The sequence below is a fragment of the Diaphorobacter sp. JS3050 genome (genome assembly GCF_013154915.1).
Classification (GTDB): domain Bacteria; phylum Pseudomonadota; class Gammaproteobacteria; order Burkholderiales; family Burkholderiaceae_C; genus Diaphorobacter; species Diaphorobacter nitroreducens.
In genome coordinates this window covers 1,061,231-1,118,058 of sequence record NZ_CP053553.1, presented here as the reverse complement: position 1 = coordinate 1,118,058, position 56,828 = coordinate 1,061,231, and the positions used below count along the sequence as shown (strand labels likewise).

Here is a 56,828-nt window from a genome sequence, read left to right as displayed (position 1 = left end):
TCCGCGCCCGCTTTTGCACACCATGCGGTTGGAGCGCGAGCTACTGGCCCCGCTGCGCGAGCAGGCACACGTCATCGACACCAGCACCCTGCGGTCCGCGCAATTGCTGAGCTATGTGAAGGACCTGCTGTCGGTGCCGCCGAGTCGGCTGACCCTGGTGTTCCAGTCGTTTGCGTTCAAGCGCGGCATCTCCATGGATGCCGACTATGTGTTCGACGTGCGCATGCTGCCCAATCCCCACTACGAGCCGCTCTTGCGCGCCCTCACGGGCAAGGACGCGCCGGTCATCGACTACCTGCGTCAGCAGCCCGAAGTAGCGCTGATGCTGGCGCACATTGGCGACTTCCTGGACCACTGGCTGGACGCGCTGGCCCACAACCACCGCAGCTACGTGACCGTGGCCATCGGTTGCACGGGAGGACAGCACCGCTCCGTCTACCTGGTGGAGCAGCTGGCGGCGCGCTTCGAGGGCCGCTGGAATACGCTGCGCCGCCACCGCGAGCTCGACGGCATCTAGCATGCACCGCTAGGTGACAGCTATTGTTTTAGTAGCTGCTAGCGCTTGCTATTGAATGACTTGCAATAGTTTTCTACCGGAAGTCGCCTATCTACGGGCGCTGCCAGCTCTCATTTTTGACAGCCGTCCCCAAGGGAGGCGAGCAGCTTGCGCACGGGCGCGGGCAGCCCCAGCGCCGGCCATTGCGCCGGAGCGAACCACCCCGACTGCTGCTCAGCGCAATGCGCGTTCGGCTGCGGCGTTGCATCGCGCGCCAGCACCGGATGCAGGTGCAGGTCGCGGTGCGTCAGCACGTGGGTGAAGGCCGGCAGATCCCGCGCATCGCAGCTGGCGTGCAGCTGCAGCGCCTCGTCCAGCGCCGCGCGGCTGTCATAGACCGGCGGACAGTACAGCCCCGCCCAGATGCCGGTGGGCGGACGCCGCTCCAGCCACAGCCGGCCCGCACCATCCTGGCGCAGCAGCAGCCACCAGGCCTGCGCGCTGCGCTTGAGCTTGCGCGTGCGCACCGGGTAGTCCTGCGGGTTGCCGTCGCGGCGCGCCACGCAGGCCTCTTGCAAGGGGCACAGCAGGCAATTGGGGTTGCGGGGCAGGCAGATGCCGGCACCCAGGTCCATCAGGCCCTGCGTGTAGCGCGGCATGGCATGGGACAGGTCCTGCCGTGGCAGCAGCGCCTCGGCCTGCTGCCATAACGCGCGCTCGTTCTTCGCCTCGGCCAGGTCGGCGCCGAACCCCAGCACCCGCGTGAGCACGCGTCGCACGTTGGCATCCAGGATCGGCGCCCGTACGCCGAAGCAGAAAGCGGCTATCGCCCCTGCCGTGGAGCGGCCGATGCCCGGCAGGGCCGCCAGCTCATCCACCGTGCGGGGGAATTCCCCCCCGTGCTGGTGCACGACGATCTGCGCGCAGCGGTGCAGGTTGCGCGCGCGGCTGTAGTAACCCAGGCCGCTCCACAGCGCCAGTACCTCGTCCTGTGGCGCAGCAGCCAGTTCGCGCACGTCGGGAAAGCGCGCCAGAAAGCGCGTGTAGTACTCCAGCACCGTGGCCACCTGGGTCTGCTGCAGCATGATCTCCGACAGCCACACGCGGTATGCATCGCGCGTGTTCTGCCAAGGCAGGTGGTTGCGCCCATGCGCTTCCTGCCAGCGCACCACCTGGGCCGCCAGCTCTGCGGACGGACCGCTCATGACGCCGCGAGCGGCTGGGGTTCGGTAAGGGGTATGTCGATGTCCACGCCCTCAGGCGCTTGCGGCTGCCGCACGAGGTCGGAGGTCAGCTCCGTCAGCCGCTGCTCCAGTTCGGCGAGGTGCTGCTCGGCCTCTTCGATCTCGGCGATGCGGTCCACCAGCCCGTTGGCGGCCTGCTGGATGCGGTTCACCGCCTCGATACGCCGCGAGAAGCTGCGCTTGCGCTCACGCAGTTGCGCGTCCAACTGCGCCGTGGCCGTCTTGCTCCACAGCTCCAGCTCGTTGGCCGCGGACTCGAACACGGTGCGCAGGCGCAGGCCCATGGCCCGCAACAGGCGCTGCGCGAACTCTGGCTGCGCCAGGCGCAGCGTGTTGCCCATGCCCACGTATTGCAGGTGCCGCTGCTCGATGGCCACGATCTCCTGCACATAGTTACCCAATTGGGGCGCCGCAGGTACTTGCAACGAGAAGCCGAACTCCGTGTTGAGCTGGCGGAAGGTGCCGCCCAGCATGGCCTGGATCTCGATGCCCGTGGACTGCGCGGCCTCCATGATGGTGCGCACCTTGGCGAAGGTGTCGCCGTATACCTTGCGCACGCCCAGCTTGAGCCCTTTGGGCTGCAGCGCCTCGGTCAGCTCCACCAGTTGCGCCTTGAGCGAACGCGGCCCAAGCTGGTGGAACACCTCGCGCAGCATCTTCAGATGCACTGCTCGCACGGCCTGGATCTTGGCCGTGCTGGCTTCAAACTCCTGCTGCTCCTGCTCGATGCGCCCGCGCATGGCGTCGATCACCGAGGCATTCTTGCCGCGCAGGCTGCGCAACTCCAGCATCTGATCATCCAGATCGCGCCGGCGGATGTTGATCACCCGCCGCGTCTCGGACTGCAGGCTTGCCACGCCGCTGGCCACCGTGGCCCGCAGGATGGCCTGGCGCCGGCCCATGATGCCCTCGGCCAGCGCTTCCTCCAGCAGCGGCAGCCCACTGGACTCCAGCAGGATGTCGTCACAGTTGATCTTGGCCACCAGGCCCTTCTGGGCCGACACGGGCACGACATGGCTGAGCGGCACGCCCAGCAATTCGGCCGATGTCTGGCGCTGGCGCTCCAGCTGTGCTTGCACTTGCGACGGGGAACTGAGCGTGTCCCACAGCGTGTCGATCTTGTTGAGCACCACCAGCCGCGCATCGGTCGCGTCTTCAGCCGTGCCCAGGTGGTCGCGCCAGATGGTCAGGTCCGAGCGCGTCACGCCCGTGTCCGCGCCCAGGATGAACACCACGGCGTGGGCCTGCGGGATGAGGTTGATGGTGAGCTCGGGCTCCGCGCCCACGGCGTTCAGGCCCGGCGTATCCAGTATCACGAGCCCCTGCTTGAGCAGCGGATGCGGAATGTTGATGACCGCGTGCCGCCACATTGGCACCTCGACCATGCCCGCAGCGTCCAGCACGGGGTTCTCGTCGGCGGCCTCATCGCTCCAGAAACCCAGCGCACGCGCCTCATCCACGGACACGCGGCGCACTTCCGATACTTTTTCAAGCGCCTGGGCGAGTTGGGCCGGGTCGTCCATGTCCAGCGGCACCTTCACCCAGCGGTCTGCCTTCAGGCGCCACTCGGCCAGCCCCAGGGACTGCATGCGCGTGTCGATAGGCAGCAGGCGCAGGCTGGGGGCGGTGCCGTTTTCATAGCCCAGCTCGGTCGGACACATGGTGGTGCGCCCCGCACTGGCCGGCATGATGCGCCGGCCATAGCCGGCGAAGAAGATCGCATTGATGAGCTCGGACTTGCCGCGCGAAAACTCCGCCACAAAAGCGACAGTCACCTTGTCGCTGCGCACCTGCTCTTCCAGCCGCTGCAGACGCTCCTCCACAGCCGCGTCCATGAGGTCGTGCGAACCCATCCATTGCCCCAGGCGCTTGAGTTGCTGGGCGAAAGCACGCCTCCATGCGCCGTGCTGGTCAAACTGTTCGTTGAATGAAGGTCCCACTTTGCTCCCGGATATCAATGCAAGCGCCCGCGTGGGCGGGAGATGGCGCAATATAGCATCGCCATTGCGCCGGTCCGCCGCCACGCAGCCCGGTCAGGCGCGCTGGCAGTGCGGACAGAAATAGGTGCTGCGCTGCCCCTGGCGCAACAGACGCACGGGCGTGCCGCACTGGCGACACGGCAGGCCCGCGCGGCCATAGACATTGGCCTCCAATTGGAAATGCCCGGCGCTGCCGTCGGCGCTGGAGAAATCACGCAGCGTGCTGCCGCCCCGCTCCACCGCGCGCGCCAGCACCTCGCGGATTGCGCCGTGCAGGCGCCGGGCTCGCTGGGGTCCGATCGCGCAAGCGCGGGTGGTTGGCCGGATGCCTGCGAGGAACAGCACCTCGCAGGCATAGATATTGCCCACGCCCACGACCACCGTGCCCGCGAGCAGCAGTTGCTTGATGGGCGAGCGTTTGGCGCGCAGCCCCGCGTGGAAGGACTCGAAGGCGAAGTCCTCGCCCAGCGGCTCCAATCCCCACCCATCGAGCAGCTTGCGTGCACGGGGATCGGACTCACCCGCCGCCCAGACCACGGCGCCGAAGCGCCGCGGGTCGTGCAGCCGCAGCGTGCCCTGGTCCGTTATCAGTTCGAAATGGTCGTGGGCGCCGCGCGCGGGCAGATCGCGTGCAAAGCGCAAGCTGCCCGACATGCCCAGGTGAATGAGCAGCAGCCCTTCATCCAGATCCAGCAACAGGTATTTGCCGCGCCGGCGCACACCGCACACCCGCCGTCCGACCAATACTGCGGGCTCCGTGCCCAGCGGCCAGCGCAAGGGCTTGCCCACCGTAATGCCGCGGACAGTTGCGCCCTCGATCGCGCCCGCGAAGCTGCGCCTCGTGACTTCCACCTCCGGCAGCTCAGGCATCGCAATACTCGTCAAGAAGTTCAAGAGCCATGGATTATTATGGGCCGATGGTGCAATCTCTTCGTTTCAGGGCCGTCGCACTGGCATGTTGGGCTGCGGCGAGCATGCTGCCGGCCATGGCCCAGACGCCTGCCCAGTCCACCGTCCCCGCCCCCCCAGCCGAGCTGGAAGATACCGATGCGGCTGCCAGCGACGATGCAGCCGCCTTGAATGCCGAGCTGTTCTACGAATTGCTGCTGGGCGAGATGACCACCAGCCGGGGCGACCCCGGCACCGGTTATGCCCTGATGCTGGACGCTGCACGTCGCAGCGGCGACCCACAGTTGTACCGCCGCGCCACCGAGATCGCCCTGCAGTCGCGCTCGGGCGAATACGCCTTGATGGCCGCGCGAGCGTGGAAGGAGGCCCTGCCGCAGTCGCGCGATGCCAATCGCTACATGTTGCGCATCCTGGTCGCCCTCAATCGCATCGGCGATAGCGCCGACCCCTTGAAGCAGGAATTGAGCACCGCGCCGACGCGCGACAAGATATCCACCATCCGCGCGCTGCCTCAGCTCTACGGCCGTGCCAGCGACAAGGCACTGGCCGCGCAGGTGGTGCGCCAGGCCCTGCAGGCAGAACTGAACCACCCGGCCATCGGTCCCATTGCATGGACCACCGTGGGGCGCATGGACCTGGCAGCCAGCGACAAGGCGGGCGCCCTGGAGGCGGCGAGCCAGGCCCATGCACAAGACCCCGCCGACGATGGCGCCGCCATGCTGGCGCTCGAGTTGCTCGCAGAGGGCGTCACGCAGGCGGAGCCGCTGCTCGCGGGTTACCTGGCCGGCAAGCCCCTGCCCGAAGTCCGCATGGCCTACGCACGCCTGCTGCTGGAGTCTCAGCGCCTGGCCGACGCACAGTTCCAGCTGGATGCAGTCAATCGCGAACAGGCCGACATGCCCGAAGCCTGGTTGTTGCAGGCGTCGCTACACCTGCAAGGCGGACGGCTGGAGCAGGCGGAGGAAGCACTGCGGCGTTTTACCGGCTTGCTCGAAGACCTGCCCGCCACGCCCCAACGCAAGCGCGCGCTCACCCAGGCATATCTGATGCACGCGCAAGTAGCGGAGAAGCGTGGCGACTACGCCGGGGCCGAGGGTTGGCTTTCGCGCATTGAAGATGCCGCCGAACTGCTCACGGCTCAAAGCCGCCGCGCTGCACTGCTCGCACGCCAGGGCAAATTGGAAGAGGCGCGTGCATTGATCCGCGCCGTGCCCGCAAGCACCCCGGATCAGGAACGCCTCAAGTTGCAGGCCGAAGCCCAGTTGCTGCGCGAAGCAAAACAATATGCACAGGCCTACACGGTCCTCGGCAAGGCCGTAGCGCTGGCGCCCGCGGACAACGACCTCGCCTACGACCAAGCCATGCTGGCGGAAAAGGCGGGCCGCCTCGACGACATGGAACGCCTCTTGCGCGCCATCATCGCCCGCCAACCCGACTACCACCACGCACTCAATGCCCTGGGTTTTTCCCTCGCAGAGCGGGGCGTACGGCTGGAGGAAGCCAAGGCGCTCATCGTCAAAGCGCTGGAGTTTGCACCGAACGATCCGTTCATCACCGACAGTCTGGGCTGGGTGGAATTCCGCCTGGGCAACCGCCAGGAAGCGCTGACCATCCTGAAACGCGCCTACGAAACACAACCGGACGCAGAGATAGCGGCCCACATCGGGGAAGTTCTGTGGTCTCTGGGAGAACATGATCGCGCGCGTGACATCTGGCGCGAGGGCCTGCGTATCAACAAAGACAACGACACACTCAAGGGCACGCTCGACCGGCTGGGAGTGCGTCTGTGAGCCAACCGCAACTGGCGGCTGACCCCCGCCCTCTGCGCGGCCGGCTGGTGCTCGGGATCGTCGCAGCTGCAACCCTGGTCGCCTGCGCGCAGCCGCCACGCCCTGCGGATGCCAGCCCGGACCACTGGTCGGGCCGGCTGGCCGTTCAGGTGGAAGACGATGCAGGCCAATCCTTCAGTGCCGGTTTTGAATTGAAGGGCCACCCCTCTGCGGGAGAGCTCACTCTCATCAACCCGCTGGGCAACATCATCGCGCGTGTGGAATGGACTCCGCATCGCGCCGTGCTGGTCCAGGGGCAGGAGCGCAGGGAGGCTGCCTCGCTGCAGACCCTGGTACATGACCTGACCGGCAGCGACCTACCCATTTACGCGCTTTTCAGCTGGCTGAAGGGCGAAGCCCTCCAGGTCGCCGGCTGGCGCACCAACCTCGATGCCCTGCAGCAGGGGCGCTTGTCGGCCACGCGCGAGCAGCCGCTGCCTCGCACTACGCTGCGCATTGTCTTGAGCCTCTGACCGCTTTCCATGCAAGCCCTGTACGACGTGCCGGCGCCGGCCAAACTGAACCTGTTTCTGCATGTCACGGGTCGCAGGCCCGATGGCTATCACCTGCTGCAGTCGGTCTTCATGTTGATCGATTGGTGCGATGTTCTGCATTTCGAGGTGCGCGGCACTGGGACCGTCACACGTGAAGACCTTACCAGCGCCCTGCCTGCGGACGATCTGGTCGTGCGCGCCGCACGTGCGCTGCAAAAGGCCACCGGTTGCCCGCAAGGGGTACATATCGGCGTCTCTAAACACATCCCCGCACAAGCCGGCTTGGGTGGCGGATCTTCGGACGCGGCCAGCACACTGCTGGCGCTCAACCGCTTGTGGAAGTTGAAACTGTCTCGGCAGCAGTTGCACTCGATCGCCCTGACGCTGGGCGCCGATGTTCCGTTTTTTTTGTGCGGCGCAAGCGCCTGGGTCGAGGGAATTGGTGACATAATTCGCCCTCTTGAGTTGGAGCACCAACTTCCGCCTGCGGCTTTCGCGGTGGTCAAGCCCGAAGCGGGGCTGGATACGAGAATGATTTTTTCGCATCCCTCCCTTAAACGTGATTCGAGTTGTGCTACAATTTCAGGCTTTGCTGCAACACACTACCAATTTGGAAGCAATGACCTGCAGCCAGTCGCACAGGCCTTGTGCCCCGAGATCACGCAAGCCATCAATTGGCTTGAATCAAAAGGGTTGCAAGGACGCATGACAGGCTCTGGAAGTGCGGTGTTTGCACAAATCACACACGCTGTCGACCTGCACGATGCACCCGCTGCATGGCATGTCAAAGTGTGTGAAAATCTAAAGTCTCATCCGCTAGCGGATTGGGTTTTTGGATGAAAAGATACTGGGTGAGCTGACGCAAGACAGCTGACCTGCGTAGGGGAGTCGCCAAGTTGGTTAAGGCACCGGATTTTGATTCCGGCATGCGAGGGTTCGAGTCCTTCCTCCCCTGCCAAAGATTATTTCCCACACGGGATTTAAATTCAGACGGCTGAGTCGCTCATGCAAACCAATCCCCCCGACTTCGTGGTTTTCACGGGCAATGCCAACCCTGGATTGGCTGCCGAGATCGCTCAAAATCTTGGCACCACTCTCGGCGCCATTGATGTGGGCCGGTTCTCCGACGGCGAAGTCACCGTCGAAATCAAGCAAAACGTCCGCGCCCGCGATGTATTCGTGGTGCAGTCGACCTGCGCGCCGACGAACGAGAACCTGATGGAACTGCTGATCATGGTCGACGCGCTCAAGCGCGCTTCGGCCGAACGCATCAGCGCCGTGATTCCCTACTTTGGTTACGCTCGCCAGGACCGCCGTCCGCGTTCCACACGCGTTCCGATCTCCGCCAAGGTGGTGGCTAACATGCTGCAGGCAGTGGGCGTCGCCCGCGTGCTGACCATGGACCTGCATGCCGATCAGATCCAAGGTTTCTTCGACATTCCGGTGGACAACATCTACGCGTCGCCGGTGCTGCTGGGTGACCTGAACCAGAAGAAGTACGAGAACCTGATCGTGGTGAGCCCGGACGTGGGCGGCGTGGTGCGTGCACGCGCCCTGGCCAAGCAGCTCGGCACCGATCTGGCCATCATCGACAAGCGCCGCCCCAAGGCGAACGTGTCGGAAGTCATGCACGTGATCGGCGACATCGAAGGCCGCAACTGCGTGATCATGGACGACATGATCGACACCGCCGGCACGCTGGTGAAGGCCGCCGAAGTGCTCAAGGAACGCGGCGCCAAGAACGTTTACGCCTATTGCACGCATCCCATTTTCTCGGGCCCGGCCATCGAGCGCATCGCGCAAGGCACGGCCCTCGATGAAGTGGTGGTGACCAACACGATCCCCCTGAGCGATGCCGCCAAGGGGTGTTCCAAGATTCGCCAGCTCTCCGTGGCGCCGCTGATCGCCGAAACGATCCAGCGCATTGCCAAGGGTGAGTCGGTGATGAGCCTGTTCTCCGACCAGGCTTGATGATCGCTCCGCCGCTGGCGGAGGTGTCACAGCCCCAAGCCTCCTTCGGGAGGCTTGCTTGTTCGGAGACAGCGCGGGCCCATGCCATGGTGGCGTGCGGTCTTTATCAACAGGGCCAGGCTGGTCGCGGCCGGCCCCTTCAGGAGTTCAAACATGCAATTCGTCGCTTTTGAGCGCGCCAAGCAAGGTACGGGTGCGAGCCGCCGTCTGCGCATTTCGGGCAAGGCCCCCGGCATCGTCTATGGCGGCTCCGCCGAGCCCCAGCTGATCGAGATCGATCACAACGCCCTGTGGCACGCCCTCAAGAAGGAAGCGTTCCACTCCAGCATCCTGGACATGGAGCTGAACGGCCAAGTCACCAAGGTGCTGCTGCGTGACGTGCAGTACCACCCCTTCAAGCAGCAAGTGCTGCACGTGGACTTCCAACGCGTGGACGAGAAGACCCGCGTGCACCTGAAGGTGCCGCTGCACTTCGAAGGCGTCGAAGGCTCGCAGGCCGTAAAGGTGGAAGGTTGCACGGTGACCCCGCTGATCCATGAACTGGACGTGATGTGCATGCCCGCGCAACTGCCCGAGTTCATCAAGGTGGACCTGAGCGGCCTGACCTCCAAGTCCACCATGGGCCTGCAGTCCGTGAAGCTGCCCCATGGCGTGAAGGCCGTGGTGCGTGGTTCCAACAAGAACCCCGCCCTGGTGTCGATCAAGCTGCCCGAAGTGGTGGCCGACGCGACCGCAGCCGCAGCACCCGCAGCCGCACCCGCCAAGAAGGGCAAGAAGTAAGCACTTCTGCCGGGCCGTCGCCCTCAGGGGCGGCCTCTTGCGTCTCAACGGCCCACCTCGCGTGGGCCGTTGGCGTTTTGTGGCCCCTGCAAGCGCACGTCGCGCCGCTTCAGGCGCGCCGGATAATCGCAACATGATCAAACTGTTTGTGGGCCTGGGCAACCCCGGCCCGGAGTACGAGGCCACACGCCACAACGCGGGTTCTGGTGGATCGACGCGCTGGCGCGCGAACTCAAGGTCACCCTGGTCCCCGAGCGCAGCTACCACGGCCTGGTCGCGCGCGCCAGCGTTGCCGGCCACAGCGTCTGGCTGCTGCAGCCGCAGACCTTCATGAACCTCTCAGGCAAGTCGGTGGCGGCCCTTGCGCGCTTCTTCAAGATCCCGCCGGAGGAAATCCTCGTCGCACACGACGAATTGGACATTCCGCCCGGACAGGCCAAGCTCAAGCGCGGCGGCAGCCACGCAGGCCACAACGGGCTGCGTGACATCCACGCGCAACTGGGCACCAGCGACTACTGGCGGCTGCGCATCGGCATCGGCCACCCCGGCGTAAAGGCGGAGGTGGTGAACTGGGTGCTCAAGAAGCCCGCGCCCGACCAGCGCACGCTGATCGAGGACAGCATCCTGCATTCGCTCAAGGCCTACCCCGCCCTGCTGGCCGGCGACATGGACAAGGCCACGCTTCTCGTGCACACCACCAAGCCGCCCCGCCCAAAGCCCACACGCCCCGCCCAGGCGCAGGCCGCACCACAAGCGGGCCCAGATTAACTATTATTTTGATAGCTGGTAGCGCTTACCAGATAAGCGCTAGCGGCCCAAAAGCCTCCACATTCAAGCCACTTTCGGTGGCTTCAGGCGCTGGAACTTCTGCCACAGCGTCTCGCGGCTTTCCTGGTGGGCCGGGTTGACCGGAATGCAGGCCACGGGACAGATGGCCACGCACTGGGGCTCATCGAAATGGCCCACGCATTCGGTGCACTTGGAGGGTTCGATCTCGTAATGCTCCTGGCCCAGGAAGATGGCCTCGTTGGGGCATTCGGGCTCGCACACGTCGCAGTTGATGCACTCGTCCGTGATCATCAACGCCATGGCGCAACTCCCTTGCGGCACATGGCGCAATGCGGTGACAGGCGGGCGGTGAACAGCATCCTGCAATTATCCGCCCACCCCTGTGCCCCCGTGGGGATGGCCGCCATGCGCCCGCGGTTTTTGTCCTATGCTCGGCCACCACCGCCCCGGCCGCGCGCCGCGGCCTTCCCTCCCATGGCACTGTTCTTCCTCCAACGCCTCACCACTTTGATCGCCACGCTGCTGGGCGCGTCGGCCGTGGTGTTCGTGGTGCTGGAGGTCCTGCCGGGCAACGCGGCCGAAGTGCTGCTGGGGCCTGACGCCGCACCCGAGGCCGTGGCCGAGCTCGCCGCCCGGCTGGGCCTGGACCAACCCGCGCTCGTGCGTTATGGGCAGTGGCTGGGTGGACTGCTCACGGGCCAGTTAGGGGACAGCCATGCCTACAGCGCGCCCGTGGCCGACCTGATCGGCGAGCGCCTGGCGCTGACCATTCCGCTGGCCCTGCTGGCCATGCTGCTGACCACCGCGTTGGCGCTGGCCGCTGGCGTGTATGCGGCATCGCGCCACAACCGCCTGGGCGACTGGGGAGTGATGGGGCTGGCGCAACTGGGCATCGCCATTCCCAACTTCTGGTTCGCCATCCTGCTGATCCTGCTGTTTTCGGTACAGCTGCAATGGTTCTCGGCCGGGGGCTTTCCCGGCTGGAGCGCCGAAGCCGGCGGCGGCGTGCTGCCCGCGCTGCAGGCCCTGCTGCTGCCCGCCGTGGCCCTGGCCGTGGTGCAGGCCGCCATCCTGGCGCGCATCACGCGCTCCGCCGTGCTGGACGTGCTGCGCGAAGACTTCGTGCGCACGGCGCGCGCCAAGGGGCTTTCGCAACGCGCGGCGCTGTGGGGCCATGTGCTGCGCAACGCCATGATCCCCGTGGTGACGGTGATGGGCCTGCAGTTCGCCAACCTGCTGGCCGGCACCATCGTGGTGGAGAACGTGTTCTACCTGCCCGGGCTGGGCCGGCTGATCTTCCAGTCCATCGCCAACCGCGACCTGGTGGTGGTGCGCAACTGCGTGATGCTGCTGGCGGCCATGGTGGTGGTGGTGAACTTCGTGGTGGACCTGCTGTACGCGGCCATCGACCCGCGCGTAAAGGCCCGCGGCCTATGAGCGCGCTGCCGACCTTCCCCGCGCCCAGCCCCCACACGCCGGCGTTCTGGCGCCGCGCGCTGCGCCACCCCAGCTGCGCGATCGGTGCCGTACTCACGCTGGCGCTGGTGCTCTCCGCCCTGCTCTCCTTCGTCTGGACGCCATGGCCGCCTTATGAGATGGCGATGGATGCCGCCCTGCAGCCCCCCGGCGCGCAGCACTGGCTGGGCACCGACGCCTACGGGCGCGACGTGGCCTCGCAACTGCTCGTGGGCGCGCGCGCGTCCATCGCGGTGGGCGTGATCGCCGTGGGCATCGGCCTGGCGCTGGGCGCCGCGCTCGGGCTGCTGGCAGCGGCGCGCGGCGGCTGGGTGGAGGAAGCCGTCATGCGCCTGGCGGACTTCACCTTCGCGTTCCCCGCGCTGCTGCTGGCCATCATGCTCACGGCCGTGTTCGGCCCCGGCATGGTGAACGCCATCATCGCCATCGGCATCTTCTACATACCGACCTTTGCCCGCGTCACGCGCGCATCGGCCAAGGCGGTGTGGGCGCGTGAATACATCCTGGCGGCGCGCGCCTGCGGCAAAGGCCCATGGCGCATCACCTTCGAGCATGTGCTGCCCAACATCGCTTCCGTGCTCATCGTGCAGGCCACGATCCAGTTCGCGCTGGCGATCCTCGCCGAGGCCGCGCTTTCGTACCTGGGCCTGGGCACGCAGCCCCCGCAACCGTCGTGGGGACGCATGCTGGCCGAGGCCCAGACCCTCATGTTCCAGGCGCCGCTGCTGGCCGTGTGGCCGGGCGTGGCGATTGCGCTGGCGGTGCTGGGCCTGAACCTGCTGGGCGACGGGCTGCGCGATCTGCTGGACCCCCGACTGTCCCGCCAGCGATGACACCAGCGCACGCACCTCCCTCCCCTGCGCCATTGCTGGACGTGCAGCAACTGGCCATCACGCTGCGCACGCCGCTCGGCCCGGTGCGCGCCGTGCATGACGTGGACTTCGCCCTGCAGCCGGGCGCCACGCTGGGGCTGATCGGCGAATCGGGCTGCGGCAAGTCCCTTACCGCGCTCGCACTCATGGGCCTGCTGCCTGAAGGCGCGCGCGTGCAGGGCCGCATCCGCCTGGACGGGCAGGAACTGCTGCCGATGACCGAGCCCCAGTGGTGCCGGCTGCGCGGCGACCGCATCGGCATGGTGTTCCAGGAACCCATGACCGCGCTCAACCCCGTGCACACCATCGGGCGGCAGGTGGCCGAGCCGCTGCGCCTGCACCACGGCCTGTCCGCCCGGCAGGCGCACGCCGAGGCCGTTGCGTTGCTGGAACGTGTGGGCATCGCGCAGGCCGCGCAGCGGCTGGACGCCTACCCGCACCAGTTCTCGGGCGGGCAGCGCCAGCGCATCACCATCGCCATGGCGCTGGCCTGCGGGCCGCAGCTCCTGATTGCCGACGAGCCCACCACGGCTCTGGACGTGACGCTGCAACGCCAGATCCTGGAGTTGATCCAGGGTCTGGTGGCCGAGCGCGGCATGGCGCTGATCCTCATCTCGCACGACCTGGGCGTGATCGCGCAGAACGTGCAGCGCACGCTGGTGATGTATGGCGGCACGGTGGTCGAGGCCGGCCCCACGCGCGAAGTCTTCCGCACGCAGGCCCATCCCTACACCCGCGGCCTGTTCGCCGCACGCCCGCAGTGGGGCTCCGCACGCGTGCCCGGTGCACGCCTGCCCACGATCGCTGGCACCGTGCCCGACCTGGCCGATCTGCCGCCGGGTTGCCCGTTCGCCGGACGCTGCCCGCTCACCGTGCCCGACTGCCACGCCGCCCTGCCGCCCGCCACGGCGCTGGGCCCGGGCCACATGGCGCGCTGCATACGGCTGGGGGAGAGCGCGTGAACACTATCAATTCAATAGCTGCCAGCGCTTTCCCTACAAGCGCTACAGGCCATTTCGACCCAAATGCACCCCTTTTGCGCGTACGCGGCCTGCAGCGGGACTATCCGCTGCCCCGCACACGGCCGTGGGGGCCGCGCGCGCAGGTGCAGGCGCTGCGGGGTGTGGACCTGGACATCACCACCGGCCGCAGCCTGGGCGTGGTGGGTGAATCGGGCTCGGGCAAGTCCACGCTGGCGCGCCTGGTGATGGCGCTGGACACGCCCAGCGCCGGCAGCGTGCACCTGCTGGGGCGCGACCTGCACCGGTTGCCCGCGCATGCGCTGCGCGCCGCACGGCGCGACTTCCAGATGGTGTTCCAGGACCCCTACGGCTCGCTGGACCCGCGCCAGACGGTGGAGCGCATCGTCACCGAGCCGCTGCAGGTCCTGGGCCGTACCACACGCGCCGAACTGCGCGAGCAGGCTGCAGCCGTGCTGCAACAGGTGGGCCTGCGCGCGGGCGATGCGCACAAGTACCCGCACGAATTCTCGGGTGGCCAGCGCCAGCGCATCGCCATCGCGCGCGCGCTCATCACGCGGCCGCGCCTCATCGTGGCCGACGAGCCCGTGAGCGCGCTGGACGTGTCCGTGCAGGCCCAGGTGCTGAACCTGCTGCAGGACCTGCAGGAGCGCCTGGGCGTCACCTACCTGCTCATCAGCCACGACCTGGCCGTGGTGCAGCACCTGTGCGACGAGGTGCTGGTGCTGCACGAGGGGCGCGTGGTGGAGCGCGGTGCGCCGCACACGCTGTTCAGCACGCCGCAACACCCCTACACGCAGGCGCTGGTGGCCGCGGTGCCGCGCATCGCGCTCTAGCCGCACGGCGCCAGCGCGCCACGCCCGGCCGCGCCCTGTAGTAAAAAGCAGAGCACAGCCCGCCGCACGCATTCCACCCGTCCAAGGAGATCCCGCCCATGTTCACCCGCCGCACCGCCCTCGCCTCCGGCGCCCTGGCCACCGCCGCGCTGGCCACGCCGCTGCACGCGCTGGCGCAGGGCAAGAAGGACGCCGTGACCCTGGCCCTGGCCCTGGAGCCGCCGGGGCTGGACCCCACGGCCGGCGCGGCGTCCTCGATTGCCGAGGTCACGCTCTACAACATCTACGAGACGCTCACCAAGATCAACCCGGACGGCAGCGTCTCGCCGCTGCTGGCCGAGAGCTGGGAGGTCTCGCCCGACCTCAAGACCTACACCTTCCGCCTGCGCAAGGGCGTCACGTTTCACAACGGCGAGCCGCTCAATGCCGCGGCCGTGAAGTTCTCCTTCGACCGCGCGGGCGGCGACAAGAGCACCAACAAGGACAAGCGCAGCTTTGCCAACCTGAGCACGCAGGCGGTGGACGAGTACACCGTGGTGGTGCTCAACAAGGACATCGACCCCGACCTGCTGTTCGTGCTGGGCCAGGCCACGGCCATCATCGTGGAACCCAAGAGCGCCGCCACCAACGCCACCAAGCCCGTGGGCACGGGGCCCTACAAGCTCGCCGGCTGGAGCCGCGGCACCTCCATCACGCTGGCCGCATGGCCGGGGTGGCGCCAGCCGTCCAGCATCCGCATCCGCCGCGCCACGTTCCGCTTCATTCCCGATGCGGCGGCGCAGGTGGCCGCGCTGCTGGCGGGCGACGTGGACGCCTTCCCGCGCGTCACGCCGCGCAGCATGGCGCAGTTCAAGAACAACCCGCGCTTTCAGGTGGTGGTGAGCGGCTCGCGCGCCAAGACCATCCTCGCGATCAACAACGCGCGCAAGCCCTTGAACGACGTGCGCGTGCGCCGCGCCATCGCCGCCGCGATCGACCGCAAGGCCATCATCCAGGGCGCGGCCGATGGCCTGGGCGTGCCCATCGGCAGCCACTACGTGCCCGGCGCCTTCGGCTACGTGGACACCACGGGCATCAATCCGCATGACGTGGAGAAGGCCAAGCGCCTGCTGGCCGAGGCCGGCGTGAAGACACCCCTCACCCTCACCATGACGCTGCCGCCGGCGCCCTACGCACGCCAGGGCGGCGAGCTGATTGCCTCACAGCTCGCCAAGGTGGGCATCGTTGCCAAGCTGCAGAACGTAGAGTGGGCCCAATGGCTCAGCGGCACCTACGGCAACAAGAACTACGACCTGACGCTGATCTCGCACGTGGAGCCTTTCGACCTGGGCAATTTCGCCAAGCCGGACTACTACTGGGGCTACCACTCGGAAAAATTCGACCAGCTGTACGAGCAGATCAAGACCGCCACCCGCCCGGCCGACCGCGCCCGCCTTCTGGGCGACGCGCAGCGCCTGCTGGCCGAGGACGCGGTGCACGCCTTCCTGTACCAGCCGCAATGGGTCACCGTGGCCCACAAGCAATTGCGCGGTCTGTGGAAGGACATGCCGGTGTTCGTCAACGACCTGTCGGCATTGCACTGGGCATAAGGAGCTGGCGCGTGGTAGCGCCAGCCCCCTCGGCACGGCCACTTCCGCCCGGGTGGAACAGCCGTTCTCTCCACACCGCCTCCGCGATGACACAAGGATCGCCATGACGCAATTGCACGAGCTGTCCGCCAGCGAACTGCTCGCCGGCTACCGCAGCCGCCAGATCTCTCCGGTGGACGCGTTGCTCGACGTGCTCGCCCACGTCGCGCGGTGGGAGCCCCACCTGCAGGCCACTTACCTGCTGCGCCCCGAGGCTGCGCTGGCCCAGGCCCGCCAGAGCGAGGCCCGCTGGCTGCGCGGCGCCCCCTGCGGCCCGCTGGACGGCGTGCCGGTCACCCTCAAGGACAACATCGCCACGCAGGGCGATCCCACACCGCTGGGCACCGCGGCGCTCCCCCTGGTGCCCGCCGCAGCCGACGCACCGCCTGCGGCCCGTCTGCGCGAGGCAGGCGCGGTGCTGCTGGCCAAGACCACCATGCCCGACTACGGCATGCTGTCCTCGGGGCTGTCGAGCTTCCATGCGCTGGCGCGCAACCCCTGGGACCTGTCCAAGGGCCCGGGCGGCTCCAGCGCCGGTGCGGGCGCGGCGGCGGCGGCGGGCTACGGGCCGCTGCACGTGGGCACGGACATCGGCGGCTCGCTGCGCCTGCCGGCCAGCTGGTGCGGCATCTTCACGCTCAAGCCCAGCCTGGGCCGCATTCCCATCGATCCGCCCTACACCGGCCGCGCGGCCGGCCCCATGACGCGCGGCGTGGAGGACGCCGCGCTGATGATGCAGGTGCTGTCGCAGCCCGACGCGCGCGACAGCATGAGCCTGCCAGCACAGCCCATCGACTGGCTGCGGCTCGCGCCCGGCACGCAGCGCCTGCGCGGCCTGCGCCTGGGGCTGCTGCTGGACGCGGGCTGCGGCCTGGCTACCGATCCCGAGGTGCGCGCCGCCGTGCAGGCCGCCGCGCAGCGCCTGGCCGACGCGGGCGCCATCGTCGAGCCCATGGAGCCGTTCCTCACGCGCGCCATGCTGGACGGCATGGACCACTTCTGGCGCATGCGCTCGCACATGGACATGCGCACGCTCACCGTCGAGCAGCGGGGCAAGGTGCTGCCCTACATCCGCGCCTGGGCGGATAGCGCCGCCACGCTCAGCGCGGCCCAGGTGTACGAGGCCAGCCAGCAGTTCCACGCCACGCGCGTAGCCACGGTGCGCGCCTGCGCGGGGTACGACTACGTGCTTTCGCCCGTGGCGCCCATCACCGCCTTCGCGGCCGAGCTGCCCTCGCCCACCGACGACCCGCTGCGGCCGCTGGAGCACATTGCCTTCACCGTGCCGTTCAACATGTCGGAGCAGCCGGCAGCGTCGGTCAACTGCGGCTACAGCGCCAGCGGCTTGCCCATCGGGCTGCAGATTGCCGGACAGCGCTTTGACGACCTGGGCGTACTGCAACTGGCCCACGCCTTCGAGCAGTTGCGCGGCGCGCAGCGGCCCTGGCCCGCGCCGCCTGCGCCTTGAAGGCACAAGCCAAAATGACCTCCAGCGCTTGATAGACAAGCGCTAGCAGCTATAAAAAGTGAAGTATCAGCGCTCGGCTGTGGCCAGCCGCACGGCCAGGCCCAGGAACACCAGGCCCGCCACGCGGTTGAGCATGCGCTGCGCGCGCGCCGAGCGCTGCAGCAGCGCGCCGAACGCCCCGCTGAAGCATGCGATGGCCCCGAACACCAGGAACGTGGCCAGCATGAACACCACCCCCAGCACCAGGATCTGCCGCGCCATGCCGCCGCGCGCGGGGTCGGCAAACTGCGGCAGGAAGGCCAGGAAGAAGATCAGCACCTTGGGGTTGGTCAGGTTCATCACCACACCGCGCCCCACCATGCGCAGTGCACCACCGGGCACGCGGGCGCCCGGCGCCATCGCCGCGCCCGTGGCGGGCGCCTCCTCGGGCACGCTGGCCGGCGCCCGCAACGCCCCCCAGGCCAGATAGGCCAAATAGGCGGCGCCGCAGAACTTGAGCACCGTGAACGCCACGGCCGACGCGGCAAACACGGCCGCCAGTCCCAGCGCCACGGCCGTGGTGTGCCCCACCAGCCCCAGGCACAGCCCCAGCACCACGCACATGCCCGCGCGCCAGCCGCGCTGGGCCGACTGCAGCAGCACGAAGAGGTTGTCGGGCCCTGGCGTAAGCGCCAGCAGCACGGAAACACCAAAGAACGCGACAAGGGTTTCGATCGAGGGCATGGGACGGTCTGAGGGTGGGACAGAGAACCGCCGGAGCGGCGGCGCACCATTCTGCACCGCGCACACGGCCGCCGCGTCCGCAGGCACGACAATCGACGGTTTCGCCCGCTTTTCACGGACTTGTCTGCCATGGACCTTTTATTCGTGGTGGCCCTCGCGGCCACCGGCGCCTACATGCTCAACACCCAGCAGCAGCGCCGGCGCATCGTGCTGCTGGCGCAGCATCTGCAGCCCTACCAGATCGAACGGCTCATGGAGACACTGACCCAGGGCTACCTGCGCGCCATGGGCGAGCAGGACCCCGAGCGCCGCCAGCAGGTGCTGAACCTGCTGGCCAGCAGTGAGGCACAGTTGAGCGAACAGTTTGAACGCTTTGCCGCCGACTTCCGCCGCGTGCCCGCACCGCTGGCGCGCGCGAGCCGCCTGGCGCTGGGCCTGCCGTTTGCCACGCAGTTGCTGCCCGCCGCCACCTTCGACATGCGCGAGGCCATTGACGTGCACGCGCGCGGCATCGCCCGCGTGGCGCGCAACGACGCCGGCCTGTCGCCGCGCGACAAGGCCTTCACCATGACGGCCGAGCTGCTGCTGATGCAGCACACCTGCCACTGGTTCTGCAAGTCCAAGACCGTGGCATCGGCCCGCACGCTGGCGCGCCACCAGACGCCGCACGCCCAGCTGGTGGCTGCGGTTTCGCCGGAAACGCGCGCCGCCTACCTCGCCCTGACCGGCCCAGTGCGCTGAAGCGCGGCGGCGCGGCAACTCGCGCCCCCGTCCTACCCTGCCGGCGCCGGCGCCCGGTTCCAATCAGCCAGCCCATGAATACCCTCCCCACCGACAACGATCCCGTCCAGGCCTGGATGGCGCTGGGCGTGCAAAGCGCCATCCTTGCGCGCACCATGCCCGCCGTGCGGCACGACCTGGCGGGGCCGCTGTCGGCCATGCGCATGGCGGCCACCGTACTCAAGCGCCGGCTCGGTACGGGCGAGTTGCCGCCCGCACAGGCAGTGGAGCGGGTGGAGCAGTTCGAAGGCCACCTGACCCGCCTGGCCGACAGTGCCAAGCGCCTGCGCCATTGGGACCTGCCCGCGCAGGACAGCGCTCAGCCCCTGGCGGCCGTGGCCGCCCAGGCGGTTCAGCTGGCCCGGCCAATGCTGGCCATGCGCGGCTCCGACCTGCAAGCGCCCGGCCCGTTGCCCGAAACGCCCGTCGCAGCACACACCACCCTGTGCCTGCTGCTGGGCGCCCTCTATCACCTGGCGGAAACGGGCTCCCCGCCTCCCGCACGCATCACGCTGCAGGCCGTGCAAGGCCGCAGCGGCCTGCGGGTGCAGGCGGACGGACAGGCGGACGCCGGCCTGGCGGCATTCGCGTCCCAGCCAGTCCCGCCCCTGGATGCCGCTGCGCTGCTCTGCCTGGCACGGCATGGCGGCGCGCATGTGCAATGCGGCGCAGGCTGGGTGGAGCTGGACGCGGCACCTGCACGACCAGACGTTACGCCGTGACGATCCAGCCCTCCAGCGGGTCCATGTCGGGCGGCAGGCCGTAGCGCAGGTCGCCCTGCTGCCGGCAGCGCCATGCCCATGCGGCCTGCAGCAGGCACAGCACCGCATCCAGGCGGTCGCCGCTGCCGTCGTCCAGCAGTGCCGCGCGCTGCGCGGCATCCACTGTCAGGCGCAGGCCCAGGCGGGTGTCGCCGCACTCCAGGCGGCGCAGCAGCTCCGTGCGCGCCGCGTGCCGGTCGGCCGTCTGGCGCGCACGCGCGTCGCTCTTGTAGCTGCGCCGCCCGATCAGCTCGCGCGCCAGCAGGCCGGGGTAGGCCTCCAGCGCCACGCGCCGCGGGTCCCCGGCATGCAGGCCAGGCAGGTGCACGCCGGCCTCCAGCAGCAGCGGCACGCCCGCATGCAGCATGTAAGCCACGGGTGGGTTCACCCATTTCATCGACGGGCTGGAGCCCGCGGGACGGTCCGTGGCGCGGTGGGCCAGCTTGGCGCCGGCAGGGCGCGCGGCGCAGAACGCGGCAAAGGTTTCACGCACTTGCGCGCGCGTGAGGCCGCGGTAGTGCGCGATGCTGCTCGCCCATTCGAGCGGCCAGCCGAGTCCGGTGAGGAGTTCGCGGGGCAGGCCGAAGGGCAGATCGAAGCCGCCCACCCACGCGCGCGGCGCGGCCAGCCATCGGCCGAAGGCGGCGAGCGTATCCAGCGGCTGCAGGTCTTGCAGCACCACGCTGCCGCCCTGCAGCGCGCCCAGCGCCAGCACGATGGGCTTGCGCCGGCTGGGACTGCTGGAAAAATCGCACCCTACCAGCAGCATTGCAGCCAGAGCCTGTTCACACTGTTTTTGCCAGTGCGAAGGGCGTGAAAACCGCGCCAATCTAGGCGCGTGACGACGCCAAGGCCGGGGCCTTGGCTAGGAGGGCAAGGACGCGTGGCGCGGTTCTCACTCCGGTCCCTTCGGGTTGCGATCAAAACGGGACATTCGCGGCGTTGCCAAGCCGCGCTGGGGTCACACCCCAGCTTCGTTTGGCGCCTTGCGCCTGGCCCCTTTTGATCGCAACGCATCTGGCAAAAACAGTGTGAACAGTCCCTAGCCCAGCGCCAGCGCCACCACGCCGGCGGCAATCAGCAGCGCCCCCGCCAGGCGCGCGGCGCGGTCGCCCTCGTCCAGCAGGTGCCCGCCGATGAGCGCCGCGAACAGCATGGAGACCTCGCGCGCCGGCGCCACGTGGGCCATGGGCGCCTCCTGCATGGCAAACAGCACCAGCACGTAGGCGATCGGGCTCACCACGGCCACCAGCAGCGCAAAGCGCCACTGCCCGGCCCACAGGCGCGCCGTCTCGGCGCGGTTGCGCAGGGCCACGGGGGCGAGCACTGCCACGCGCACGAAGTTGCCCATGTAGGGCCTGTTCACACTATTTTTGCCAGTGCGAATGGCGTGAAAACCGCGCCAATCTAGGCGCGTGACGACGCCAAGGCCGGGGCCTTGGCTAGGAGGGCAACGACGAATGGCGCGGTTTTCACTCCGTTCCCTCCGGGTTGCGATCAAAAAGGGCCATTCGCGGCGTTGCCAAGCCTCGCTGGGGTAGCACCCCAGCTTCGTTTGGCGCCTTGCGCCTGGCCCTTTTTGATCGCAACGCATCTGGCAAAAATAGTGTGAACAGGCCCTAGTCCACCAGCACGGGCGACAGCAGCATGGCCTTGACGGCGTAGCCGTCCACCACGGTATAGCTGGCGATGAAGATGCCGGTCAGCACGCCGTAGCGCAGGCCCGCGCGCACACGCAGGCGCGCCTGGGGGTCGTGCGCCGCGCGCAACAGCCCGGGGCCGCCCGCAATCAGAAAAACGCCGCCCACCACCGCCACGATGCCCAGCACGCCCCAGGCGGACAGCCGCTCGCCCAGCAGCGTGACGGCCACCAGCGCGGTCAGCAGCGGCCCCGTGCCCCGCGCCAGGGGGTAGACCACGGTGAGGTCGGCCTTGCGGTAGCCGCGCAGCAGGATCACGTAGTACAGCACGTGCAGCACGCCGCTCAGGGCCACGATGGCCCACTCGCGCGCGCCCCACAGCGGCACGGCGTCGCGCCCAAGCCACCAGCCCAGCGGTGCCCACACCAGCATCATGAGCACCGAGGTGAAGAAGGCGAAACGCGCATCGCCGCCGGCCTTCTTGGCGGCGATGTTCCAGCCGGCGTGGATCAGGCCGGCGAGGAGGATGAGTGCGAAGGCGTTGAGCGACATGAAGGGCCCGCCGCCGCAGCGCCTCGCGGCCGGCTGCGGCGTTCAGGAGGTGGTCGGCGGCATCAGTGCGCCACGGCGGCACCGGCATGCGCCAGACGGGAGCCGCCCAGCAAGTGCCTGGACCGGCCCCACCGCCCCGCCATACTGACGGCGCCCCCGTCCCGCACGTCGCGCGGGAGTCGGGGACAGCGGCGCAAGCCGCTCAGGGGGCGGTCCACCCTCAGGCCCGGCCGATGATGCTGGCCGTGGCCATGAGTTCTTCGAGCAGCGCGAACGACACCTTGCCCGAGGCTGCATAGGGGTCGAACTCGGGCCGCTCGGAATACTTGAGCACGATGGAGTGGTTGAGCTTGGTCAGGTTGACCTGGCCATGGTCCAGCCGCCAAAGCGGCGCTCGGTGATTTCCTCGAAGGCCAGCAATTCCACGTCCTTGTGGCGCGGGTCGCGCTGGATGTGGCCGTACAGGTCGCTGACGGCCGAGCGGCCGCCTTCGATGGCCTGCAGGAAGATGCCGCCGCCGTAGCACAGCACGCCCGTGATGCCACTGGCGGGGTTGTGCTGGCGCGACTGGGTGAGGATGGCCTCGATGGCCTCGGGCGAGGTATCGACGGCGCGGCTGACGTAGAGAAGACGGACCAGCATGGGTCAGCTCCTTCGGGGAATGAGGGCCAGGAATTCGCGGCGCAGCGTGGGGTTGGTGAGGAACACCCCGCGCATCACCGAGTTGATCATCTTGCTGTCCATCTCGCGCACACCGCGCCAGGACATACAGAAGTGGCTGGCCTCCATGACGATGGCCAGCCCGTCGGGCTGGGTCTTTTCCATGATGAGGTCGGCCAGCTGCACCACGGCCTCCTCCTGGATCTGGGGACGCCCCATGACCCAGTCCACGAGGCGCGCGTACTTGGACAGACCGATCACGTTGGTGTGCTCGTTGGGCAGCACGCCGATCCAGATCTTGCCGATCACCGGGCAGAAGTGGTGGCTGCAGGCGCTGCGCACGGTGACGGGGCCGACGATCATCAGCTCGTTCAGGTGCTCGGCGTTGGGAAACTCGGTGATCGCCGGCGGCTGCACGTAGCGGCCCTTGAAGACCTCGTTGAGGTACATCTTGGCCACCCGGCGCGCCGTGGCCTGCGTGTTGTGGTCGCCCGCTGTGTCGATCACCATGCTGTCGAGGACGCCCTGCATCTTGGCCTCGACCTCGTCCAGCAGGCGCTCCAGCTCGCCGGGCTGGATGAACTCCGCGATGTTGTCGTTGGCATGGAAGCGCCGGCGCGCCGCGTTCAGCCGTTCGCGAATCTTGACGGAGACGGGCGTGCCCTCGTCGGGCGCGGCGCCGCTCAGGGGTGCTGGGGGTTCTGAAGACATGGCGGCATGGTACCAGCGAATGCCGATCCAGGCTTTATAAGCCTTTTATGCCTCTAGCGCTTATGGGACAAGCGCGAGCAGCTATCCAAACAATAGCAATATTTTCCCACCGGCAGGGGCGCGGCATTCAGTAGCGGTTGCCCGTCACCCACAGGGCCGCGCGCATGATGCCGAAGGCGATGCGGTCCAGCGCGCGCTCGCGCCAGGGGCGTTCGGCGTAGCGCTGCGGGTCAAGCCGGCGGCCCTCGTGGGCCATGGCGTGGCGCAGCCGCTTGCGCAGGTCCTGGGCAAAGGGGGCGTCGCGCACGATCACATTGGCCTCGCGCGCCAGCAGCAGCGACAGCGGGTCCAGGTTGGACGAGCCCACCGTGGCCCAGGCGCGGCGGCTGTCCGCGTCGATCACCGCCACCTTGGCGTGCAGGAAGCTGGGCGCGTATTCATGAATCTCCACGCCCGCCGCCAGCAGCGTGCCGTACACCGGCCGCGCTGCGTGGTATTGCATGAAGTATTCGTACCGCCCCTGCAGCAGCAGCTGTACGCGCACACCGCGCCGCGCCGCCAGCACCAGCGCGCGGCGCAGCTTGCCACCGGGCACGAAGTAGGCGTTGGCGATGATGACCTCATGCCGCGCGCGGGCAATGGCGCGCAGGTAGGCGCGCTCGATGCGTGCACGGTTGCGCACGTTGTCGCGCAGCACCAGCTCGGCGCGCATGCCCCGCGCACGGCTCTCGGCGCGCCGCGCCGCCAGGCGTGCGGCGCTGGCGGCGCGCAGGTCGGCCAGCGCCAGCGACAGGCGGCGCTGGCGCACGTCGCGCACCGCGCGCATGCGCCACCACAGTTGCTCCATGGTCTCGCTGGCCTGCTGCACCAGGCTGCCCTCGGCGCGCACGGCAAAGTCAAAGCGCGGCGCGGTGAGCGCGCCGTGGTTGGGGTCGTGGAAGTCGTCCAGCACGTTGATGCCGCCGCAGAACAGCACGCAGCCATCCACCACGCACAGCTTGCGGTGCAGCCGGCGCCAGCGCATCGGCAGCAGCAGGCCCAGCGGGCCGAGCGGCGAATACACCTGCACGTGCACGCCGGCCTGCACCATGCGGGTGCGCCAGGGCTCGGGCAGCCGCCCCGTGCCCACGCCGTCCAGCGCCAGGTGCACGCGCACGCCGCGCCGGGCTGCGCGCATCAGCGCCTCGGCCACGTCGGCGCCCGCGCCGGTGCAGTCAAAGATGTAGGTCTCGAACTGGATATCGGACAGCGCCGCATCCATCTCGGCGATCAGCGCCGGGAACAACTCCTGCGTGCCCTGCAGCAGCTGGATCTGGTGGTCTCGGCCGGTAGCGTGCGCGCGCGTGGGGGCGACCATGGAGTCAGAGCTTGAACTCTGCGATCAGCGGCAAATGGTCCGACATGCGCCACCAGATCCGCCCACGTGGCACCTGCAGCCCCAGCGGGGTGAGGCCCCGCACGTACACATGGTCCAGCTGCACCATGGGCAGGCGGGCGGGGTAGGTGAAGGCCTGGGGCGCATCGTCGTACTCGAAGAGCCCGAAGCCCGCAAGCATGCGCTTGATCTGCAGCCCCCAGTCGTTGAAGTCGCCCGCAACGACCAGCGGGGCATCCTCGGGCACCTCGCGCGCGATGAAGCGCTGCAGCTGCGCCACCTGGCGGATGCGGCTGCCGGGCACCAGGCCCAGGTGCACCACGATGGCATGCACCCGGCGGCCCTGTATCTCCACCTCCACATGCAGCAGGCCGCGCTGCTCGAAGCGATGGTCGGAGATGTCCTCGTGCTGGTGGCCGATCACCGGCCAGCGCGTGAGCAGCGCGTTGCCGTGCTCTCCGTGGCGCGTGAAGGCATTGGTGCGGTAGATGGCTTCGTAACCTTCGGGGGCCAGGTACTCGGCCTGCGGCACATGGGGCCAACGCTCGAAGTAGCTGGCCTCCTTGCGGTTCATCCTGCGCACCTCCTGCAGGCAGACGATGTCTGCATCGAGCTGCTCGACCGCCAGGCCCAGATTGTGGATCTCCAGCCGGCGCGCGGGGCCCAGCCCCTGCACACCCTTGTGGATGTTGTAGGTCGCTACGCGCAGGATGCCGGAATGCTCGGCAGGCAGTTCGATCGGTGTTGCGGTCATCGTCCAGCGAATCGTGGCAGCCAGAGTATGGCCTCGGCATTGGAAGGCGAGTAGCAGCGGTCCGCGGCTTCGCGCCAGCCCATCCAAGCATATGCCGTGTGTTCACGCGGATTCAAGGCCACTGACGTTTGCGCCGGCACGCACAGGCCGAAGACACGCTCGGTATTCAGGCAAACACCCGGCGCGTAGCGGTGCCGCCACTGCGGGTAGATGGTGTAGATGTTCTCCATGCCCCAGTCGCGCAGCGCGCAGCCCGCAGCGGCCGCCTGGATGCCGGTTTCCTCCGCCACCTCGCGCGCGGCGGTGACGGCCCAGTCCTCGCCCGCAAAATCCTTGCTGCCGGTGACCGATTGCCAGAAATCTTCGGCCGAGTCGGCACGGCGCAGCAGCAGCACGTCCAGCGCAGGCGTGTGCACCACCACCAGCACGGATTCGGGAATTTTGTACATGGCGCCGTCCCTGTGCACGCGCGCTGCGCTAGCGGCTCGGCACCGGCGGCGGCAGGGGCTTGGCTTGCAGCGCCCGCACCTGCTCCACCAGGGCGTTGTGCGTATCCAGGAAGGCGGCGGCAACCACCTTGGCTTCGTTGGTGTTGCTCCAACCTGCCCCGGATGCACCCCCCAGCCGCCCGATCATGATGCCGCCGATGCCCAGATCGGTGGTGCGGGCCGCGCCCGTGGCGGCAGCCACCTGTTCGGTGGTTTCGTTGTCCGACAGCAGTAGCGCCGTCTGCGCCTCCTTGAACTTCACCTGCTCGGCCAGGCCGATCAGGCCGGCCAGGTCGCGCAGCACCGGAATCATGCCCATGATGCCCGCCAGGCCGCGCCCGGCATCGCTTTCGCTGAAGGTCAGGCTGGGAGTGAGCGTGTACTGCGCCTCATAGCCGCGCCCCTTGGCCACGGTCGAGTTGGGGCGCAGCACGCCCGATTCACGCAATTCGCTCTCCTGTACCGTACCACGCAGCCCCGCGCCACGATCCATCACGCGAAAGCAGCCGCTTTGTTGCACCATGAGCTTGATCAGGGGCACGGGCGAGGTGGGCAGGTTGTAACCACCCGTGGCATAGCCGTGGGGACTCTCGGCCAGCGCCACGGTGGCCACGGGGCTGTCGCAGCGCAGCAGCTCGCGCGCGGCGTTGCGCGGGCCCTGGGGCCCGGCCGAGCCAGCGACCACCGAACCGCCTTCGCCCAGCTCGGTTTTCTTCTCGCCGCAAGCCGATACCCCCAGCGCCACGCACAGCAGCAAACCGGTATGGGACAGCCGTCGGAACAGCATGCGCATGGTCTCCCTCCAAGAGCCTGTGGACACGTTATGGCAAACAAAAACGGCAGGCACGTGAACGCGCCTGCCGCTTAGGTGTCGGAGCCCGCGCGCTCCTCAGTGGGCTGCAGGCAGCGGGTTGCGCAGGCGGATGTGCAGTTCGCGCAGCTGCTTTTCGTCCACAGGCGAAGGGGCCTGGGTCAGCAGATCCTGGGCGCGCTGGGTCTTGGGGAAGGCGATCACGTCGCGGATGGACTCGGCTCCCGTCATCAGCGTGATCAGGCGGTCCAGGCCGAAGGCCAGGCCGCCGTGCGGAGGCGCGCCGTACTGCAACGCGTCCAGCAGGTAGCCGAACTTGGCGCGCTGGTCTTCCGGGCCGATATTGAGCGCCGCAAACACCTTGGCCTGCACATCAGCGCGGTGGATACGCACCGAGCCGCCGCCCAGCTCCCAGCCGTTCAGCACCATGTCGTAGGCCTTCGCAATGCACTTGCCGGGGTCGGTGTCCATGAGGTTCTCATGGCCGTCCTTCGGCGACGTGAAGGGGTGGTGCACGGCCACCCAGCGGTCTTCTTCCTCGTCATGCTCGAACATGGGAAAGTCCACCACCCACAGCGGCGCCCAGCGGTTCTCGAACAGACCATTCTTCTTGCCGAATTCGCTGTGGCCGACCTTCAGGCGCAGTGCGCCGATGGCGTCGTTGACGATCTTTTCCTTGTCGGCGCCAAAGAACAGCAGGTCGCCGTCCTGCGCGCCCGTGCGCTGGAGCACTTCGGCCAGTGCGGCGTCATGGATGTTCTTGACGATGGGCGACTGCAGGCCGTCACGGCCCTTGGCCTTGTCGTTGACCTTGATGTAAGCCAGACCCTTGGCGCCGTAGATCTTCACGAACTCGGTATAGCCGTCGATCTCGCCGCGCGACAGGCCGCCCTCTTCACGGGCGCCACCGGGCACGCGCAGGGCCACCACACGGCCGCCCTTCATGTTGGCGGCGCCGGAGAAGACCTTGAAGTCCACGTCCTTCATGACATCGGTCAGCTCGGTGAATTCGAGCTTCACGCGCAGGTCAGGCTTGTCGGAGCCGAAACGGTGCGCTGCTTCCTGGTAGGTCATGGTGGGGAATTCGCCCAGGTCCACGCCCAATTGCTGCTGGAACACTTCCTTGATCATGCGCTGGAAGATGGCGCGGATCTCTTCCTCATTCAGGAACGAGGTCTCGCAGTCGATCTGCGTGAACTCGGGCTGGCGGTCGGCGCGCAGATCCTCGTCGCGGAAGCACTTGGTGATCTGGTAGTAGCGGTCGTAGCCGGCCACCATCAGCATCTGCTTGTAGAGCTGGGGCGACTGCGGCAGCGCGAAGAACTGACCGTCGTGCACGCGGCTGGGCACGAGGTAGTCGCGCGCTCCCTCGGGCGTGCTCTTGCCCAGCATGGGTGTTTCGATGTCGATGAAGCCTTCCTTGTCCAGGAAGTTGCGCACCTGGATGGCCGTCTTGTAGCGCAGCATCATGTTGCGCTGCATGTACGGGCGGCGCAGGTCCATCACGCGGTGCGTGAGGCGCGTGGTTTCCGACAGGTTGTCGTCGTCCATCTGGAAGGGCGGCGTCACGGACGGGTTCAGGACGTTGAGCTCCTGGCACAACACCTCGATCTTGCCGCTCTTGAGGCTGTCGTTGGTCGTGCCTTCGGGACGCGCGCGCACCAACCCCTTGACCTGCACGCAGAACTCGTTGCGGACGTCCTCGGCCACCTTGAACATCTCGGGACGATCAGGGTCGCAGACCACCTGCACATAGCCTTCGCGGTCGCGCAGGTCGATGAAGATCACGCCGCCATGGTCGCGGCGACGGTTCACCCAGCCCGACAGGGTGACGGTTTGGCCCAGGAGGGCTTCGGTCACAAGACCGCAGTAGTGGGAGCGCATGGCCATGGATCAGTCTTCCTGCGTCCTCGTGGGACGCGACGATGGTTGTTCTTTCCACCCACTCGGCGCACAGGCACGGGCGGGCGACGACGGTTTTCTTATGGAGCGGGTTCCGTGGCAACGGGGTCGGGTGGCGACACCACCCCCATCGACACAATGTACTTGAGGGCCGCATCGATGCTCATGTCCAGCTCGATGCAGTCGCTCCTGCGCATGAGCACGAAGTACCCGCCCGTGGGATTGGGCGTGGTGGGCACGTAGACGCTCACATACTCGTCACGCAGGTAAGCCGCCACCTCGCCGCTGGGCGCGCCGGTGATGAAGGCCACCGTCCACACCCCCTCGCGCGGCCACTGCACCAGCACGGCGGTGCGAAAGGCGTTGCCGCTTTCAGAGAACAGCGTGTCGGAAACCTGCTTGACACTGGAGTAGATCGAACGCACCACGGGAATGCGGCTGACCAGACGGTCGCCCCACTCCACCAGCTTGCGCCCCGCAAAGTTGCTCGCCAAGGCCCCCACTACCAGCAGGATGCTGAGCGTGAGCAACACCCCGAAGCCCGGGATGTGAAAGCCCAGCAGTTTGTCCGGCTGCCAGGAGCCCGGCAGGATGGCGAGGGTCTGATCCAGGGTGCTCACGATCCAGCTCAACACCCATGCGGTGATGACGCCGGGCACGATGACCAGCAGACCCGTGAACAGCCACTTGCGCAAGGCAGCCATGCGAGTTATCCGAGGTTAAAAGTCAGAAGTGGCCGCAGCGCTTGCTGGAGCAGCGCTGGCAGCTTCTGTTTTAGGAGCGTCCGATGCCGCAGCAGGCGCACTGGCACGGCCGCTGAAATCGGTGGCATACCAGCCCGTGCCCTTGAGTTGAAAGCCCGCGGCCGTCAGCTGCTTGGAAAAAGCCGGCGCACCGCAGGACGGGCAGACGGTGAGCGGCGCGTCGGAGATTTTTTGCAGCACGTCCTTGGCCTGGCCGCAGGAACCGCATCGATAGGCGTAAATAGGCATTACGAAGAAGTGCGAAGAATGTGCAAAACCTTCAATTATAGGCATGCACCCCAGGCCGCACCGCGCGCCCGTGCGTCACTCCACCCCCACCACCCGGTGGTGCGGCGCATGCGAATTGCGCACCACCTGCGGTGCAAGCGAACCGGCCACCATGCCGACCATGGCGGCCAGCAGGCCGGCGAGTTGCTGGGGGAACGCCTCATGCAGCGCGGGGGTGACCATGAACACCAGCCACACGCCAATGCCCAGCGCCACCGCGCACAGCGCGCCTTGCGTGTTGGCACGCTTCCAATACAGGCCGAATACCAGCGGCACGAACGCCCCCACCAGCGGCACTTGGTAGGCGCTGGACACCAGCTCGTAAATGGGCGTGCCTTCCATCTTGATGGAATAGGCCAGCACACCCACCGCGAACACCAGCACACTGATGCGCATGGCCAGCAGGTTCTCGCGGTCGCTGATCTTTTCAGGGCGGAACTGCCGCCAGATGTTCTCGGTGAACGTGACGCTGGGCGCCAGCAGTGTGGCCGAGGCGCAGGACTTGATGGCCGACAAGAGCGCGCCAAAGAACAGCACCTGCATGACCATGGGCATCTTGTCCATCACCAGCGTGGGCAGCACCTTCTGGGGATCGTCCTTGAGCAGCTCCGCGGTCTCCTGCGGCATGATGAGCAGCGCGCTCGCCACTAGGAACATGGGAACGAAGGCAAAGAGGATATAGGCCGTTCCGCCAATCACCGTGCCATGCGTGGCTGCACGCTCGGAATTGGCGGACATCACACGCTGGAAAACGTCCTGCTGCGGGATGGAGCCCAGCATCATGGTGATGGCCGCACCGAAGAAGAAAATGATTTCGTGCCAGGTCGGTTCCGGCCAGAACTGGAACAGATCGCGGCTCGTCGCCAGTTCGATCACCTTGCCCGCACCGCCGGCCATGTCGCTCGCAAACCAAGCCAGCACCAACAGGCCCATGACCAGGATGATCATCTGGATGAAGTCCGTGACCGCCACCGACCACATGCCGCCCCAGAGCGTGTAGATCAGGATCGACACCACGCCGATGGTCATGCCCATCGGGATGCTGATGCTGCCGCCGGACAGCAGATTGAACACCAGCCCCAGCGCCGTGACCTGCGCCGACACCCAGCCCAGGTAGCTGAGCATGATGATGAGCGAGCAGATCACCTCCACTGCGCGGCCGTAGCGCTCGCGGTAGTAGTCGCTGATGGTCAGCAGTGTCATGCGGTAGAGCTTGGCCGCGAAGAACAACCCCACCAGAATCAAGCACATGCCGGCGCCAAACGGGTCTTCCACCACGGCCTTGAGCCCCCCTTCGATGAACTTGGCGGGCACGCCCAGCACGATCTCGGAGCCGAACCACGTGGCGAACGTGGTGGTGATGATCATGTACATGGGCAGGTGGCGCCCGGCAATCGCGAAATCAGCCGTGTTCTTCACCCGTTGGGCAGCCCACAAGCCAATGCCGATGGTGACAAACAGGTAGGCAATCACCATGAAGAGCAACACGCTGGTACTCCTGAGGAATGAGAGAGGGAAGGAAGTTAGAAGATGCGCACGCGCACGAAGAGCTGCATGACCAGCAGCCCCAGCACGAAGCCCAGGCCGCCATAGATGATGCTTTGCAGCAGCCGGTTGGTGCGCTTCTGGGTGGCCAGCAGTTCCTGCAGATCGCCCCGGTTGTCATGGGGCCGCTGGCGCAGGAAGTCGTGGAGCAGGCGTGGCAGGTCGGGCAGGATCTTGGCGTAGTGCGGCGCCTCGGCACGCAGCTCGCGCCACAGGCGTTGGGGACCCAGCTGATCGAGCATCCACTTCTCCAGGAAGGGCTTGGCCGTGCTCCACAGGTCCAGGTCGGGGTCCAACTGCCGGCCCAACCCTTCGATGTTGAGCAAGGTTTTTTGCAGCAGCACCAGCTGCGGCTGGATCTCCACCTGGAAGCGCCGCGAGGTCTGGAACAGCCGCAGCAGCACCATGCCCAAAGAGATTTCCTTGAGCGGCCGGTCGAAATACGGCTCGCACACGGTGCGGATAGCGGCTTCCAGTTCGTTCACGCGGGTATGGGCGGGAACCCAACCGCTTTCGATGTGCAGTTCGGCCACGCGCTTGTAGTCGCGCCTGAAAAAAGCCGTGAAGTTCTGCGCAAGGTATTCCTTGTCGAACTCGGTCAGCGTCCCGACGATGCCAAAGTCCAGCGAGATGTAGCGGCCGAAGGTCTCGGGCGCCAGGCTCACCTGGATGTTGCCGGGATGCATGTCGGCATGAAAGAACCCGTCGCGGAACACCTGGGTGAAGAAGATGGTCACGCCGTCGCGGGCCAGCTTGGGAATGTCCACGCCCGCGCTGCGCAGGCGCTCCACCTGGTTGATGGGCACGCCCTTCATGCGCTCCATCACCAACACTTCGGCATGGCAGAAATCCCAGAACACCTCCGGGATGAGCACCAAGTCCAGCCCCTGCATGTTGCGGCGCAGCTGCGCCGCGTTGGCCGCCTCGCGCACCAGGTCGAGTTCGTCGTGCAGGTAGTTGTCGAACTCGGCCACGACCTCGCGGGGCTTGAGGCGCTTGCCGTCGGCGGACAGGCTTTCCACCCACCCGGCCATCATGCGCATGAGCGCCAAATCCTTGTCGATCACCGGCAGCATGCCGGGGCGCAGCACCTTCACGGCGACTTCACGCGCGTGCCCCTGGCGGTCACGGATCACCGCGAAGTGCACCTGCGCGATGGACGCGCTGGCCACGGGCTGCCGGTCGAACGAGACGAACACCTCGCCGATCGGGCGGCGAAATGCGCGCTCGATGGTGGCGATCGCCACATCAGGGTCGAACGGCGGCACACGATCCTGCAGCAGCGCCAGCTCGTCCGCAATGTCCGGCGGCATGAGGTCGCGGCGCGTGGACAGGACCTGCCCGAACTTCACGAAAATCGGACCCAGGCTCTCCAAGGCCTCGCGCAGCCGCTGGCCGCGCGGCGCGTCCAGCTTGCGGCCGAAGGTGATGACCCGCGTGACGGCGCGCAGCCACGGCTGCCGGAAGGTCGACAGCACCAGTTCGTCGAGTCCATAGCGCAGCACCACCCAGACGATGGTGATGCCGCGGGCAAAGCGGCTCATGGCGGGGAGCGATCCGGCAACTCGCCCGCTGCGGGCGCGGGCGCCTGGCCGCCGGGCACGCGTGCGCCCACGAAGCTGCGCAACGCCTGCACGGCGCGTCCCACGACGGATGCCACAGCGCGGGCCGGGGCATCGCCGATCACGCGCGCCATGTCTTCCTCGACATCCCAGCGCACATGGTCCACCAGCCAATTGATCTCGGCCGCGAACTGCACGTCGCCTTCGATGCGGATGGTGGGCTTGTCGCCGCGCAGCGCACTGCCGGCCAGCGACAGCGGGGAGGTCTCGGACACTTCCAGCCGGAGGTCGGCCACGGCCTCTGCAGGCGCGAGATCGAACAGCCCGGCGGGCGTCACCTGCAGCGCCATCGAGAAGATGCGCCACTGCACGCGCGCGACGCGGCCGCGCTGGCGTGCCAGACGGTCCATGGCTTCCCGCTCCTGCATCAGCACATGGTTGAGGAACAGCACCGTGCGGTGCTGCACCTCATGCACCAGCCACGCGGGCGGCAGGGGGCCAGACATGACGCGTTCGAAGAGCCCGTCCAGGAAAGAAAAAGGGGACCGTGTTGCCATAGTCCCCGATTATTCCCCGAACTGGGCGCAGCGCAGCAGGCTTTTTCGCCGTGCGCCGCCCGGTTCCAGCGGCGCCATGCTTACTGCAGCGCCTGCACGCCCGCAACCAGCCAGCCGCTGGCGCCGTTCTTGGGCTTGGTCATGTTCCAGACCTCGCGGAACGGGCTCGGGCCGGCGGAAGGCTCCTCGCGGATCATGCCGGAGAACTCCACGCTGGCCATGTAGCCGTCGCCCAGGTCCTCGATGCCCAGCAGTTGCGCCTCGAGCATGATCACATCGGTCTGGTTGGGCTGCTGGTCGCCGCGGTGCGATTCGCGCTCGTTGAGCTGCGTGCGGACCTCGTCAACCATGCTGTCGGTCATCATGGAGCGCAGCGTGGCGACGTCCGAGCGGTCCCAGGCGGCCTGCAGCGTGGTGAAGTTGCGCTTGGCGGCCGACAGGAAGCCTTCGGTGTCGAAGCCGGCCGGCACGCCCCAGTTCTGCGAACCCGACAGCGCCGAGCCGATGATCCCGCCGGTAGCGGCAGCGGCCGGCGCCTGGAAGGCCATGCCGCCGCGCTCCCACGGGCGGGCGGACGCGTCGTTACCCACCTTGTCCGGGCTGTACTGGCGCGGCATGCGCGCATCTGCAGCGGGCGCGGAACCCGCGCCCTGGAAGGCGAAGGGCGAGGCGTTCACCGGCGCACCTGCGGATTTGCGCGCACGCATGACCATGCCGACCACCACCATGACCACCAGTGCCAGCAGGGCGATCAGCAGGAACTGGCCGAACTCTGCGCCCAGGCCCAGCGAGCTGGCCAGCCAGGCCAGGCCCAGGCCCGCGGCCAGGCCGCCCAGCATGGCGCCCCAGGGCTTCCTGGGGGCAGCTGCGGCGGTATTGGGCGCCGCGGCGGGCTTGGCCGCAGCGGTACTCGTCGTCGCATTCTGCGTGGGTGCGGCAGGAGCGGCGGGGGGCATCGCAGCGTCGCGCTGGGTCACGTTGCTGGACTGCTTGCCGATGGATTTGCCGCCCCCGAGACGGCGCGCATCCGCATCCAGATGCACGACCGCCAACATGGCGACCAAGACCACTGACCACAGTTTCATCATGGCTTCTCCGAAATATCGATAGTTTTCAATGAACTCTTTCAGCACTTGATTCCAACATGCAAGGCGACGATGCCGCCAGTCATGTTGTGATAGTCCACATGCCCAAAGCCACTTTGCTGCATGAGGGATTTGAGCTCTTCCTGGCCCGGGTGCATGCGGATGGACTCGGCCAGGTAGCGGTAGCTCGAATCGTCGCCCGCCACCAGCTTGCCCAGCCGCGGCAACACCTGGAACGAATACCAGTCATAGGCCTTTTCCAGCGGCTTGGCCACGCGGGAAAACTCCAGCACCAGCAGCCGGCCGCGCGGCTTGAGCACGCGGCACATCTCGCGCAGCGCAGCGTCCTTGTGCGTCATGTTGCGCAGGCCGAAGGCCACGCTCACCAGGTCGAAGTGGTTGTCAGGAAACGGCAGGTGCTCGGCATCGCACACCGTCGTGGGCAGCACCACGCCTTCGTTGATCAACCGGTCGCGTCCCACGCGCAGCATGGCCTCATTGATGTCGGTATGCACGACGCGGCCCGTGGCGCCCACCTTCTTGGAAAAGGCCAGCGACAGATCGCCCGTGCCGCCCGCGATGTCCAGCACCTGGTCGCCCTCGCGCAGGTTGGCCACCATGACGGTGTAGGCCTTCCAGGCGCGGTGCAACCCGGCCGACATCAGGTCGTTCATCAGGTCGTACTTGGGCGCGACAGAATCGAACACGCCGCGCACGTGACGCGCCTTGTCCTCTTCCTGAACCGACTGGAATCCGAAATGCGTGGTACTCATACCACGATGCTAAGCGCCCACTGACCATGCGTACAGCGGCAACCCCGCATGCGCCTAGGTCATCTGTCGCTATTTAGGCTAAAGCGTGGCGCGGCGCGGCCGCGCGGGCGGGCCGTGCTGCGCCTCAATGCCCGCCGCAGCCGTGGCCGCCGGCCTTGGGCGCCATGGGTGCATCACGGTCCACGCCGGCGGCGGCCAGCCGCTCGGCATAGTCTGCCCACAGCGCCTGCTCGTCGCGGCCCAGTTCGTACAGGTAATCCCACGAGAAGATGCCGCTGTCGTGCCCGTCGGAGAAGGTGGGCTGCACGGCGTAGTTGCCTACCGGCTCCAGCCGCGTCAACGTGACGTCGCGTTTGCCGGTCTGCAGCACCTGCTGGTCCGGCCCATGGCCCTGCACTTCGGCCGAGGGGGAATACACGCGCATCAGCTCGAACGGGATGCGAAAGTGTGCGCCGTCGGAAAACGTCACCTCCAGCACGCGCGACTGCTCGTGCACCGTGATGGATTGGGGCATGGGCGCGCCCGCCGTCAGACCTGCCATGGATTTCACCTGCGCAATGAAAAGGAATGAACACCGGCGGCGGAGACCGCGCACCGCCGCCCTGCCGCTATTGTCCGCCGCCGGAGCCAAGGCGGCGCGATGCGAGCCAAATCAGCCTCCAGCGCCCAAGGGTAAAGCGCTGGCAGCTATCAATTAATGAGCATTACTCTGCAGCCCGATCGGCCCAGCGCTCCAGGCGCTCGCGCATCAGCGCGTGCAGTGCGGGCAAGCGCTCGGCCACCAGCGTCTCGCGCGCGGTGTCGCACTCGCGCTGGGGGTGCGCCCAGACGGGTGCAGGGAAGTGGCTGTCCCACTCGTAGCGCGCGATCACGTGCCAGTGCAGGTGCGGCACCACGTTGCCCAGGCTGGCCAGGTTGATCTTGGCCGGCGCCAGTTGCTCGCGCAGCGCCTGCTCCACCAGCGTCACGGCCTCCATGCAGTGCTGGCGGTCGGCGGGGGAGAGGTCGGAGAACTCCGCCACATGGTCCGCCCAGATCACGCGGTAGAAGGCCGGAAAGCCGGCCTCCTGCGCATGGATCACGCGCAGCTTGGCGCCGCGCCAGACCAACGCACCCGCGTCGGAGTCACACAGGGGGCACGCGCCAGCACCACCCGTGGAAGGCGCGGACATGCCGGGCATGGCGGCCTGGCTCATACCAGCACCCGCTCGATGCCGCCGGCGTTGGCGCGTTGCACGTACTCGGGCAGCCAGTTCTCGCCCAGGATCTGCTTGGCCATCTCGATGACGATGTAATCGGCTTCCAGCAGGCCGGTGGACAGGTCGTCCTGGTAGCGCGAGATGCCCTGCAGGCAGCTGGGGCAGCTGGTCAGGATCTTGATGTTGTCCTGCGCGCCCACCGCGCCGCTGGAACGCAAGGCCGCCTCGCCCTTGCGGATTTCCTCGGTCTTGCGAAAGCGCACCTGGGTGGAAACATCGGGGCGCGTCACGCCCAGCGTGCCCGACTCGCCGCAGCAGCGGTCGCTCTTGAGCACCTTGTCGCCCACCAGGGCGCGCACGGTCTTCATCGAGTCGCCCTGCTTCATGGGGTTGTGGCAGGGCTCGTGGTACAGGTAGCCGCCCTGCCCCGCGGGCAGGGTTATGCCCTTTTCCAGCAGGTATTCGTGGATGTCGATGATGCGGCTGCCGGGGAAGATCTTGTCGAACTGGTAGCCCTGCAGCTGGTCGTAGCAGGTGCCGCACGAGACCACCACCGTCTTGATGTCCAGGTAGTTCAGCGTGGTGGCCACGCGGTGGAACAGCACCCGGTTGTCGGTGATCATCTTCTCGGCCTTGTCGAACTGGCCGCTGCCGCGCTGCGGATAGCCGCAGCACAGGTAGCCCGGCGGCAGCACGGTCTGCACGCCGGCGTGCCAGAGCATGGCCTGCGTGGCCAGCCCCACCTGGCTGAACAGACGTTCCGACCCGCAGCCGGGGAAGTAGAACACCGCCTCCGTGTCGGCCGACGTGGCGGCCGGGTTACGGATGATGGGCACGTAGTCCTTGTCCTCGATGTCCAGCAGCGCGCGCGCCGTCTTGGTGGGCAGGCCACCGGGCAGCTTCTTGTTCACGAAGTGGATCACCTGCTCCTTGACCGGCGCCGTGCCCACGGTGGCGGGCGGGTGCGCGGTCTGCTTGCGGCTCACGCTGCGCAGCACGTCCACGGCCATGCGCTGGGCCTTGAAGCCTACGTTGACCATGCCCGCGCGCAGCAGCTTGATGGTGTCGGGGTTGGTGGCGTTGAGCATCGCCATGGCCATCTTGTTGCCGGGGCGGAAGCTTTTCTTGCCCATCTTGCGCAGCAGGTTGCGCATGTTCATGGTCACGTCGCCAAAGTCGATCTTGACCGGGCACGGCGAGTAGCACTTGTGGCACACGGTGCAGTGGTCGGCCACGTCCTCGAATTCCTGCCAGTGGCGGATGGACACGCCGCGGCGCGTCTGCTCTTCGTACAGGAACGCCTCTGCCAGCAGCGAGGTGGCCAGGATCTTGTTGCGCGGGCTGTACAGCAGGTTGGCACGCGGCACGTGCGTGGAGCACACGGGCTTGCACTTGCCGCAGCGCAGGCAGTCCTTCACGCTGGCAACGATGTCGCCGATGTCGCTCTGCTGCATGATCAGCGACTCGTGCCCCATCAGCCCGAAGCTGGGCGTGTAGGCGTTGGTCAGGTCCGCGAACATCAGCGAGGTGCGCGAGCCTTTATGCGCCAGATGGGCCTGCAGTGCTTGCCCGTCCTGCGCGAGCAGCTCCTGATTGCGTAGCAGCTTGCCGCGGTTGAAGCGGCCTTGCGGGTCCACCTTGCGCTTGTACTCGGCGAACGGCGCCAGTTCCTCGTCGGTCAAAAACTCCAGCTTGGTGATGCCAATGCCGTGCTCGCCCGAGATCACGCCACCCAGGCTGCGCGCCAGCACCATGATGCGCGCCACCGCCTCGTGTGCGGTCTGCAGCATGGCGTAGTTGTCGCTGTGCACGGGGATGTTGGTGTGCACGTTGCCGTCGCCGGCGTGCATGTGCAGCGCCACCCACACCCGGCCCTTGAGCACGCGCTTTTGCACATCGCCCAGCGCCTGCATCAGCGGCTCGAAGTCGCTGCCGGTGAAGATGTTGCGCAGCGGATCGCGGATCTGCGCCTTCCAGCTGGCGCGCAGGCGGTGGTCCTGCAGCTGGGGGAACAGTTCTTCCACGCGCTGCAGCCAGTCCTGCCAGAGCGCGCGCGTCTCGCGCACCAGGGCCAGGGCCAGGGCCAGCTTTTCCTCCAGCAGCTCGGGCGAAGGCGGCTCGCCGCCCGCCTCGGGCTTGCCCAGCGGCAGGTTGCCGCGCGCGAGGAACTCCTCCAGCGCGTCGGCCAGCTCGATCTTGTTGCGCAGGCTGAGTTCGATGTTGATGCGCTCGATGCCGTCGGTGTACTCGGCCATGCGCGGCAGCGGGATCACCACGTCTTCGTTGATCTTGAAGGCGTTGGTGTGGCGGCTGATGGCGGCCGTCTTCTTGCGGTCGGCCCAGAACTTCTTGCGGGCCTCGGCGCTCACCGCCGTGAAGCCCTCGCCGCTGCGGCTGTTGGCGATGCGCACCACCTCGGCGGTGGCGCGGGCCACGGCATCAGGGTCGTCGCCCACGATGTCGCCCACCAGCAGCATCTTGGGCAGGCCGCCGCGCTTGGACTTGGTGGTGTAGCCCACGGCGCGCAGGTAGCGGTCGTCCAGGTGCTCCAGGCCCGCCAGCAGCACGCCGCTGCGCTTTTGCTCGGCGAACATGAAGTCCTTGATCTCCACGATGCTGGGCACGGCGTCCTTGGCGTTGCCAAAGAACTCCAGGCACACGGTGCGCGTGTGCTCGGGCATGCGGTGCACGATCCAGCGCGCGCTGGTGATCAGGCCGTCGGTGCCTTCCTTTTGCACACCGGGCAGGCCGCTGAGGAACTTGTCCGTCACGTCCTTGCCCAGGCCCTCCTTGCGGAAGGTCTTGCCCGGGATGTCCAGGCGCTCGGTGCGGATCGGCGTCTTGCCGTCGGCCTGGAAGTACTGCAGTTCGAAGCTGGCAACGTCAGCGTCGTGGATCTTGCCCAGGTTGTGTCCCACGCGCGTGACCTCCAGCCACTGCCCTTCAGGCGTCACCATGCGCCAGCTGGCCAGGTTGTCCAGCGCCGTGCCCCACAGCACGGCCTTCTTGCCGCCCGCGTTCATGGCGATGTTGCCGCCGACGCACGAAGCCTCGGCGCTGGTCGGGTCCACGGCGAACACGAAACCGGCGGCCTCGGCCGCGTCGGCCACGCGCTGGGTGACCACGCCGGCCTCGGTCCAGATGGTGGCCACCTCGGCGTCCAGGCCCGGCAGGCGGCGCATCTGCACCTCGGTCATGGCCTCGAGCTTTTCGGTGTTGATGACGGCGCTGCGCCAGGTGAGCGGAATGGCGCCCCCCGTGTAGCCGGTGCCGCCCCCACGCGGGATGATGGTCAGCTCCAGCTCGATGCAGGCCTTGACCAGCGCGGCCATCTCGGCCTCGGTGTCGGGCGTGAGCACCACGAACGGGTATTCCACGCGCCAGTCGGTCGCATCGGTCACGTGCGACACGCGCGACAGGCCGTCGAACTTGATGTTGTCCTTGGCGGTGTGGCGTCCCAGGCGGCGCGCCACCTTCTTGCGCAGATCGCTGGCCTCGACCAGCGTGGCGTCGAACTCGTCGATGGCCCGGCGCGCTGCGTCCACCAACACGCCCACGCGGCGGTCGCGCTCGGCGTCTTCCTGCGGCAGGCGGCGCTTTTCGATCTCGGCCATGCGGTGCTGCAGCGCATCCACCAGCAGCTTGCGCCGGGCGGGGTTGTGCAGCAGGTCGTCCTGCAGGTAGGGGTTGCGCTGCACGGCCCAGATGTCGCCCAGCACTTCATACAGCATGCGGGCGGATCGGCCCGTGCGGCGCTCGCGGCGCAACTGGTCCAGCACATCCCAGGCAGAGGCGCCCAGCAGGCGGATCACGATTTCCCGGTCGGAAAACGAGGTGTAGTTGTACGGAATTTCGCGCAAACGGGCAGGCTCGGCGCCTTGCGTCTGCAGGGCGGCCAGCGCAATCGGAACATTCATGGGATCAACCTGGGTTGGGCGTGCAGGGCGCCCTCGTGCCTCGGGGTCGGGATTTTAAGCCAGTGCCCGTTACCGCACTGTCCTGCCCGTAGAGCCCCGCCGCTGGCGCGGGGCGGCCAAGGACGGACAAGAGCCAAATAAGGCCCCAGCGCCCGTCCATCCAGCGCAAGCAGCTATTAAAACAATAGCTATTTAATACAGCACGCGGCTGCGGATGGTGCCGGGCACCTGGGCCAGCTTCTCCAGCGCCAGGTCGGACGAGCGCGCGTCGAGGTCGATCACCACATAGCCGATCTTCTCGTTGGTCTGCAGGTACTGCGCCGCGATGTTGATGTGGTTGTCCGACAGGATGCTGTTGATCTGCGAGAGTACGCCCGGCACGTTGTGGTGCACGTGCAGCAGGCGGTGCTTGCCGGCATGCTCGGGCAGCGCCACCTCGGGGAAGTTGACCGACGAGGTGCTGGTGCCGTTGTCGCTGTACCTGACGAGCTTTTCCGCCACCTCCAGGCCGATGTTGGCCTGCGCCTCCATGGTGGAGCCGCCGATGTGGGGCGTGAGGAGGGCGTTGTCCAGCCCGCGCAGCGGCGAGACGAACTCGTCCTTGTTGCTCTTGGGCTCCACCGGGAACACGTCCACGGCCGCGCCCAGCAAGTTGCCGCCCTTCAGCGCCTGGGCCAGGGGGTCGATCTCCACCACCGTGCCGCGCGAGGCGTTGATGAGGATGCCGCCCGGCTTCATGGCCGCGATCTCGGCGGCGCCAATCATCCACTGGGTGGAAGGCAGCTCAGGCACGTGCAGGGTCACGATGTCGGCCTGGCCCAGCAGCTCGTGCAGCGAACCCACCTGGCGCGCATTGCCCAGCGGCAGCTTGTGCACCACGTCGTGGAAGATCACGTGCATGCCCAGCGCCTCGGCCAGCACCGACAGCTGGGTGCCGATGGAGCCGTAGCCCACGATGCCCAGCGTCTTGCCGCGGATCTCGTAGGCGTTCGTGGCGCTCTTGAGCCAGCCGCCGCGGTGGGCCGCAGCGTTCTTCTCGGGCACGCCGCGCAGCAGCAGGATGGCCTCGGCCAGCACCAGCTCGGCCACGGAGCGGGTGTTGGAATACGGCGCATTGAACACGGCGATGCCGCGCTCGCGCGCAGCGTTCAGGTCTACCTGGTTGGTGCCGATGCAAAAGCACCCCACGGCCACGAGCTTGTGCGCATGCGCGAACACGTCCGCCGTGAGCTGCGTGCGCGAGCGGATGCCAATGAAGTGCACGTCGGCGATCTTGCGGCGCAGTTCCTCGCCCTCCAGCGCCCCGGCCAGCACCTCGACCTGCGTATACCCCGCGGACCGCAACACTTCCACCGCGGAGGGATGGATGCCCTCCAGCAACAGGAACTTGATCTTGCTTTTATCCAGGGAAGTCTTGGCCATGGCGTGCAAATTGAGAGGAAATGAAAACACCCAGGCGGCGCGCGCCGCTGGACAGGAGAGGGGATCATTGTGCAATGCACAAATCCCTGTCGGCATCCATGCGATTGCCCGCGGCGGCCCATGCATACCCCCGCCGCGGCCGGATGTTTGTCACAACACCGTCATGCCAGTGACACAATTCGTCACCCAAGCGCCGCGGGGTTTACCCCGTTGCTGCGCTTTTTGCAGTGTGCGAGAACGACACATTCCTGTCACGGAACGCGACCACCATCGCCGCTTTCCTGCCTATCGTCTATCAACGAGGAGTATTCATGCAGATCAAACACTTGGCGCTGGCCGCCGCAGTGGCCGCCACCAGCCTGGCCGCACAAGCTCAAACAGAGATCCAGTGGTGGCACTCCATGACGGCTGTCAACAACGAGTGGGTCAATGACCTGGCCAAGCAGTTCAACGAGAGCCAGAAGGAGTACAAGGTCATCCCTACCTTCAAGGGGACGTATGACGAAAGCATGACGGCCGCGATCGCCGCGTTCCGCTCGGGCAATGCGCCGCACGTCCTGCAGGTGTTCGAGGTGGGTACGGCCACGATGATGGCCAGCAAGGGCGCCACCGTCCCCGTGGGTAAGGTGATGAAGGACGCGGGCGCTGCCTTCGACCCCAGCGCCTACATCCCCGCCGTGGCTGCGTACTACACCGACCCCAACGGCCAGATGCTGAGCTTCCCGTTCAACAGCTCCACCACCATCTTCTATTACAACAAGGACGCCTTCAAGAAGGCCGGCCTGAACCCCGACAAGGCTCCCGCCACCTGGCCCGAAGTGTTCGAGGCTGCCAAGAAGCTCAAGGCCAGCGGCCACAGCTGCCCCATGACGCTGGCCTGGATGGGCTGGACGCAGCTCGAATCGTTCTCCGCCTGGCACAACGTGGAGTTCGCCACCGAGAAGAACGGCCTGTCGCCCAACGGCTACAAGGCCCGCATGAAGATCAATTCGCCGCTGCACGTGCGCCACATCGACAACCTGTCGCAGGCCGCCAAGGCGGGCGAGTTCGTCTACAAGGGCCGCGGCTCGGCGGCCCAGGCGTCGTTCACCTCGGGTGAGTGCGCCATGATCCAGACGTCGTCGGGCTTCTACGGCGATGTGGCCAAGAACGCCAAGTTCGCCTACGGCCTGGCGCCCCTGCCCTACTACCCCGACGTGAAGGATGCACCGCAGAACACCGTGATCGGTGGCGCATCGCTGTGGGTCATGGCCGGCAAGAAGCCCGCCGAATACAAGGGCGTGGCCAAGTTCTTCGAGTTCCTGTCCGACACCAAGGTGCAGGCCGCCAGCCACCAGCGCACGGGCTACCTGCCCATCACCATGGGCGCGTATGAGCTGACCGAAAAGTCCGGTTTCTACGCCAAGCACCCCGGCACCGACACGGCCGTGAACCAGATGGTGCGCAAGGTGACCGACAACTCGCGCGGCATCCGCCTGGGCAACTACGTGCAGATCCGCACCATCGAGGACGAAGAACTCGAACAGGTGTGGGCCGGCAAGAAGACGGCCAAGGAAGCCCTGGACTCCATCGTGAGCCGCGGCAACGAACTGCTGGCGCGCTTCGAGCGCTCGTACAAGAAGTAAGCCCTGTCATCCGTGACGGGCGAGGCGTTCCCATGAACGCCCCTTCGGTCAGCGGCCCCTGCCTGGGGGCCGCTTTTCCTTTTCCCGCTGGTGCAGCCTTGCGCCAGCGGTTTTCTCGTTTGTGAACGTCATGGAAAAACGCGTACTTTTCCGCTCGGCGTGGCTGCCCTGGGTGTTGATCGCCCCGCAGTTGCTCATCATCGGCATCTTCTTCTTCCTGCCCGCGGGCCAGGCCATCCTGCAGTCCTTCCAGATGGAAGACGCGTTTGGCATGAGCACCGAGTGGGTGGGGCTGGACAATTTCAAGCAGCTTTTCGACGATCCGTCCTATCTGGAATCCTTCCAGCGCACGGCGTTGTTCTCGGTGCTGGTGGCGGGCATCGGCATCGTGGTGTCGCTGGCGCTGGCCATCTTCGCGGACCGCATCGTGCGCTTTGCCATGGTCTACAAGACCCTGCTCATCGTGCCCTATGCCGTGGCCCCGGTGATCGCGGGCGTGCTGTGGGTGTTCCTGTTCTCGCCCTCCATCGGCGTGGTGACCTACTACCTGGGTGAGCTGGGCTACGGCTGGAACCACATGATGAACGACAACCAGGCCATGACGCTGATCGTCATCGCCTCGGTGTGGAAGCAGATCTCCTACAACTTCCTGTTCTTCCTGGCGGGCCTGCAGTCGATTCCGAAGGCGCTGATCGAGGCGGCCTCCATCGACGGCGCGGGTGCATGGCGGCGCTTCTGGAACATCCAGCTGCCGCTCTTGTCGCCCACCACGTTCTTCCTGCTGGTGATCAACATCGTGTACGCCTTCTTTGACACCTTCGGCATCATCGACGCGGCCACGCAGGGCGGGCCGGGGCAGTCCACGTCCATCCTCGTCTACAAGGTGTACCAGGACGGCTTCAAGGCGCTGGACCTCGGCGGCTCGGCGGCGCAGTCCGTGATCCTGATGCTGATCGTCATCGCGCTCACCGTGGTGCAGTTCCGCTACGTCGAGAAGAAAGTGCAGTACTGACCATGATCGACCGTAACCCCTGGCTCAATTTCATTTCGCACGCCGTGCTGGTCCTCGGCGTGGCCATCGTGGCCTTCCCGCTGTACCTGGCGCTGGTGGCCTCCACCCACACGGCGGATGCCATCGTGCAGTCGCCCATGCCGCTGCTGCCGGGCAGCCATCTGTGGGAGAACTACCAGGCCGCGCTGTTCGGCTCGGGCAAGCTGGGCTCCAACACCAACGTGGTGCACATGATGTGGGTGAGCTTCGTGGTGGCCATGGTCATCACCGTGGGCAAGATCGCCATCTCGCTGCTGTCGGCGTTCGCCATCGTGTACTTCCGCTTCCCGTTCAAGATGCTGTGCTTCTGGGCCATCTTCGTGACGCTGATGCTGCCGGTGGAAGTGCGCATCCTGCCCACCTACAAGGTGGTGGCAGACCTGGGCCTGCTCAACAGCTACGCCGGCCTCACGCTGCCGCTGATCGCCTCGGCCACGGCCACGTTCCTGTTCCGCCAGTTCTTCCTGACGGTGCCCGACGAGCTGGTGGAGGCCGCGCGCATCGACGGCGCCGGGCCCATGCGCTTTTTCAAGGACGTGCTGGTACCGCTGTCGCGCACCTCGATCGCTGCGCTGTTCGTGATCCAGTTCATCTACGGCTGGAACCAGTACCTGTGGCCGCTGCTGATGACCACCTCCGAAGACATGTACCCGGTGGTGATCGGCATCAAGCGCATGCTGGCCGGCGGCGAGGCCGCCGTGGACTGGAACATCGTGATGGCCACCGCCATCGTCGCCATGCTGCCGCCCACGGCCGTGGTGATCCTGATGCAGAAGTGGTTCGTCAAGGGCCTGGTCGACACCGAGAAATAAACATCAAAACCGGCTGTAGCGCCCACCCATCAAGCGCAAACAGCTATTGATTAAATAGCACATATGGCATCCCTTACCCTCACCAACGTCGTCAAGCACTACGGCAGCGGCAAGCAGATCGTGCCCGTGATCCACGGCGTCAACGCCGAGATCCGGGACGGCGAGTTCATCGTCATCGTCGGCCCCTCGGGCTGCGGCAAATCCACCCTGCTGCGCATGGTGGCCGGCCTGGAGGAAATCACCGGCGGCACCATCGCCATCGGCGAGCGCGTGGTCAACAACCTGGAGCCCGCCAGGCGCGACATCGCCATGGTGTTCCAGAACTACGCCCTGTACCCGCACATGAGCGTGTTCGACAACATGGCCTACGGCCTGAAGATCGCCAAGGTGGCCAAGGACGAGATCAAGGCGCGCGTGGACAAGGCCGCCAAGATCCTGGAGCTGGGCCACCTGCTGGAGCGCAAGCCGCGCCAGCTCTCGGGCGGCCAGCGCCAGCGCGTGGCCATGGGCCGCGCCATCGTGCGCCAGCCCCAGGTGTTCCTGTTCGACGAGCCGCTGTCCAACCTGGACGCCAAGCTGCGCGCGCAGACCCGTATCGAAATCCAGAAGCTGCACCGCGAACTGGGCATCACCAGCCTGTTCGTGACCCACGACCAGGTGGAGGCCATGACGCTCGCGCAGCGCATGATCGTCATGAACGCCGGCAACATGGAGCAGTTCGGCACGCCCGAGGAGGTCTACCACACACCGGCCTCCACCTTCGTGGCCAGCTTCATCGGCTCGCCGCCGATGAACCTGCTCAACCACGCGCCGGGCGCCCAGCCCGGCACCACGTTGGGCATCCGCCCCGAGCACCTGGACATCACCGCCGACGGCGGCTGGGCCGTGCAGGTAGAGACGGTGGAGCTGCTGGGCGCCGAGCGCCTGGTGTATGGCCGCGTGGGCGACGAACAGCTCATCGTGCGCATCGAGGAAGGCGCCCCCGCGCCACAGCCGGGCGACACCATCCACGTCACGCCGCGCGCCCACCGCCTGCACACCTTCGATGCCGGCACCGGCAAGCGCCTGTAGCACCCGACCGCCTGGAGCACCGCGCATGACGACACCTTCCGCCTGGCCCTACCCCCGCTGGATCGCCCACCGCGGCGCCGGCAAGCTGGCGCCCGAGAACACGCTGGCCGCCTTCCGCCTGGGCGCGCAGCACGGCTACCGCATGTTCGAGTGCGACGCCAAGCTGAGCAGCGACGGCGTGGCCTTCCTGCTGCACGACGCCACGCTGGAGCGCACCACCAACGGCCACGGCACCGCTGGCGATCAGCCCTGGGGCACGCTGGCCCAGCTGGACGCCGGTGCCTGGCATTCGCGCACGTACGCGGGCGAGCCGCTGCCCACGCTGGAGCACCTGGCGCGCTGGTGCATCGCCAACGGCCACTTCCTCAACATCGAGATCAAGCCCACGCCCGGTACCGAAGCCGAAACCGGCCGCGCCGTGGCCGCGCTGGCGGCACGCCTGTGGCACGGCCAGAGCGTGCCACCGCTGCTCACCTCGTTCAAACCGCAGGCGCTGGCCGGCGCGCGCGAGACCGCGCCGCATCTGCCCCGCGGCCTGCTGCTGGACCAACTGCATGACGGCTGGCTGGACACCGCGCGCCAGTGGGGCTGCGTGGCCGTGGTCTGCAACCATGCGCTGTGGAGCGCCGCCACCGTGGCCGAGGTACACCTGGCCGGCATGCGCGCCCTGAGCTACACCGTGAACGACGACTGGGCCGCCCAGCGGCTGCTGGCGCTGCACACCGACGGCATCATCACCGACCGCGTGGACCTGTTCAGCCCCGCCGGGGCCTGACGCGGCGCCACCCGTCCACGCCGGCGGGGCGTGCCGGGCACGCCGCTCGCGCTGCCGTCTGGCAAGGCCAGGGCCGCTCGACAGCGGACAATGCGCGCATGCATCGCCTTTCCCGCACCGGCGCGCGCCCGCTGCGCCGCCGTCTCCCCGTGCAGAGCGCACGCCACCTTTGGCAGTGGTTGGTACTGGCCTGCTGCCTGTGGCTGGGCGGCACGCCCGCCCTTGCCCAGACCCGGCCCGCTGCGGCCCCCGCCTCCGCCGCGGCCAGCGCGGTGGACACGCTGGGTGAGGACAACGCCCCCCTGCCCTCGGTGGATGAACTGCGCAAGCAGCTCGACGCCATTCCCGCAAAGCTCGGCGAGGAGGACGACGGCCGCAAGCTGCTGACCGAGCTGGCCGCCATCGGCACCGCGGCCGAGCGCGTGGTCGCCCAGCGCACCAGAGACCTGGCGGACCTGGACCGCCGCCTGGAAGGCCTGGGCCCCACGCCCGAAAAGGGCGCACCCGCGGATGCGCCCGACGTGGCCGAGCAGCGCACCGCGCTGAACAAGCAGCGCGGCGTGATCGATGCGGAACTCAAGCTCGCCCGCCTGGTGGCCGTGGATGCCGAGCAGCGCAGCGCGGAGATCGGGCGCCAGCGGCGAGCGCTATTCCAGGCGGCCCTCACAACGCGCGTCGATTCGCCACTGGCCCCCGCCTTCTGGCGCAGCCTGCGCTACGCCGCGCCCGGCGACAGTGCGCGGCTGCAGGCGCTGGGCGCCAACCTGCGCCGCGCCGTGCAGGCCACGCTGGACTCGCCGCGCCGCGGCACCTTCCTGGGTTACCTGGCCCTGGCCGTCGCCCTGGCCGTGGGGGCACCTGGCTGGCGGAGCGTGTGCTGGTGCGCGCGCTGCCCGCGCGGCTGCCGGCCACCCGGCTGCGGCGCACGCTGCTGGCGGCGGCGGCGGTGGTGGCGAACGTGCTGATCGTCAGCGCTGCGCTGCAACTCGCGTGGAGCAGCGTCAAGCTCGGCGGCGTGCTGGACGAGGACGTGCGCGCGGTGCAGCAGGCCAGCCTGCGTGCCGCGGCCTACGCCACCTTCGTTATCACGCTGGGGCACGCACTGCTGTCGCGCCGGCGCAGTTCCTGGCGGCTGCTGCCCATCTCCGACGCGCTCGCCCGCCGGCTCAGCCCCTTCCCGTGGTGGATCGGGGCACTGTCGGCGCTGGGCGGACTGGTCACGCAGGTCAACGCCATCGTGGGCGCCAGCCTGGCGGCCGAAGTGCTGGTGCACGCCGTGTCCGCGGTGTTGCTGTCGGTGACGGTGGCCGTCGCGCTGGGCCGGCTGCGGGCAACGCCCCAGGCAGCGGACGCGGCCGATAGCGCCACCGACGCGGCGCCCGCGGAGAAGGCGGGCCGCCCCCTCTGGGTGGGGTTGATCCTGGCCAGCGCGGGCCTTGCCGCGGCCGCGGCCGCGCTGGCCGTGCTGCTGGGCTTCGTGGCGCTGGGCGGCACGCTGGCGCGGCAGATGGTGTGGTCGGGCGTGGTGTTTGCCACCACCTATCTGCTGATGCAGTTGGTGGACGACCTGTGCGACGCGTTGCTCTCCTCCCACGGCGGCCTGGGCGCGCGCATCCACGCCGCGTTGGCCATCGACGCCCAGTTGCTGGACCAGGCCGCGGTGCTGCTGGCCGGCGTGCTGCGTGTGGCGCTGTTCTTCTACATGGCGATCGCGCTGATGGCGCCGCTGGGCACCAACCCGGACGAGCTGTTCCGCCGCGGCAGCAAGCTGGACCACAGCCTGCAGATCGGCGACTTCACGCTGGCGCCCCAGGCACTGCTCACGGCGCTGGCGGTGATCTGTGCGGGCTTCCTGGCGATACGCATCGTCAAGCGCTGGCTCAGCGACCGCTACTTCCCCCACACATCGCTGGAGCCGGGCATGCGCAGCTCCATCGTCACGCTGCTGGGCTACGTGGGCGGCGTGGTGGTGATCGCCGTGGCGCTGGCGGGCCTGGGCATCAGCGTGGAGCGCATCGCCTGGGTGGCGAGCGCGCTGTCGGTGGGGATCGGCTTCGGCCTGCAGGCCATCGTGCAGAACTTCATCTCGGGCCTGATCCTGCTGGCCGAGCGGCCGGTGAAGGTGGGCGACTGGGTGGTGCTGGGCGACACCGAGGGCGACGTGCGCCGCGTGAACGTGCGCGCCACCGAGATCCAGCTGGGCGACCGCTCCACGGTGATCGTGCCCAACTCGGAATTCATCACCAAGACCGTGCGCAACATGACGCTGGGCAGCGCCCAGGGCCGGGTGCTGCTGCGCCTGCCCGCACCGCTGGACACCGACGCGCGGCGCATGCGCGAGCTGATCCTGCAGGCCTTTCATGCGCACGAGGACATCCTGGAGAGCCCCGCGCCATCGGTGACGCTGGAAGGCATCCAGAGCGGCACGCTCACCTTCCTGGCGATCGGCTACGTGAGCAGCCCGCGCAACGCGGGAGGCGTGCGCAGCGACGTGCTGTTCGCCATCCTGGAGGCGCTGCGCGACGCGGGCCTGTCGCTGTCGCCGCCGGCCACCACCTCGGTGGCGCAGGCGCCGCGCGACGCCGCCCAGGAGGCGCCGCCGCTGTCGGAGCGCGTCTGAACGGCGCCCGATTCGCTCCTGTTTCAATAGCTGATAGCGCTTATCAGACAAGCGCTACAGGCCAATTTTGCTTCAAACCGACAGCTGCGAACGCACATAGCCCGCCACCACTCCCAGCAACTGGTCCAGGTGCTGCTGAAGCGGTGCAAAGCCGGCGTTGGGCGCACGCGTGTCCTCGTCCATGTACACCGGGCGGCGGATCTCGATCTGCAGGCTGTGGCGCCCCAGGTGCGGCTGGCCGATGCGGCCGATCAGCTCCACGCCCTTGTAGGGCTCGTTCAGCGCCACGCTGTAGCCAAAGCCGCGCAGCTGCTCGGCGATCAGGTGCACGAACTCGGGCGCGCAGGTGGTGCCGTCGCGGTCGCCCAGCACGAAGTCGGCCAGCGGCGGCGCGTCCGTGCGGCCCAGGCGCCGGTACACGTCATTGGGCATCGAATGCAAATTCAGGTGCCACACGCGGCCAAAGCGCTGCACGCTCGCGTCGATCGCCTGCTGCAGCTGCGCATGGTAGGGGCGCCAGTAGCCCTCGATGCGCCGCTGCACCTCGGCCACCGTGCGCGCACGCGCATACAGCGGCGTGGCCACGCCGTCCTTGCTGATCTGCTGCCAGACCAGGCCCAGGCCCTGGCGCGTCTTGGGGCCGGGGGCGAGCGGCACGGGCCACGCGCCGTCGATCTGCGCAGGGTCCAGGTCGTTGTCTGCCCGGTTCACGTCGATGTAGGTGCGCGGGAAGGTCGCGGCGATCAGCGTGGCACCGTGCGCGGGCGCGGTATGCCAGAGGCGGTGCACGTGCGTGTCCTCGCCGCGACGCAGCAGCGCCAGCGGCACGGCGTGGCCGAAGTCTTCGGGGTAGGCCGTGCCGCTGTGGGGCGAGTCGCACACCAGCGGCAGCGGCTGCCCCGTGGGTTGCCAGACCTCGACCGGGGTGTCCGGCCGGGGGCTCAGGTCGTCATGCAACGCTGTCAAAGGCGCACCATCAGTCCAGCTTGATGTTGGCGCGCTTGGCCACGGCCGTGTAGCGCGCGATGGCGGCGTCGATCTGCTTGGCAAACTGCGCGGGCGTGTTGGCCATGGATTCGCCGGAGATGCTCTTTTGCTTCTCCAGGTAGTCGGGCTGGGCCATGGCCTTGTGCGCGGCGGCGTTCAGCTTGGCGATGATTTCCTTGGGCGTGCCCGCGGGCGCCACCAGGCCGAACCAGCCGCCGTCACCCATGCCGGCGTAGCCCAGCTCGGTGTAGGTGGGCACGTCGGGCAGCACGGGGCTGCGCTTCAGGGCCAGCACGGCCAGCGGGCGCAGCTTGCCCGACTGGATGTTGGCCAGCGTGGAGGGTAGGTTGTCCGTCATCGCGTTGACCTGGCCGGCCAGTGCATCGGTCGCGGCCTGGCCCGCGCCCTTGTAGGGGATGTGCAGCAGGTCGATGCCCGCCAGGTTCATGAAGTTCTCGATGTTGGCATGCCCCAGCGAGCCCGTGCCTGGCGAGGCAAAGGTGTACTTGCCGGGGTTGGCCTTGGCCAGCGCCACGAACTCCTGCATGGTCTTGGCGGGCACGCTGGGGTGCACCACGAAGACGCTGGGCACGCTCATCACGTTGGTGATGGGGGCGAAGTCCTTCACCGCGTCATACGGCAGCTTGGCGTAGATGGCGGGGTTGGCGCCGTGGGTGCTCACCGTGGCCATGCCGATGGTGTAGCCGTCCGGTGCCGCCTTGGCGATGGCGTCGGCGCCGATGGAGCCGCCGGCTCCGCCCTTGTTGTCCACCACCACGGCCTTGCCCAGGATGGGGCCCATCTTGTCGGCCAGAAGGCGGGCCACCATGTCGGTGGAGCCGCCGGGCGCGAACGGCACGATCAGCTTGATGGGGCGGTTGGGGTAGTCGCCCGCCTGGGCGTGCGCCAGGGGTGCGAAGGCCGCAGCGGCGGCGCAGGCAGCCAGGGTGGACAGCAGGGTGCGGCGCAGTGCCATGGTGTTCTCCTCGTTGTTGAATGATGGGTGGTCAATGCCCATTCTTGAGCGCATCGGCGCCTGCGAAAAGCGACAAAATGGCGCGCATTCATTACCAACGCTCATCCATTGCCCGCCCATGCGCATCCACTCTCCGTCGCTGCCTGAACTGCATGCCTTTGCCACCGCGGCGCGGCTGGGCAGTTTCTCGCAGGCGGCCGAGGACTTGAGCGTGACCCAGGGCGCCATCAGCCGCGCCATCGCACGATTGGAAGATCACCTGGGCATCGCGCTTTTTGCGCGCGAGGGCCGGCGCAGCGTGCTCACCCGCGCGGGGGCCGACTACCTGCAGGCCGTGGGCCCGTCGATCGCCACCATCGAATCCGCCACGCTGGCCGTGCGCACGCGGCGCAGCCCGCGCCAGCTGCGCCTGTCGGTGGCGCCCACGCTGTTCAGCCACTGGCTGATCCCGCGTCTGCCCGATTTTCATGCGCGCCACCCGGGCGTGGCCCTGTCGTTTGCACCCTACCGGCGCGACGACCCTTTGAGCGCGCCCGAGATCGACGCCTGGATCCGCGTGGGCCGCACCGACTGGCCCGCAGGCATCGCGGCCGACTACCTGGTGGGGCGCGAGCTGGTGCCCATTTGCCGCCCGGCCGACCTGCAGGGGCCGCAGGCCATCCGGGCACCGGCCGATCTGCTGGCGCGGCCGCTGCTGTTTCACACCCACTACCCGGACAACTGGGCGCACTGGTTTGCGGGCGTGGGCTGTGCCCACGGGCCTTTGGCGCCGTCGGCAGACTTTGAACTGGTGTCGCTACTGGTGCAGGCCGTGATTGCCGGCCTGGGCGTGGCCGTGGTGCAGCGCGCGCTGGTCGAGCCCGAACTGGCCGCCGGGCGCATTGCCATCGCCGTCGACCAGCCCGTGCTGCTGGACCGCGGCTACCACCTGTGCACACCCACGGGGCGCGCGCCCAACCCGGCAGTGCAAGAGCTGCGCAATTGGCTGCTGGATCAGGCCAACAAACCAGCCGCCGACCAAGTCAAAAGTTGAATCAGCCGCGCCAGGCGCGCAGCACCAGCCATTGGCTGGTGGCACAGGCCAGCACCAAAGCGGCGTAGGTGACCATCTTGCCGTCGCGCCCCAGCAGCACCAACCCTGCCGCCAAGGCCACGCAACCCACTACAAAATTAATAGCTATTGGCGCATTCCAGCCCTTGGCTTTGGCCATATTTCGCATAAACACATGGCTGAACGCCACGAGCAGCACGGCCACCGCCAGCGCCGGGGCGGCAAAGTTAAGCACGTGGTTGAGGGCAAGAAGAAGGCTCATGGAGTTGTGACGCAAATCAAGGCTTTGGCGCCGCGGCCTGCCTGGGGGCGCAGCGGATTTTATAATCGCGCCCCATGTCAGTCTGGGCCCTAGGCATCAACCATCACACAGCTCCGCTTGATCTGCGGGGCCGCTTCGCGTTTGCCCTGGATCAGATCGCGCCCACGCTGCACGGGCTGCGCGAGTCGCTGGCCGCCGGCTCAGGCCGCCACCCGGGTGTGGAGACCGCCATCATCTCCACCTGCAACCGTACCGAGATTTATTGCGCCGCCCCCACATCCACACCCGGCCCCGCGCTGGATCACACGCTGGACTGGCTGGCTGCAAGCGGCGGCGTCAGCCCTGCGCTGCTGCGATCGCACTCCTACAGCCTTGAAAATGGCCTGGTCGCGCGCCACGCTTTTCGCGTGGCCAGCGGGCTTGATTCGATGGTGCTGGGCGAGGCCCAGATCCTCGGCCAGATGAAGGACGCCGTGCGCGCCGCTGAAGGCGCAGGGGCGCTCGGCACCACGCTCAACCAGCTCTTTCAGCGCAGCTTTGCCGTGGCCAAGGAGGTGCGTACCAGCACCGACATCGGCGCACACAGCATCAGCATGGCCGCCGCGGCCGTGCGGCTGGCCGGCCAGTTGTTCGAAGACCTGACGAAGATCCGCGTGCTGTTCGTGGGCGCGGGCGAGATGATCGAGCTGTGCACCACGCACTTCGCGGCCAAGACGCCCCAGCAGATCACGATCGCCAACCGCACGCTGGAGCGCGGAGAAAAGCTCGCCACGCGCTTTGGCGGCGAGGTCATGCGCCTGGCCGACCTGCCCGACCACCTGCACGAGTTCGACGCGGTCATCAGCTGCACCGCGAGCACGCTGCCCATCATTGGCCTGGGCGCCGTGGAGCGCGCGCTGAAAAAGCGCCGCCACCGCCCCATGTTCATGGTGGACCTGGCCGTGCCGCGCGATATCGAGCCCGAAGTGCAGCAGCTGCAAGACGCCTATCTGTACACCGTGGACGACCTGGCCAGCGTGGTACAGACGGCACAGGCCCACCGCCAGGCCGCCGTGGCGCAGGCCGAGGCCATCATCGACGCGGGCGTGCAGAGCTTCGTGCACTGGATGGAGCTGCGCAGCCCCGCCGCGCAGAACGGCGGCGTGGTGCCGCTGATCCAGCAACTCAACTCCCAGGCCGACGAATGGCGCGCCCTGGAAATCGCCCGCGCCAAGAAGCGCTTGGCCAAGGGCGAGGACATCGAGACCGTGCTTGAGGCGCTGTCGCGCGGCCTCACGCAAAAGATGCTGCACGGCACCATGGCCGAGTTGCGCGCGGGCGATGCCGAAGCGCGCGCCCAGACCGCACAGGCCGTCTCGCGCCTGTTCCTGCGCTCGCACAGCAAAAACGGGCTGTAGCGGCGCTCGCTCGCGCACCCCTGATTTCATAAGCCCCATCGGCCTACCGCGCTTACCAGACAAGCGCAAGCAGCTACCAGACTGGTAGCAAAACCCTTCTTTCACACCCCTTGATGAAACCCTTTCTCCGCAGCCAGCTGGAACGCTACGCGCAACGCCTGCAGGAACTCGACTTCCTGCTCTCGCGCGAAGACATCATGGCGGACATGCAGCAGTACCGCAGCATCTCGCGCGAGCACGCCGAGGTCACCCAGGTCGCGGGCCGCTACGCCCGCTACCAGCAGCGCGAGGCCGACCTGGCCGGCGCGCGCGAGATGCTGGAAGACCCCGACATGGCCGAGATGGCGCAGGAGGAAATCCATGCCGCAGAGACCGAACTCGTGCAGTTGGAGGACGAGCTGCAGCGCCTGCTGCTGCCCAAAGACCCCGACGACGAGCGCAACGCCTTCATCGAAATCCGCGCCGGCACGGGCGGCGACGAATCCGCCCTGTTCGCGGGCGACCTGGCGCGCATGTACACGCGCTACGCCGCCACCGTGGGCTGGAAGGTCGAGGTCATGAGCGCCAACGAGAGCGAGATCGGCGGCTACAAGGAAGTGGTGCTGCGCATCGAGGGCCAGTCCGGTACGGGCCCCTCCGGTAGCGGTGTGTACGGCGCACTCAAGTTCGAATCCGGAGGCCACCGCGTGCAGCGCGTGCCCGCCACCGAGACGCAGGGCCGCATCCACACCAGCGCCTGCACCGTGGCGGTGATGCCCGAGCCCGACGAGCACCAGGCCATCACGCTGAACCCGGCGGACCTGCGCATCGACACCTTCCGCGCCAGCGGCGCGGGCGGCCAGCACATCAACAAGACCGACTCGGCCGTGCGCGTGGTGCACCTGCCCACCGGCATCGTGGCCGAGTGCCAGGACGGGCGCAGCCAGCACAGCAACAAGGCCAAGGCGCTGCAGGTGCTGCAGGCGCGCATCCAGGAAAAGGAACGCAGCGAGCGCGCCGCCAAGGAGGCCGCGCTGCGCAAGGGCCTGATCGGCAGCGGCGACCGCAGCGACCGCATCCGCACCTACAACTTTCCGCAGGGGCGCCTCACCGACCACCGCATCAACCTCACGCTGTACAAGCTGCTGGCCATCATGGAGGGCGACCTGGGCGAGGTGCTGCAGGCCCTGCAGCATGCGCGTGAAGCCGAACTGCTGGCCGAACTGGGTTTGGAGTGATTTTGGCCTCTAGCGCCCACACAGCAAGCGCCAACAGCTATCCATAGAGAAGCACCCATGCCTTCAATCACGCTGGCCCAGGCCTTGACCCAGGCCCAAGCCGCAGGGCTGGGGCGCATCGACGCGCAGATGCTGCTGCTGCATGTGCTGGGGCGCGCGCCGACCGACCGCGCCTGGCTGCTGGCGCACGACGGCGACACGCTGCCCGCGGCGGCCATGGAACAGTACGCCGCGCTGCGCGCGCGCCGGGCCAAGGGAGAACCCGTGGCCTACCTTCTTGGGCGCAAAGAGTTCTGGGGCCTGCCGCTGTCCGTGGACGCGCGCGTGCTGGACCCGCGCCCGGACACCGAGACACTGGTGGCGTGGGCGCTGGAGGTGCTGGCCACGCGCGCCGCGCCGCGCGTGGCCGATCTGGGCACCGGCAGCGGGGCCATCGCCCTGGCGCTGCAGCATGAGCGCCCCGATGCCCAGGTGCTGGCCGTGGACGCCAGCGCCGGCGCGCTGGCCGTGGCCCGCGCCAATGCCGGGCAGTTGGGCCTGCCCGTGCGCTTCATCCAAGGCAACTGGCTGCATGGGGTGGACGGTTCGTTCGATGCCATCGTGAGCAATCCGCCCTACATCCCCGCGCAGGACCCGCACCTGGCCGCGCTCACCCATGAGCCGCTGTCCGCGCTGGCCAGCGGCGCCGACGGCCTGGAGGACATCCGCACCATCGTGGCGCAGGCGCCCGCGCGGCTGGCACCTGGCGGCTGGCTGCTGCTGGAGCATGGGTGGGACCAGGCCGAGGCCGTGCAAACACTGCTGCGCGACGCAGGCTTTGACCAGGTGCAAAGCCGCCACGATCTGGCCGGCATAGCCCGATGCTCCGGCGGGTCAATGCCCGGCGGCGCCCCGCAGTGAAATAATCCCCCCATCGCCGCCCTGCCCCAGGGCGCCCCCCTTCAGGAGAACCCCATGAGCGACGTCCAGCAACGCATCGACCAAC

50 protein-coding genes, 1 tRNA gene and 5 pseudogenes (2 of these 56 running past the window's edge) are annotated in these 56,828 nt (G+C 67.6%); 27 read left to right on the top strand and 29 right to left on the bottom strand.

Going from position 1 to position 56,828, the window contains the following annotated elements:
• Positions 1-517, top strand: partial view of an RNase adapter RapZ gene (rapZ, locus tag HND92_RS05520; RefSeq protein WP_011804346.1) — the 3' portion only. 347 nt of this gene lie to the left of the window's left edge; the window shows 517 of its 864 coding nt (coding positions 348-864); the start codon falls outside the window, past its left edge; the stop codon is at positions 515-517.
• A 110-nt stretch (positions 518-627) separates the two neighbouring features.
• On the opposite strand, the gene mutY is transcribed toward rapZ, so the two are convergent.
• The 3 genes from mutY to mutM form a co-directional block, all read right to left on the bottom strand.
• Positions 628-1,701, bottom strand: coding sequence for an A/G-specific adenine glycosylase (gene mutY / locus HND92_RS05515; protein ID WP_172206399.1), 1,074 nt, complete (start codon positions 1,699-1,701; stop codon positions 628-630).
• Entirely contained in the window at positions 1,698-3,680 is a 1,983-nt protein-coding gene (locus HND92_RS05510) for a dynamin family protein (RefSeq protein WP_012655799.1), read from the bottom strand. Before HND92_RS05510 ends, mutY begins: the two co-directional genes overlap by 4 nt.
• Positions 3,681-3,773: 93 nt before the next feature.
• A complete protein-coding gene (gene mutM / locus HND92_RS05505; protein ID WP_135148465.1) occupies positions 3,774-4,589 on the bottom strand; it encodes a bifunctional DNA-formamidopyrimidine glycosylase/DNA-(apurinic or apyrimidinic site) lyase in 816 nt (271 codons plus the stop codon).
• A gap of 29 nt (positions 4,590-4,618) precedes the next feature.
• Between mutM and HND92_RS05500 the strand changes: the two genes are divergently transcribed.
• The 7 genes and pseudogenes from HND92_RS05500 to pth all read left to right on the top strand — a co-directional run bounded on the left by HND92_RS05500 (position 4,619) and on the right by pth (position 10,470).
• Positions 4,619-6,418: a tetratricopeptide repeat protein gene (locus HND92_RS05500; protein ID WP_172206397.1), complete on the top strand. Its 1,800-nt coding sequence runs from the start codon at positions 4,619-4,621 to the stop codon at positions 6,416-6,418.
• The gene (locus tag HND92_RS05495) at positions 6,415-6,930 is read left to right on the top strand and encodes a lipoprotein insertase outer membrane protein LolB (protein ID WP_172206395.1); all 516 of its coding nucleotides are present in this window, start codon (positions 6,415-6,417) and stop codon (positions 6,928-6,930) included. The genes HND92_RS05500 and HND92_RS05495 overlap by 4 nt, the downstream gene beginning before the upstream one ends.
• A gap of 9 nt (positions 6,931-6,939) precedes the next feature.
• Positions 6,940-7,791 carry a 4-(cytidine 5'-diphospho)-2-C-methyl-D-erythritol kinase gene (gene ispE / locus HND92_RS05490; protein WP_172206393.1) on the top strand — a complete coding sequence of 284 codons (852 nt, stop codon included), beginning with the start codon at positions 6,940-6,942 and terminating at the stop codon, positions 7,789-7,791.
• Positions 7,792-7,832: 41 nt separating this feature from the next.
• Positions 7,833-7,909: transfer RNA gene (locus tag HND92_RS05485), tRNA-Gln, on the top strand.
• Positions 7,910-7,956: 47 nt separating this feature from the next.
• Positions 7,957-8,922, top strand: a complete 966-nt coding sequence (locus HND92_RS05480; RefSeq protein WP_011804339.1) for a ribose-phosphate pyrophosphokinase — start codon at positions 7,957-7,959, stop codon at positions 8,920-8,922.
• A gap of 153 nt (positions 8,923-9,075) precedes the next feature.
• Positions 9,076-9,702, top strand: a complete 627-nt coding sequence (locus HND92_RS05475) for a 50S ribosomal protein L25/general stress protein Ctc (RefSeq protein ID WP_011804338.1) — start codon at positions 9,076-9,078, stop codon at positions 9,700-9,702.
• Between the two features lie 133 nt (positions 9,703-9,835).
• Positions 9,836-10,470: pseudogene (pth, locus tag HND92_RS05470) on the top strand (aminoacyl-tRNA hydrolase).
• Positions 10,471-10,533: 63 nt separating this feature from the next.
• Here the strand turns inward: pth and HND92_RS05465 are convergent.
• Positions 10,534-10,791, bottom strand: a complete 258-nt coding sequence (locus HND92_RS05465; RefSeq protein WP_012655793.1) for a YfhL family 4Fe-4S dicluster ferredoxin — start codon at positions 10,789-10,791, stop codon at positions 10,534-10,536.
• A 174-nt stretch (positions 10,792-10,965) separates the two neighbouring features.
• On the opposite strand from HND92_RS05465, the gene HND92_RS05460 reads away from it, so the two are divergent.
• From HND92_RS05460 to HND92_RS05435, 6 genes are all read left to right on the top strand, one after another.
• Positions 10,966-11,928, top strand: coding sequence for an ABC transporter permease (locus tag HND92_RS05460; RefSeq protein WP_172206391.1), 963 nt, complete (start codon positions 10,966-10,968; stop codon positions 11,926-11,928).
• Complete coding sequence (locus tag HND92_RS05455; protein WP_011804334.1) at positions 11,925-12,800, top strand: ABC transporter permease; 876 nt, start codon at positions 11,925-11,927, stop codon at positions 12,798-12,800. The genes HND92_RS05460 and HND92_RS05455 overlap by 4 nt, the downstream gene beginning before the upstream one ends.
• Complete coding sequence (locus HND92_RS05450) at positions 12,797-13,801, top strand: ABC transporter ATP-binding protein (RefSeq protein WP_172206389.1); 1,005 nt, start codon at positions 12,797-12,799, stop codon at positions 13,799-13,801. The genes HND92_RS05455 and HND92_RS05450 overlap by 4 nt, the downstream gene beginning before the upstream one ends.
• Complete coding sequence (locus tag HND92_RS05445) at positions 13,798-14,655, top strand: ATP-binding cassette domain-containing protein (protein WP_011804332.1); 858 nt, start codon at positions 13,798-13,800, stop codon at positions 14,653-14,655. Before HND92_RS05450 ends, HND92_RS05445 begins: the two co-directional genes overlap by 4 nt.
• A 98-nt stretch (positions 14,656-14,753) precedes the next feature.
• A complete protein-coding gene (locus HND92_RS05440) occupies positions 14,754-16,244 on the top strand; it encodes an ABC transporter substrate-binding protein (RefSeq protein ID WP_172206387.1) in 1,491 nt (496 codons plus the stop codon).
• Between the two features lie 103 nt (positions 16,245-16,347).
• On the top strand, positions 16,348-17,751 hold the full coding sequence (locus HND92_RS05435) for an amidase (RefSeq protein ID WP_172206385.1): 1,404 nt from the start codon (positions 16,348-16,350) through the stop codon (positions 17,749-17,751).
• 66 nt (positions 17,752-17,817) lie between these two features.
• Here the strand turns inward: HND92_RS05435 and HND92_RS05430 are convergent, their stop codons facing one another.
• Positions 17,818-18,474 carry a LysE family translocator gene (locus HND92_RS05430; RefSeq protein ID WP_011804329.1) on the bottom strand — a complete coding sequence of 219 codons (657 nt, stop codon included), beginning with the start codon at positions 18,472-18,474 and terminating at the stop codon, positions 17,818-17,820.
• Between the two features lie 129 nt (positions 18,475-18,603).
• Here HND92_RS05430 and HND92_RS05425 point away from each other — a divergent pair, with 129 nt between their 5' ends.
• Entirely contained in the window at positions 18,604-19,215 is a 612-nt protein-coding gene (locus tag HND92_RS05425; RefSeq protein WP_047349991.1) for a hypothetical protein, read from the top strand.
• A gap of 74 nt (positions 19,216-19,289) precedes the next feature.
• On the top strand, positions 19,290-19,976 hold the full coding sequence (locus tag HND92_RS05420) for a hypothetical protein (RefSeq protein WP_172206383.1): 687 nt from the start codon (positions 19,290-19,292) through the stop codon (positions 19,974-19,976).
• Here the strand turns inward: HND92_RS05420 and HND92_RS05415 are convergent.
• The 21 genes and pseudogenes from HND92_RS05415 to serA form a co-directional block, all read right to left on the bottom strand.
• Entirely contained in the window at positions 19,966-20,784 is an 819-nt protein-coding gene (locus tag HND92_RS05415; protein WP_172206381.1) for a DUF429 domain-containing protein, read from the bottom strand. The two genes, HND92_RS05420 and HND92_RS05415, sit on opposite strands and share 11 nt — an antisense overlap.
• A gap of 273 nt (positions 20,785-21,057) precedes the next feature.
• A pseudogene (locus HND92_RS05410) lies at positions 21,058-21,369 on the bottom strand (EamA family transporter); the annotation flags it as partial.
• Positions 21,370-21,637: 268 nt separating this feature from the next.
• Positions 21,638-22,207 (bottom strand): annotated as a pseudogene (locus HND92_RS05405) (SMR family transporter); the annotation flags it as partial.
• Positions 22,208-22,427: 220 nt separating this feature from the next.
• Positions 22,428-22,849 (bottom strand): annotated as a pseudogene (locus tag HND92_RS05400) (BLUF domain-containing protein).
• A gap of 3 nt (positions 22,850-22,852) precedes the next feature.
• Complete coding sequence (gene folE / locus HND92_RS05395; protein ID WP_011804323.1) at positions 22,853-23,578, bottom strand: GTP cyclohydrolase I; 726 nt, start codon at positions 23,576-23,578, stop codon at positions 22,853-22,855.
• 127 nt (positions 23,579-23,705) lie between these two features.
• Entirely contained in the window at positions 23,706-24,935 is a 1,230-nt protein-coding gene (gene clsB, locus HND92_RS05390) for a cardiolipin synthase ClsB (protein WP_123675071.1), read from the bottom strand.
• A gap of 4 nt (positions 24,936-24,939) precedes the next feature.
• On the bottom strand, positions 24,940-25,707 hold the full coding sequence (locus HND92_RS05385; protein ID WP_011804321.1) for an endonuclease/exonuclease/phosphatase family protein: 768 nt from the start codon (positions 25,705-25,707) through the stop codon (positions 24,940-24,942).
• Positions 25,704-26,156, bottom strand: a complete 453-nt coding sequence (gene nudB / locus HND92_RS05380) for a dihydroneopterin triphosphate diphosphatase (protein WP_172206379.1) — start codon at positions 26,154-26,156, stop codon at positions 25,704-25,706. Before nudB ends, HND92_RS05385 begins: the two co-directional genes overlap by 4 nt.
• 28 nt (positions 26,157-26,184) lie before the next feature.
• Positions 26,185-26,988, bottom strand: a complete 804-nt coding sequence (locus HND92_RS05375; RefSeq protein ID WP_172206377.1) for a curli production assembly/transport component CsgG — start codon at positions 26,986-26,988, stop codon at positions 26,185-26,187.
• 96 nt (positions 26,989-27,084) lie between these two features.
• The gene (gene aspS, locus HND92_RS05370) at positions 27,085-28,896 is read right to left on the bottom strand and encodes an aspartate--tRNA ligase (RefSeq protein WP_011804318.1); all 1,812 of its coding nucleotides are present in this window, start codon (positions 28,894-28,896) and stop codon (positions 27,085-27,087) included.
• Between the two features lie 92 nt (positions 28,897-28,988).
• Positions 28,989-29,612, bottom strand: coding sequence for a DUF502 domain-containing protein (locus HND92_RS05365; RefSeq protein ID WP_011804317.1), 624 nt, complete (start codon positions 29,610-29,612; stop codon positions 28,989-28,991).
• Positions 29,613-29,627: 15 nt separating this feature from the next.
• The gene (locus tag HND92_RS05360) at positions 29,628-29,900 is read right to left on the bottom strand and encodes an FmdB family zinc ribbon protein (protein WP_172206375.1); all 273 of its coding nucleotides are present in this window, start codon (positions 29,898-29,900) and stop codon (positions 29,628-29,630) included.
• Positions 29,901-29,975: 75 nt separating this feature from the next.
• Positions 29,976-31,427, bottom strand: a complete 1,452-nt coding sequence (locus HND92_RS05355; RefSeq protein ID WP_172206373.1) for a sodium:solute symporter family protein — start codon at positions 31,425-31,427, stop codon at positions 29,976-29,978.
• A gap of 35 nt (positions 31,428-31,462) precedes the next feature.
• The gene (gene ubiB, locus HND92_RS05350) at positions 31,463-33,028 is read right to left on the bottom strand and encodes a ubiquinone biosynthesis regulatory protein kinase UbiB (protein WP_012655778.1); all 1,566 of its coding nucleotides are present in this window, start codon (positions 33,026-33,028) and stop codon (positions 31,463-31,465) included.
• On the bottom strand, positions 33,025-33,603 hold the full coding sequence (locus HND92_RS05345) for a hypothetical protein (RefSeq protein WP_012655777.1): 579 nt from the start codon (positions 33,601-33,603) through the stop codon (positions 33,025-33,027). Before HND92_RS05345 ends, ubiB begins: the two co-directional genes overlap by 4 nt.
• A gap of 80 nt (positions 33,604-33,683) precedes the next feature.
• On the bottom strand, positions 33,684-34,691 hold the full coding sequence (locus HND92_RS05340; protein ID WP_172206371.1) for a Tim44 domain-containing protein: 1,008 nt from the start codon (positions 34,689-34,691) through the stop codon (positions 33,684-33,686).
• Between the two features lie 38 nt (positions 34,692-34,729).
• Positions 34,730-35,461, bottom strand: coding sequence for a bifunctional demethylmenaquinone methyltransferase/2-methoxy-6-polyprenyl-1,4-benzoquinol methylase UbiE (gene ubiE / locus HND92_RS05335; protein ID WP_012655775.1), 732 nt, complete (start codon positions 35,459-35,461; stop codon positions 34,730-34,732).
• A gap of 124 nt (positions 35,462-35,585) precedes the next feature.
• Positions 35,586-36,002 (bottom strand): gamma-butyrobetaine hydroxylase-like domain-containing protein, encoded by a 417-nt coding sequence (locus HND92_RS05330; protein ID WP_172206369.1) that lies wholly within the window; start codon positions 36,000-36,002, stop codon positions 35,586-35,588.
• Between the two features lie 163 nt (positions 36,003-36,165).
• A complete protein-coding gene (locus HND92_RS05325) occupies positions 36,166-36,657 on the bottom strand; it encodes an HIT family protein (RefSeq protein ID WP_231403444.1) in 492 nt (163 codons plus the stop codon).
• The gene (locus HND92_RS05320; protein ID WP_172206367.1) at positions 36,654-40,577 is read right to left on the bottom strand and encodes an FAD/FMN-binding oxidoreductase; all 3,924 of its coding nucleotides are present in this window, start codon (positions 40,575-40,577) and stop codon (positions 36,654-36,656) included. The genes HND92_RS05325 and HND92_RS05320 overlap by 4 nt, the downstream gene beginning before the upstream one ends.
• A gap of 192 nt (positions 40,578-40,769) precedes the next feature.
• Positions 40,770-41,999: a phosphoglycerate dehydrogenase gene (gene serA, locus HND92_RS05315; protein ID WP_041835901.1), complete on the bottom strand. Its 1,230-nt coding sequence runs from the start codon at positions 41,997-41,999 to the stop codon at positions 40,770-40,772.
• Between the two features lie 311 nt (positions 42,000-42,310).
• Here serA and ugpB point away from each other — a divergent pair, with 311 nt between their 5' ends.
• From ugpB to HND92_RS05285, 6 genes and pseudogenes are all read left to right on the top strand, one after another.
• A complete protein-coding gene (gene ugpB / locus HND92_RS05310) occupies positions 42,311-43,624 on the top strand; it encodes a sn-glycerol-3-phosphate ABC transporter substrate-binding protein UgpB (RefSeq protein ID WP_172206365.1) in 1,314 nt (437 codons plus the stop codon).
• Between the two features lie 130 nt (positions 43,625-43,754).
• Positions 43,755-44,636, top strand: a complete 882-nt coding sequence (gene ugpA, locus HND92_RS05305) for a sn-glycerol-3-phosphate ABC transporter permease UgpA (protein WP_012655769.1) — start codon at positions 43,755-43,757, stop codon at positions 44,634-44,636.
• A gap of 2 nt (positions 44,637-44,638) precedes the next feature.
• Positions 44,639-45,487, top strand: a complete 849-nt coding sequence (gene ugpE / locus HND92_RS05300; protein ID WP_011804304.1) for a sn-glycerol-3-phosphate ABC transporter permease UgpE — start codon at positions 44,639-44,641, stop codon at positions 45,485-45,487.
• Positions 45,488-45,550: 63 nt separating this feature from the next.
• Positions 45,551-46,558 carry a sn-glycerol-3-phosphate import ATP-binding protein UgpC gene (locus HND92_RS05295; RefSeq protein ID WP_012655768.1) on the top strand — a complete coding sequence of 336 codons (1,008 nt, stop codon included), beginning with the start codon at positions 45,551-45,553 and terminating at the stop codon, positions 46,556-46,558.
• A gap of 25 nt (positions 46,559-46,583) precedes the next feature.
• On the top strand, positions 46,584-47,333 hold the full coding sequence (gene ugpQ / locus HND92_RS05290) for a glycerophosphodiester phosphodiesterase (RefSeq protein ID WP_012655767.1): 750 nt from the start codon (positions 46,584-46,586) through the stop codon (positions 47,331-47,333).
• A 98-nt stretch (positions 47,334-47,431) separates the two neighbouring features.
• A pseudogene (locus HND92_RS05285) lies at positions 47,432-49,953 on the top strand (DUF3772 domain-containing protein).
• A 72-nt stretch (positions 49,954-50,025) separates the two neighbouring features.
• On the opposite strand, the gene HND92_RS05280 reads toward HND92_RS05285, so the two are convergent.
• Both HND92_RS05280 and HND92_RS05275 read right to left on the bottom strand, forming a co-directional pair.
• Positions 50,026-50,919, bottom strand: coding sequence for an N-formylglutamate amidohydrolase (locus tag HND92_RS05280; RefSeq protein ID WP_172206363.1), 894 nt, complete (start codon positions 50,917-50,919; stop codon positions 50,026-50,028).
• Positions 50,920-50,929: 10 nt separating this feature from the next.
• Complete coding sequence (locus HND92_RS05275; protein WP_172206361.1) at positions 50,930-51,916, bottom strand: tripartite tricarboxylate transporter substrate binding protein BugE; 987 nt, start codon at positions 51,914-51,916, stop codon at positions 50,930-50,932.
• Between the two features lie 118 nt (positions 51,917-52,034).
• Between HND92_RS05275 and HND92_RS05270 the strand changes: the two genes are divergently transcribed.
• On the top strand, positions 52,035-52,949 hold the full coding sequence (locus HND92_RS05270) for a LysR substrate-binding domain-containing protein (RefSeq protein WP_172206359.1): 915 nt from the start codon (positions 52,035-52,037) through the stop codon (positions 52,947-52,949).
• A gap of 1 nt (position 52,950) precedes the next feature.
• On the opposite strand, the gene HND92_RS05265 is transcribed toward HND92_RS05270, so the two are convergent.
• The gene (locus HND92_RS05265) at positions 52,951-53,229 is read right to left on the bottom strand and encodes a hypothetical protein (protein ID WP_172206357.1); all 279 of its coding nucleotides are present in this window, start codon (positions 53,227-53,229) and stop codon (positions 52,951-52,953) included.
• A 74-nt stretch (positions 53,230-53,303) separates the two neighbouring features.
• Here HND92_RS05265 and hemA point away from each other — a divergent pair, with 74 nt between their 5' ends.
• The 4 genes from hemA to grxD all read left to right on the top strand — a co-directional run.
• Complete coding sequence (hemA, locus tag HND92_RS05260; RefSeq protein WP_172206355.1) at positions 53,304-54,626, top strand: glutamyl-tRNA reductase; 1,323 nt, start codon at positions 53,304-53,306, stop codon at positions 54,624-54,626.
• A 113-nt stretch (positions 54,627-54,739) separates the two neighbouring features.
• Entirely contained in the window at positions 54,740-55,843 is a 1,104-nt protein-coding gene (prfA, locus tag HND92_RS05255) for a peptide chain release factor 1 (protein ID WP_011804295.1), read from the top strand.
• Positions 55,844-55,900: 57 nt separating this feature from the next.
• On the top strand, positions 55,901-56,743 hold the full coding sequence (gene prmC / locus HND92_RS05250; RefSeq protein ID WP_172206353.1) for a peptide chain release factor N(5)-glutamine methyltransferase: 843 nt from the start codon (positions 55,901-55,903) through the stop codon (positions 56,741-56,743).
• 54 nt (positions 56,744-56,797) lie between these two features.
• Positions 56,798-56,828, top strand: the 5' portion of a protein-coding gene (gene grxD / locus HND92_RS05245) for a Grx4 family monothiol glutaredoxin (protein WP_011804293.1). The gene runs 299 nt beyond the window's last position; only the first 31 of its 330 coding nucleotides appear in the window; its start codon is at positions 56,798-56,800; the stop codon falls past the right edge of the window.

Coding starts and splice junctions, on each gene's coding strand:
- HND92_RS05465 (WP_012655793.1), bottom strand. CDS start 10,791: ATGGCGTTGATGATCACGGACGAGTGCATCAACTGCGACGTGTGCGAG.
- clsB (WP_123675071.1), bottom strand. CDS start 24,935: ATGGTCGCCCCCACGCGCGCGCACGCTACCGGCCGAGACCACCAGATC.
- folE (WP_011804323.1), bottom strand. CDS start 23,578: ATGTCTTCAGAACCCCCAGCACCCCTGAGCGGCGCCGCGCCCGACGAG.
- HND92_RS05440 (WP_172206387.1), top strand. CDS start 14,754: ATGTTCACCCGCCGCACCGCCCTCGCCTCCGGCGCCCTGGCCACCGCC.
- HND92_RS05325 (WP_231403444.1), bottom strand. CDS start 36,657: ATGAGCCAGGCCGCCATGCCCGGCATGTCCGCGCCTTCCACGGGTGGT.
- HND92_RS05480 (WP_011804339.1), top strand. CDS start 7,957: ATGCAAACCAATCCCCCCGACTTCGTGGTTTTCACGGGCAATGCCAAC.
- hemA (WP_172206355.1), top strand. CDS start 53,304: ATGTCAGTCTGGGCCCTAGGCATCAACCATCACACAGCTCCGCTTGAT.
- HND92_RS05415 (WP_172206381.1), bottom strand. CDS start 20,784: ATGCTGCTGGTAGGGTGCGATTTTTCCAGCAGTCCCAGCCGGCGCAAG.
- ugpQ (WP_012655767.1), top strand. CDS start 46,584: ATGACGACACCTTCCGCCTGGCCCTACCCCCGCTGGATCGCCCACCGC.
- HND92_RS05385 (WP_011804321.1), bottom strand. CDS start 25,707: ATGACCGCAACACCGATCGAACTGCCTGCCGAGCATTCCGGCATCCTG.
- prfA (WP_011804295.1), top strand. CDS start 54,740: ATGAAACCCTTTCTCCGCAGCCAGCTGGAACGCTACGCGCAACGCCTG.
- ugpE (WP_011804304.1), top strand. CDS start 44,639: ATGATCGACCGTAACCCCTGGCTCAATTTCATTTCGCACGCCGTGCTG.
- HND92_RS05435 (WP_172206385.1), top strand. CDS start 16,348: ATGACGCAATTGCACGAGCTGTCCGCCAGCGAACTGCTCGCCGGCTAC.
- HND92_RS05500 (WP_172206397.1), top strand. CDS start 4,619: ATGGATTATTATGGGCCGATGGTGCAATCTCTTCGTTTCAGGGCCGTC.
- nudB (WP_172206379.1), bottom strand. CDS start 26,156: ATGTACAAAATTCCCGAATCCGTGCTGGTGGTGGTGCACACGCCTGCG.
- mutM (WP_135148465.1), bottom strand. CDS start 4,589: ATGCCTGAGCTGCCGGAGGTGGAAGTCACGAGGCGCAGCTTCGCGGGC.
- HND92_RS05270 (WP_172206359.1), top strand. CDS start 52,035: ATGCGCATCCACTCTCCGTCGCTGCCTGAACTGCATGCCTTTGCCACC.
- ispE (WP_172206393.1), top strand. CDS start 6,940: ATGCAAGCCCTGTACGACGTGCCGGCGCCGGCCAAACTGAACCTGTTT.
- HND92_RS05340 (WP_172206371.1), bottom strand. CDS start 34,691: ATGATGAAACTGTGGTCAGTGGTCTTGGTCGCCATGTTGGCGGTCGTG.
- prmC (WP_172206353.1), top strand. CDS start 55,901: ATGCCTTCAATCACGCTGGCCCAGGCCTTGACCCAGGCCCAAGCCGCA.
- mutY (WP_172206399.1), bottom strand. CDS start 1,701: ATGAGCGGTCCGTCCGCAGAGCTGGCGGCCCAGGTGGTGCGCTGGCAG.
- aspS (WP_011804318.1), bottom strand. CDS start 28,896: ATGGCCATGCGCTCCCACTACTGCGGTCTTGTGACCGAAGCCCTCCTG.
- HND92_RS05430 (WP_011804329.1), bottom strand. CDS start 18,474: ATGCCCTCGATCGAAACCCTTGTCGCGTTCTTTGGTGTTTCCGTGCTG.
- HND92_RS05425 (WP_047349991.1), top strand. CDS start 18,604: ATGGACCTTTTATTCGTGGTGGCCCTCGCGGCCACCGGCGCCTACATG.
- HND92_RS05345 (WP_012655777.1), bottom strand. CDS start 33,603: ATGGCAACACGGTCCCCTTTTTCTTTCCTGGACGGGCTCTTCGAACGC.
- HND92_RS05295 (WP_012655768.1), top strand. CDS start 45,551: ATGGCATCCCTTACCCTCACCAACGTCGTCAAGCACTACGGCAGCGGC.
- HND92_RS05360 (WP_172206375.1), bottom strand. CDS start 29,900: ATGCCTATTTACGCCTATCGATGCGGTTCCTGCGGCCAGGCCAAGGAC.
- HND92_RS05450 (WP_172206389.1), top strand. CDS start 12,797: ATGACACCAGCGCACGCACCTCCCTCCCCTGCGCCATTGCTGGACGTG.
- HND92_RS05275 (WP_172206361.1), bottom strand. CDS start 51,916: ATGGCACTGCGCCGCACCCTGCTGTCCACCCTGGCTGCCTGCGCCGCC.
- ugpB (WP_172206365.1), top strand. CDS start 42,311: ATGCAGATCAAACACTTGGCGCTGGCCGCCGCAGTGGCCGCCACCAGC.
- HND92_RS05365 (WP_011804317.1), bottom strand. CDS start 29,612: ATGGCTGCCTTGCGCAAGTGGCTGTTCACGGGTCTGCTGGTCATCGTG.
- serA (WP_041835901.1), bottom strand. CDS start 41,999: ATGGCCAAGACTTCCCTGGATAAAAGCAAGATCAAGTTCCTGTTGCTG.
- ubiB (WP_012655778.1), bottom strand. CDS start 33,028: ATGAGCCGCTTTGCCCGCGGCATCACCATCGTCTGGGTGGTGCTGCGC.
- HND92_RS05455 (WP_011804334.1), top strand. CDS start 11,925: ATGAGCGCGCTGCCGACCTTCCCCGCGCCCAGCCCCCACACGCCGGCG.
- HND92_RS05420 (WP_172206383.1), top strand. CDS start 19,290: ATGAATACCCTCCCCACCGACAACGATCCCGTCCAGGCCTGGATGGCG.
- ubiE (WP_012655775.1), bottom strand. CDS start 35,461: ATGAGTACCACGCATTTCGGATTCCAGTCGGTTCAGGAAGAGGACAAG.
- ugpA (WP_012655769.1), top strand. CDS start 43,755: ATGGAAAAACGCGTACTTTTCCGCTCGGCGTGGCTGCCCTGGGTGTTG.
- HND92_RS05475 (WP_011804338.1), top strand. CDS start 9,076: ATGCAATTCGTCGCTTTTGAGCGCGCCAAGCAAGGTACGGGTGCGAGC.
- HND92_RS05330 (WP_172206369.1), bottom strand. CDS start 36,002: ATGGCAGGTCTGACGGCGGGCGCGCCCATGCCCCAATCCATCACGGTG.
- HND92_RS05460 (WP_172206391.1), top strand. CDS start 10,966: ATGGCACTGTTCTTCCTCCAACGCCTCACCACTTTGATCGCCACGCTG.
- HND92_RS05265 (WP_172206357.1), bottom strand. CDS start 53,229: ATGAGCCTTCTTCTTGCCCTCAACCACGTGCTTAACTTTGCCGCCCCG.
- HND92_RS05320 (WP_172206367.1), bottom strand. CDS start 40,577: ATGAATGTTCCGATTGCGCTGGCCGCCCTGCAGACGCAAGGCGCCGAG.
- HND92_RS05375 (WP_172206377.1), bottom strand. CDS start 26,988: ATGCGCATGCTGTTCCGACGGCTGTCCCATACCGGTTTGCTGCTGTGC.